Origin of the sequence: Mesobacillus selenatarsenatis SF-1, from assembly GCF_000813125.1 — a bacterium.
GTDB classification, from domain to species: Bacteria; Bacillota; Bacilli; order Bacillales; family Cytobacillaceae; genus Mesobacillus; species Mesobacillus selenatarsenatis.
On the sequence record NZ_BASE01000095.1, the window covers coordinates 1 to 42476 of the forward strand.

44 protein-coding genes and 1 tRNA gene are annotated in these 42476 nt (G+C 45.6%); 34 read left to right on the forward strand and 11 right to left on the reverse strand.

Translation table 11 applies throughout. From position 1 onward, the window contains the following. Positions 1 to 328: 328 nt before the first annotated feature. Genes TY49_RS18690 through TY49_RS18705 form a run of 4 tightly spaced genes read left to right on the forward strand, consistent with a single transcriptional unit; the run spans position 329 to position 2348 of the window. Positions 329 to 643: a magnetosome magnetite crystal formation protein family gene (locus tag TY49_RS18690; protein ID WP_041967433.1), complete on the forward strand. Its 315-nt coding sequence runs from the start codon at positions 329 to 331 to the stop codon at positions 641 to 643. 14 nt (positions 644 to 657) lie between these two features. Next, entirely contained in the window at positions 658 to 1767 is a 1110-nt protein-coding gene (locus tag TY49_RS18695; protein ID WP_041967434.1) for a DUF4097 family beta strand repeat-containing protein, read from the forward strand. Between the two features lie 29 nt (positions 1768 to 1796). Then, entirely contained in the window at positions 1797 to 1988 is a 192-nt protein-coding gene (locus tag TY49_RS18700; RefSeq protein ID WP_041967435.1) for a PspC domain-containing protein, read from the forward strand. A gap of 3 nt (positions 1989 to 1991) precedes the next feature. Next, positions 1992 to 2348 carry a phage holin family protein gene (locus tag TY49_RS18705; protein WP_041967436.1) on the forward strand — a complete coding sequence of 119 codons (357 nt, stop codon included), beginning with the start codon at positions 1992 to 1994 and terminating at the stop codon, positions 2346 to 2348. 33 nt (positions 2349 to 2381) lie between these two features. On the opposite strand, the gene TY49_RS18710 is transcribed toward TY49_RS18705, so the two are convergent. The 8 genes from TY49_RS18710 to TY49_RS18745 all read right to left on the reverse strand — a co-directional run bounded on the left by TY49_RS18710 (position 2382) and on the right by TY49_RS18745 (position 9954). After that, on the reverse strand, positions 2382 to 3098 hold the full coding sequence (locus TY49_RS18710; RefSeq protein ID WP_369390430.1) for an N-acetylmuramoyl-L-alanine amidase: 717 nt from the start codon (positions 3096 to 3098) through the stop codon (positions 2382 to 2384). 189 nt (positions 3099 to 3287) lie between these two features. Continuing rightward, positions 3288 to 3515 carry a DUF2164 domain-containing protein gene (locus TY49_RS18715; RefSeq protein ID WP_041967438.1) on the reverse strand — a complete coding sequence of 76 codons (228 nt, stop codon included), beginning with the start codon at positions 3513 to 3515 and terminating at the stop codon, positions 3288 to 3290. 176 nt (positions 3516 to 3691) lie between these two features. Further along, the gene (locus TY49_RS18720; RefSeq protein WP_041967439.1) at positions 3692 to 4417 is read right to left on the reverse strand and encodes a GntR family transcriptional regulator; all 726 of its coding nucleotides are present in this window, start codon (positions 4415 to 4417) and stop codon (positions 3692 to 3694) included. A 40-nt stretch (positions 4418 to 4457) separates the two neighbouring features. Continuing rightward, entirely contained in the window at positions 4458 to 5183 is a 726-nt protein-coding gene (nagB, locus tag TY49_RS18725; protein ID WP_041967476.1) for a glucosamine-6-phosphate deaminase, read from the reverse strand. A 27-nt stretch (positions 5184 to 5210) separates the two neighbouring features. Next, positions 5211 to 6380: an N-acetylglucosamine-6-phosphate deacetylase gene (nagA, locus tag TY49_RS18730; RefSeq protein ID WP_041967440.1), complete on the reverse strand. Its 1170-nt coding sequence runs from the start codon at positions 6378 to 6380 to the stop codon at positions 5211 to 5213. Between the two features lie 134 nt (positions 6381 to 6514). Beyond that, positions 6515 to 7429, reverse strand: coding sequence for an N-acetylmuramic acid 6-phosphate etherase (murQ, locus tag TY49_RS18735; RefSeq protein ID WP_041967441.1), 915 nt, complete (start codon positions 7427 to 7429; stop codon positions 6515 to 6517). Next, on the reverse strand, positions 7410 to 8495 hold the full coding sequence (locus TY49_RS18740; RefSeq protein WP_041967442.1) for a DUF871 domain-containing protein: 1086 nt from the start codon (positions 8493 to 8495) through the stop codon (positions 7410 to 7412). Before TY49_RS18740 ends, murQ begins: the two co-directional genes overlap by 20 nt. A gap of 85 nt (positions 8496 to 8580) precedes the next feature. Then, entirely contained in the window at positions 8581 to 9954 is a 1374-nt protein-coding gene (locus TY49_RS18745; protein ID WP_041967443.1) for a PTS transporter subunit EIIC, read from the reverse strand. A gap of 272 nt (positions 9955 to 10226) precedes the next feature. On the opposite strand from TY49_RS18745, the gene hprK reads away from it, so the two are divergent. From hprK to TY49_RS18770, 5 genes are all read left to right on the forward strand, one after another. Continuing rightward, on the forward strand, positions 10227 to 11162 hold the full coding sequence (gene hprK, locus TY49_RS18750; protein ID WP_041967444.1) for an HPr(Ser) kinase/phosphatase: 936 nt from the start codon (positions 10227 to 10229) through the stop codon (positions 11160 to 11162). A 128-nt stretch (positions 11163 to 11290) separates the two neighbouring features. Continuing rightward, entirely contained in the window at positions 11291 to 12103 is an 813-nt protein-coding gene (lgt, locus tag TY49_RS18755) for a prolipoprotein diacylglyceryl transferase (RefSeq protein WP_041967445.1), read from the forward strand. Positions 12104 to 12175: 72 nt separating this feature from the next. Then, complete coding sequence (locus tag TY49_RS18760; protein WP_041967446.1) at positions 12176 to 13120, forward strand: nucleoside recognition domain-containing protein; 945 nt, start codon at positions 12176 to 12178, stop codon at positions 13118 to 13120. Further along, positions 13110 to 13754 carry a pyrophosphatase PpaX gene (gene ppaX, locus TY49_RS18765; protein ID WP_041967447.1) on the forward strand — a complete coding sequence of 215 codons (645 nt, stop codon included), beginning with the start codon at positions 13110 to 13112 and terminating at the stop codon, positions 13752 to 13754. The genes TY49_RS18760 and ppaX overlap by 11 nt, the downstream gene beginning before the upstream one ends. A 1-nt stretch (position 13755) precedes the next feature. Continuing rightward, complete coding sequence (locus TY49_RS18770; protein ID WP_041967448.1) at positions 13756 to 14313, forward strand: acyltransferase; 558 nt, start codon at positions 13756 to 13758, stop codon at positions 14311 to 14313. 338 nt (positions 14314 to 14651) lie between these two features. On the opposite strand, the gene TY49_RS18775 is transcribed toward TY49_RS18770, so the two are convergent. After that, positions 14652 to 15203 carry an HAD hydrolase-like protein gene (locus TY49_RS18775; protein WP_041967449.1) on the reverse strand — a complete coding sequence of 184 codons (552 nt, stop codon included), beginning with the start codon at positions 15201 to 15203 and terminating at the stop codon, positions 14652 to 14654. Between the two features lie 264 nt (positions 15204 to 15467). Here TY49_RS18775 and TY49_RS18780 point away from each other — a divergent pair, with 264 nt between their 5' ends. From TY49_RS18780 to hisIE, 8 genes are all read left to right on the forward strand, one after another. Continuing rightward, a complete protein-coding gene (locus TY49_RS18780; RefSeq protein WP_041967450.1) occupies positions 15468 to 16643 on the forward strand; it encodes an ATP phosphoribosyltransferase regulatory subunit in 1176 nt (391 codons plus the stop codon). Beyond that, positions 16640 to 17263 carry an ATP phosphoribosyltransferase gene (gene hisG / locus TY49_RS18785; RefSeq protein ID WP_041967451.1) on the forward strand — a complete coding sequence of 208 codons (624 nt, stop codon included), beginning with the start codon at positions 16640 to 16642 and terminating at the stop codon, positions 17261 to 17263. Before TY49_RS18780 ends, hisG begins: the two co-directional genes overlap by 4 nt. A 29-nt stretch (positions 17264 to 17292) precedes the next feature. After that, on the forward strand, positions 17293 to 18561 hold the full coding sequence (hisD, locus tag TY49_RS18790; protein ID WP_041967452.1) for a histidinol dehydrogenase: 1269 nt from the start codon (positions 17293 to 17295) through the stop codon (positions 18559 to 18561). A 24-nt stretch (positions 18562 to 18585) separates the two neighbouring features. Beyond that, positions 18586 to 19173, forward strand: coding sequence for an imidazoleglycerol-phosphate dehydratase HisB (gene hisB, locus TY49_RS18795; protein WP_041967453.1), 588 nt, complete (start codon positions 18586 to 18588; stop codon positions 19171 to 19173). Between the two features lie 155 nt (positions 19174 to 19328). Next, entirely contained in the window at positions 19329 to 19970 is a 642-nt protein-coding gene (gene hisH, locus TY49_RS18800; RefSeq protein ID WP_041967454.1) for an imidazole glycerol phosphate synthase subunit HisH, read from the forward strand. Further along, a complete protein-coding gene (hisA, locus tag TY49_RS18805) occupies positions 19967 to 20698 on the forward strand; it encodes a 1-(5-phosphoribosyl)-5-[(5-phosphoribosylamino)methylideneamino]imidazole-4-carboxamide isomerase (protein ID WP_041967455.1) in 732 nt (243 codons plus the stop codon). Before hisH ends, hisA begins: the two co-directional genes overlap by 4 nt. After that, positions 20698 to 21456 (forward strand): imidazole glycerol phosphate synthase subunit HisF, encoded by a 759-nt coding sequence (gene hisF, locus TY49_RS18810; protein ID WP_041967456.1) that lies wholly within the window; start codon positions 20698 to 20700, stop codon positions 21454 to 21456. The genes hisA and hisF overlap by 1 nt, the downstream gene beginning before the upstream one ends. Further along, positions 21453 to 22148, forward strand: a complete 696-nt coding sequence (gene hisIE / locus TY49_RS18815; RefSeq protein WP_041967457.1) for a bifunctional phosphoribosyl-AMP cyclohydrolase/phosphoribosyl-ATP diphosphatase HisIE — start codon at positions 21453 to 21455, stop codon at positions 22146 to 22148. Before hisF ends, hisIE begins: the two co-directional genes overlap by 4 nt. A gap of 28 nt (positions 22149 to 22176) precedes the next feature. Here the strand turns inward: hisIE and TY49_RS18820 are convergent, their stop codons facing one another. Further along, positions 22177 to 23148 carry a nuclease-related domain-containing protein gene (locus TY49_RS18820; RefSeq protein WP_041967458.1) on the reverse strand — a complete coding sequence of 324 codons (972 nt, stop codon included), beginning with the start codon at positions 23146 to 23148 and terminating at the stop codon, positions 22177 to 22179. Positions 23149 to 23539: 391 nt separating this feature from the next. Between TY49_RS18820 and TY49_RS18825 the strand changes: the two genes are divergently transcribed. The 7 genes from TY49_RS18825 to TY49_RS18855 all read left to right on the forward strand — a co-directional run bounded on the left by TY49_RS18825 (position 23540) and on the right by TY49_RS18855 (position 30626). Continuing rightward, positions 23540 to 25048, forward strand: coding sequence for a tetratricopeptide repeat protein (locus TY49_RS18825; protein WP_041967459.1), 1509 nt, complete (start codon positions 23540 to 23542; stop codon positions 25046 to 25048). 368 nt (positions 25049 to 25416) lie between these two features. Next, on the forward strand, positions 25417 to 26367 hold the full coding sequence (gene trxB, locus TY49_RS18830; protein WP_041967460.1) for a thioredoxin-disulfide reductase: 951 nt from the start codon (positions 25417 to 25419) through the stop codon (positions 26365 to 26367). A 521-nt stretch (positions 26368 to 26888) separates the two neighbouring features. Beyond that, positions 26889 to 27347 carry an NUDIX hydrolase gene (locus tag TY49_RS18835; protein ID WP_041967461.1) on the forward strand — a complete coding sequence of 153 codons (459 nt, stop codon included), beginning with the start codon at positions 26889 to 26891 and terminating at the stop codon, positions 27345 to 27347. A gap of 31 nt (positions 27348 to 27378) precedes the next feature. Continuing rightward, positions 27379 to 28272: an RNase adapter RapZ gene (rapZ, locus tag TY49_RS18840; RefSeq protein WP_041967462.1), complete on the forward strand. Its 894-nt coding sequence runs from the start codon at positions 27379 to 27381 to the stop codon at positions 28270 to 28272. Beyond that, entirely contained in the window at positions 28269 to 29252 is a 984-nt protein-coding gene (gene mgfK, locus TY49_RS18845; RefSeq protein WP_041967463.1) for a gluconeogenesis morphogenetic factor MgfK, read from the forward strand. The genes rapZ and mgfK overlap by 4 nt, the downstream gene beginning before the upstream one ends. A gap of 146 nt (positions 29253 to 29398) precedes the next feature. Next, positions 29399 to 30346: a DNA-binding protein WhiA gene (whiA, locus tag TY49_RS18850; protein WP_041967464.1), complete on the forward strand. Its 948-nt coding sequence runs from the start codon at positions 29399 to 29401 to the stop codon at positions 30344 to 30346. A gap of 22 nt (positions 30347 to 30368) precedes the next feature. After that, complete coding sequence (locus TY49_RS18855) at positions 30369 to 30626, forward strand: HPr family phosphocarrier protein (RefSeq protein WP_041967465.1); 258 nt, start codon at positions 30369 to 30371, stop codon at positions 30624 to 30626. Between the two features lie 68 nt (positions 30627 to 30694). Here the strand turns inward: TY49_RS18855 and clpP are convergent, their stop codons facing one another. Next, positions 30695 to 31300, reverse strand: a complete 606-nt coding sequence (clpP, locus tag TY49_RS18860) for an ATP-dependent Clp endopeptidase proteolytic subunit ClpP (RefSeq protein ID WP_041967466.1) — start codon at positions 31298 to 31300, stop codon at positions 30695 to 30697. 368 nt (positions 31301 to 31668) lie between these two features. On the opposite strand from clpP, the gene TY49_RS18865 reads away from it, so the two are divergent. The 10 genes from TY49_RS18865 to eno all read left to right on the forward strand — a co-directional run bounded on the left by TY49_RS18865 (position 31669) and on the right by eno (position 42340). Then, positions 31669 to 31740, forward strand: a tRNA-Arg gene (locus TY49_RS18865). A gap of 197 nt (positions 31741 to 31937) precedes the next feature. Continuing rightward, positions 31938 to 33074: a hypothetical protein gene (locus TY49_RS18870; protein WP_041967467.1), complete on the forward strand. Its 1137-nt coding sequence runs from the start codon at positions 31938 to 31940 to the stop codon at positions 33072 to 33074. A 177-nt stretch (positions 33075 to 33251) separates the two neighbouring features. Next, positions 33252 to 34595: an RNA polymerase factor sigma-54 gene (rpoN, locus tag TY49_RS18875; protein WP_041967468.1), complete on the forward strand. Its 1344-nt coding sequence runs from the start codon at positions 33252 to 33254 to the stop codon at positions 34593 to 34595. 176 nt (positions 34596 to 34771) lie between these two features. Continuing rightward, entirely contained in the window at positions 34772 to 35032 is a 261-nt protein-coding gene (locus TY49_RS18880; RefSeq protein WP_041967469.1) for a glutaredoxin family protein, read from the forward strand. 123 nt (positions 35033 to 35155) lie between these two features. Next, positions 35156 to 36181, forward strand: a complete 1026-nt coding sequence (locus TY49_RS18885) for a sugar-binding transcriptional regulator (RefSeq protein WP_041967470.1) — start codon at positions 35156 to 35158, stop codon at positions 36179 to 36181. Between the two features lie 49 nt (positions 36182 to 36230). After that, on the forward strand, positions 36231 to 37238 hold the full coding sequence (gene gap, locus TY49_RS18890) for a type I glyceraldehyde-3-phosphate dehydrogenase (RefSeq protein ID WP_041967471.1): 1008 nt from the start codon (positions 36231 to 36233) through the stop codon (positions 37236 to 37238). Positions 37239 to 37367: 129 nt separating this feature from the next. Beyond that, entirely contained in the window at positions 37368 to 38552 is a 1185-nt protein-coding gene (locus TY49_RS18895) for a phosphoglycerate kinase (protein ID WP_041967472.1), read from the forward strand. 184 nt (positions 38553 to 38736) lie between these two features. Then, positions 38737 to 39498, forward strand: a complete 762-nt coding sequence (gene tpiA / locus TY49_RS18900; protein ID WP_041967473.1) for a triose-phosphate isomerase — start codon at positions 38737 to 38739, stop codon at positions 39496 to 39498. After that, on the forward strand, positions 39491 to 41029 hold the full coding sequence (gene gpmI / locus TY49_RS18905) for a 2,3-bisphosphoglycerate-independent phosphoglycerate mutase (protein WP_041967474.1): 1539 nt from the start codon (positions 39491 to 39493) through the stop codon (positions 41027 to 41029). Before tpiA ends, gpmI begins: the two co-directional genes overlap by 8 nt. A 12-nt stretch (positions 41030 to 41041) precedes the next feature. Continuing rightward, positions 41042 to 42340: a phosphopyruvate hydratase gene (gene eno, locus TY49_RS18910; protein ID WP_041967475.1), complete on the forward strand. Its 1299-nt coding sequence runs from the start codon at positions 41042 to 41044 to the stop codon at positions 42338 to 42340. The last annotated feature ends 136 nt before the right edge of the window (positions 42341 to 42476 follow it).

Consider the following 42476-nt stretch of genomic DNA (forward strand, 5'->3'; position numbering starts at 1 on the left):
CCAAACTGCGAGAAAACAGAAAAAGAGGTCACCAACGAAGCCTATTGGCGCCCAAAATAGCGGAAAAATGGGAAAAGAGGTCACTAATAGTGCAGATTGACACCCGATGTTGCGGAAAAATGGGAAAAGAGGTCACTAATGAAGCCAACGGCAATTGGCTCTTCCGCTAATACCTAAGGAAATCCCCTATATCCCTTATTCACACAACTTTCACCAGCATGAACTGGTTTTTTACAAGGGGTTACATGACAATTTGTCGAACTATTTTCATAAAGAAATGAAACTTCTCAGGTTCCCGAGCGTATTAATTTTTAAGGAGATGAAGAGGATGGATACGAAAAGAATTCTGTCTGCTTTGTGTTATTTCAGTATTATGTTTGCCGGGATTTTGTTTCCCCTTGTTGCTTATTTTGCATCAGAGGATGGAGATGTAAAGGTTCATGCGAAGAAGGCGCTGCTGTCGCATCTGATTCCGCTGATCCCACTGCCGCTTATTATTATTGCTGTATTCGTCGATATGAGCGGAGGAACGGGAGATTTCCCAGTGCTTATGTTTAGCAGCGCTATATTGATGGTAATATTGAGTTTCATTGTATTGATTTGGAACCTGGTTAAAGGGATAAAAGTACTTAATATAAAATGAGGGGGATGTACCTTATGAAGGAAGAACGGAAACGGATACTCAAGCTTGTTGAAGAAGGAAAAATGACTGTTGATGAAGCTTTATTTTTAATTGAGCAGCTGGAGCAGGGAAAAACGCCGCAGCAGGAAAACTCTACGTATCTGTCAACGGATGTAAAGTTTGAAGAAGCGAAGAAAGAAGAGTTCAAAAAGGAAGATTTCAATACTTACAAATTTAACTCTATGAAAGACAAAGTGCTGGATTTTGTCGATTCAGCATTCAAGAAAATAAAGGATTTCGATTTGGACCTTAACTTTGGCCAGTCCGTGGATATCTCTCACATTTTCCAGCAGGGAGATGCTTATTTGAACCAGGTGGATATTGATATGGCGAACGGTTCGGTGAAAGTCGTGCCGTGGGAGCAAAAGGATGTGCGTATCGAGTGCAGCGCGAAAGTGTATCGTGTCGAAAACCAGGATGAAGCGCGCAGGAAGTTTTTAGAGGACGCCATTTTCACAATCGAAAATCAGAAGCTGCGGTTTTCAGTCCAGCAGAAGTGGATGAAGGTGGATGCGGTCATCCATATTCCGAAAGAAGAATATGAAAATGTTCGAATCCGTTTGTTTAATGGATCCATTGAAGGTGAAAACTTAACAGTGAAGGATTGCCGTGCAAAAACAGCAAACGGGAAAGTTTTGCTTGGAAATCTTGAGTGCGGCAAGCTGGAAACTGAAACAGCGAATGGAACAATCAACATCTCAAGAAGTGCAATCAAGAATCTTGAGGCTGAAACGATCAATGGAGCAATCAAGGCTGATGGCTCTTTTGACAATGTCGATCTTCAGTCTTTCAATGGAAATGTGACTTGCACTGTAAATAATAATGATTGCGAAAGTGTGGAAGTGAAGGCGACCACTGGGAGCATCGAAGTCTTCCTTCCGGAGAAGACGCCAGCGAGTGGCGAGCTGAAGTCGAACCTTGGCGGCTTTACGATTGAACTCGACGGCATCCAGGTTGTTGAGGAGAAGAGCGACATGGTTCAAAAAAACCTTCGCTTCAAGCCAGCTGATTCTGGCCAAAAAGCTGTCAGGCTGCATGCAGATACCAAAACTGGCTCAATCACCGTGAAAAAATTAATCCAATAGTATTGTGGAAATAGGAAGGGTGATATGAAATGAAATTAACCCGCTCGCGTAAAAATCGAATGCTGGCAGGGGTGCTCGGAGGAATGGCTGAATCCTTTGGGATGAGTCCTACGCTGTTACGCATATTGTTTGTAATCTTGACGTTCAGCACGGCATTCTTTCCAATGACCATGATTTACCTTGTGCTTGTGTTTGTGCTGCCAAACAGGGAAGGGTATTAAAAAATGAGATGGTTGTTAGGAATTGTCATTAACGCCGTTCTCTTCATGGCTCTTGCTGGTTACTTCGAGAATGAAATTTATCTATCTGGTTTTGGCGCCGCTTTAGGAGCCAGTGTCATTCTCTCGATCTTGAATGTTCTCGTTAAGCCAATCTTGATATTGCTGACGCTACCTGTAACGGTGCTCAGCCTGGGATTATTCTTATTTGTCATCAATGCGATCACACTGATGCTGACGGATAGTTTGATGGGGAGTTCATTTGAGATATCCAGTTTTGGGATGGCGCTGCTTACGGCGATCATCATGTCAGTCGCAAACTTGATCATCCAGAACACGTTTTTACGAGAATCGAAAGACTAGGAAAAAGGCCGGCACATATGTGTCGGCCTTTATCTATTCTTTATCAATATAGACATCAAAGCCGGCTTTCCTTAAACGTTCGGCAAGCTCTTTAGCGTTTTGCTCATTATCGAATGCTCCTGCCTGGACCTTATATAGCCCGTCTTTCTTGGCTGGCGCAGGAGATTTGGCTGGTGGCAGAGTGGGTGCAGGAGCAGCATTTGCCTTCCTTTGCAGCTTGAACTGCTCTGCCAATGCTTTAACAATGCCTTCTGCGATTGTTCTGCGGTATGTTTCAGAGCGCAGCAGCTTAATTTCATTGCGGTTAGTCATGAATCCACATTCCACTAGCACGGCATCCATTTTCGTTTCCCTCAGGACATGGAAATCGGCTGTTTTTACACCACGGTTATCGAGACCCGTTGAGATGACAAGGGTGCGCTGAATCTTTTGGGCTAACTGATAAGCCACAGGCGGTCTGGTTGGATAGACAAATGTTTCAATACCGCCGACATTGCTCCAGCCGCCTCCGCCAAAAGCATTGGCATGAATCGAAACAAATATATCCACATTCAGGCTGTTTGCCTTATCTGTCCTGGCCTTCAATGACACATCTCGCTGATCGGAATGAGAAAAATACACTGTGACATTCTTATAGTCTGCCAGCAGCTGTTTGGCATAATTCGCCACAGCCCTGTTAAACTCATATTCTCTCATACCATCAGGACTCCGCTTACCCGGGGTGTTGTAGCCATGCCCAGCATCTAGCATGATCTTCACTATTTTCACACCTTCCGATAAAAGATTTCCTCATCAGTATATATATGACCAAAGGCGGAAAAAGGACATAGTGACATCAGATATAGGCGGTTTTAAAACTGAATATTCTTTTCGTAATCATTCTTTAAACCACTTTGAAAAAGGGTTCAGAGTATCCATCTACTCACGAAATGCAAGAAATTACTTGTTCAACTCAAAGATATCTTCCACCCGCTGCGACATGAATTCATGGGCATCCTGGATTCCGTTGTTATAAAAATGAGGTCCGAGCTTGTCGGCAAAAAATTCAAGGATCAGCAGTGCAGCCAGGTCTCCCAGTTCTTCCCCGCGTTCTTCAAGGAAATACCTTTTTATCTCATCTGTCATTAGGTTCTTTATGTGATCTTCAATCTGAAAATTCTTAAGCATAGTAACTACTCCTTCTCTATTTATTACCCCCATTTTAAGCTAATCAGACAAAAGATTCGACAGGAGGGTTCGATTATTTCCGTGGAAATAAGCTGAATGTTATTTTCCATTTCGACATTTCGTGAAGATCTATTAACTGCAAAAAAAAGAGACCCGAATGGGATCTCTTCAGATCATCAGCCACGCTGCATCGTGTGCACAAATTTGTATCGGTCTGCACGATAGGCTGATTTGACGAATTCAAATGGTGTGCCATCCTTTAAATGCGAAGTCCTGAGAATCAGCAGGACAGGGGAGCCTTTTTCAATTTCGAGGAGACGCAGTTCCTGTTCTTTAGCAATCGATGCTTCGATTTGCTGGGTGGCTTCGTGGATCGTTAGCGATAATTTTTCTTCGATATACTGGTAAAGTGACTGGTTGATGATTTCCTCTGTCAATCCCTTGACCAGATTAGCTGGGAGGTAGGTGGTCTCGAGAGCCATCGGAACATTGTCTGCAAGCCTGACGCGTTTGATTTCGTATACTGGTGTATTTTCGCTGAGCTTGAGACGCTCAGCAATTTCCCGTCCAGATGGGATGATTTCAAACGAAACCAATCTGCTTCCAGGGGTAAATCCGCGTTCTTTCATATCTTCAGTGAAACTTGTCAATCCTTGCAGGCGCTGTTCGACCTTCTTTTTGTTCACGAAAGTGCCTTTGCCTTTTTGCCGGTATAAATATCCATCATTCACAAGATTCGTCAAAGCCTGCCTGATCGTCATCCTGCTGATCTGGAACATATCGGCATAGACGCGTTCAGAGGGGATTGCTTCATCTGGCTCGAGGTCGCCATTATCGATTTGGGCTTTTATATACTCCTCAAGCTGGTGATAAATAGGTATTGGTGAATTTTTATCAATCATAGGTCATTCTCCTGACTGCTTGCAATTTTTCAGAAGATGCTTAAAGCAATGCTGTCGCATCTTTATCAGCGAAAATCGTGACATTTCCATGGTTTTTGAGAGCCGAGGCAGGGAAATCCTCCCTGACATCGCCATTCATTAAAGTGGCGAGTGCTTTTGCCTTGGAAGCACCGGAAACAAGCAGGAAGATTTCCTTGCTGTCCATTATCGAGGCAATCCCCATGGTAATTGCTTGCTTAGGAACGTCATCCAGTGATTCAAAAAATCTTGAGTTTGCCTTGCGCGTGCTTTCTGCCAGGTCGATGATATGCGTTCTGCTGTCAAAGGGTGTTCCTGGTTCGTTAAAACCAATATGGCCATTCTGCCCAATTCCAAGAATTTGCAGGTCGATGCCGCCATGCTCATTTATGAACTGTTCATAGCGACTGCATTCCTCATCCAAATCCTTCGCTGTTCCATCTGGGATATGCGTCTGGTCAAGAGGAATGTCAATGTGCTCAAATAAATGCTCACACATAAAGTAGTGATAGCTATTACGGTCTTTTTTCGAAATGCCGATGTATTCATCCAGGTTGAATGTATTGATTTCCTTGTAAGAGGTCTTGTGCTGTTTATGATCCTTGATGAGCTCCTGGTAAAGGCCAGTCGGTGTACTCCCGGTAGCAAGTCCAAGGTTGAGAGTTGGGTTTCTCTTGATTCGCGAGATGATTTCCTCACCAGCTTGCTGGCTTAGCTTCTCGTAATTTGAAGTTGAAATCAATTTCAACGTCATCACCTCTTTCATAGCTGAATTTTAACGGGTGTAACTCGCGACTCCTCGGCAAAACGACATGGCAACTTCGTGGTTACGGTCAAGTACAACAAGGTCTGCATCTTTTCCTGAAGCAATGCTTCCTTTCCTGTCAAAAACCTTCAGCTGCCTGGCGGGGTTCTCACTGGCTAGCTTCACTGCTTCTTCAATACTGATGCCTGTGAATTCCATCATGCTTTTTAAAGAATCTTTCATTTTTAAAATACTGCCGGCAAGCGTACCATCAGCTAAAAGAGCTTTTCCATCTGCAACACTAACTTCCTGTCCGCCGAGATCATAGCTGCCATTTTTAAGACATTTCGCTCGCATTGAGTCGGTGATTAAAATGACACCATCCGTTCCTTTGGCGCGAATCGATAAATCCAGCATTTCGGGAACGACATGGATTCCGTCTGCAATCATCTCAATTTTCAGTTGATCAAAAAGCAGGGCGGCACCGGCGACGCCTGGATCTCGATGATGCAGCCCGCGCATGCCATTGAATAAATGGGTCACATGGGTAGCTCCTGCCTTAACGGCTTCAGCCATCTGTCCGTAGGTGGCATCCGAATGGCCAACCGAGGCAATGACACCATTTTCAGCAAGATATGTAATAAGCTCGCAGCCATTTTCTTTTTCCGGAGCCAGTGTCACGAGCCTGATATTATTGCCGGAAGCCTTTTGCATCCTCGCAAATAGCTCGATATCAGGTGTGATGATGTGTTTTGCAGGCTGTGCTCCTTTGCGTGATTCATTGATGAATGGTCCTTCCAAATGGAGCCCGAGCACCTCGGCTTTACCTGGATTGTTATGATGTCTGATATAATCGCCAGCATTCTCCAAGGCTTTCATAATTGCCTTTTGATCCTGGGTGATTGTCGTTGCCAGGAAGCTCGTTGTTCCTTCCTCAGGCAAGATGGACGCCATCGTCATCAAGGCTTCAGTGGTACCATCCATCGTATCGGCTCCGCCAGCACCGTGGATATGCACATCGATGAATCCTGGAACTACAGTGCATTCCTCAGGAAGCTCGATGATATCAGCCTGATGTTGGGGGAGGGAGGAGGCCAGTCCTGTTTCAGCAATCATTCCATCCTTTATATAAATGTATCCATTATCAATGATGCCCTCTTGTGTTAAAACTCTGGCGTTGATTAGCATTAAATCCTTCATTTTAGATCACCTGAAAGTTATGTCCTCGTTCTTCTTTTCTTTACCCTCTGTCACTTATATTATACAAATACCTGCAGGGGTTGTCTATACCACAATAGACTATAAACGATAACATTAACGTGGTATAGACAAGGCTAATTTGCTCCGTCTTTATAAAATTCACTGATGGCATCCCGCAGATAGCCACCGTGCTTTTCCAATAGCTCTTTTACCTCAGTTCCCCTGAGTCCTGTCGTGATTTGAAGGATGGCGGCTTTCGTATGGTAGTTTTGTTCCTTGATTGCCGTTCTTGCTTCCTCATCAGAAGCACCGGTTGCCATCTTGACGATATTGACAGCGCGGTTATGTAGTTTTTCGTTCGTCATCTGGACATCAACCATCAGGTTGCCATACACTTTGCCTAGTTTGATCATCGAAGCGGTGGAGAGCATATTCAGGACCAGTTTCTGTGCAGTACCAGCTTTCATTCTTGTGGAACCGGTAATTACTTCGGGACCGACGACTGCCGAGATAGAGTGGTCGGAGATTTTCTCCATTTCGGAATCCTTGCTGCAAACGACTGATACAGTAAGGGCACCGATTTCCTTTGCGTACTCCAGTGCACCGATCGTATAAGGGGTGCGCCCGCTGGCAGCGATTCCGACAACGATGTCATCAGGAGTAAGATTGATGTTTGCCAGATCTGCCTGACCCTGCTGTTTGTCATCCTCAACACCCTCAAGTGCCTCGGTCATCGCTTCCTTCCCACCCGCAATAATTCCAACAACAAGCCCAGGGTCGGTTCCGAACGTCGGAGGGCATTCGGAAGCATCGATGATTCCGAGCCGTCCGGAAGTTCCCGCACCAATATAGATCAAACGACCGCCTTTTTTGAAAGCATCGACAATCCTGTCGACGACCTCCGAAATGTTCGGAACCTGCCTTGCGAGCACGTTCGGAACTAGGGTGTCTTCCTGGTTGATGATGGTGATGATTTCCTCTGTCGACATCAAGTCGATATTCATTGTTTTCGGGTTCTGCTGTTCTGTATTAAGCTTTGCGATTTCCATGTCCATCCCTCACAATAAATTGAAATTGTTGCCCTGCCTTGATCTCTGCCAGCAAAGGCAAGTCTTCTTTGATAACTTTTCCGATGCAATTCACTCTTACATCATGTGGCAGGTCATTGACGGCAACCTGCAATTCGCCTGCATAGCGACCGTATAGTTCGTTGTCAATGGTGATTGTCCCGCGTGGTCTTTCCTGCTGATTAGAAGGGGGGAGACGTTTTTCTCCCATTGAGGCAAAGGAACGTGATTCAACTGCTCTGATAACATCGCGGGCAGGGTCCATCCTGTTTGTCAGAGTCTTTCTCAATAATTCGGAGTGCTCCGAATTCTCGGCCTCAATCCGAAGCGGAATGACTTTTTTACCAAGGAAAGCTAGTAACTCCAGCTGCTCATCCGATACAGCGTGATCCCCGATCAAGATCTTATCGGTAAAGCAAGAGACCATCAGTTCTGCAGCAGCTCTGTGCGGCGGCTGGCCACGATGCTTTTCAAGTGTTGGGAGACCAGCAAACACAGGTCCGCGTAAGTCCTTGTCCCCAGGAACGAAAGCCATTGTCGTAATGCCAAATGAGCGGAGCATGTTATTTCTCTCAATCAGAAACTCCTTGTCCAACCCCGTTTCAGGCCTTGGGTAAAAATTGTGCCATGCTTCGACGTTCTTGGTATTTAAACCAGCATCAATCCAGGCCAGAAGTTCTTCTTTTGTTACCGTGCTGGCGTTGATTCCTATCTTCATTTTATGCGAAAGCTCCACAATCTGCTGTATTGTGAATCCATAATCAGCCCTGATACCTGATAGTCCCCAATCTAGCAGCACATCATACTGATCCCAGTCTAGCCCAAGGTAATCCAATGAGCGAGGGGATACATCTGCCATCAGCTCCATGTTGTGCTTTTTCGCAAGTTCTCCAAGCTTTTGTAAAAGTTCTTTATACTCAGCTGGATTATCTTCAGGAATATGCAAGGAGGTGAAGATCGAGTTCAGTCCGTATAGAGCCGCTTTTTCAATCCAGCCAGCATTTTTCTCCATCATATCTTTTTTCAAATAAACGGAAATGCCAAGCATGGGCAATCCCTCCAATCAAAACAGATTAATAGAAAAGAAGAAAGGAGGAAAATAGCTCTCCTCCTTTTCTGTATTTATTTGCATCTTAGATCCCTTTAGCCATTTCTTCCTTGAAGCCAAACGTCCAGGTGAAGATGAACCCGAATACGTAGGCGATCAGAAGCCCAAGCAAGTAAATCAGTATTTGATTTGTATGGACAAGGAATGCAAGCGGGATACCAGAAACTCCGATGGCAATCGTTGCAATTTTAAAGAATGCCTGGAATGCTCCGCCGACTGCTGCCCCTAAACAGGCAGTGATGAATGGACGGCCAAGCGGCAGTGTAACACCGAAGATAAGCGGTTCGCCGATGCCGAGCATACCAACTGGCAGCCCGCCCTTGATGACCTTTTTAAGTTTCTCATTCTTCGTTTTAAAGTAAATCGCGAATGCAGCACCAACCTGGCCTGCACCACCCATTGCCAGAATCGGCAGAAGCGGGTCATCACCAATAGTGTTGATTAATTCCATATGCACAGGAGTCAATCCCTGATGTAAACCTGTAACAACAAGAGGTAGGAATGTTCCGGCAAGGACAAGTCCTGCCAATATTCCGCCGACATCGAGAAGGCCAAGCAAGCCCTTTGTGATCAAATCGGAAATCAATCCGCCAACAGGCTGAAGCACGAATAGTGTGGCAATACCAGTAATCAATAATGATAGAGTAGGAGTAATGATAATATCCAAAGAAGACGGAACGAATTTACGGATCCGTTTTTCAAGCATTGCAATAAAAACTGCAGCTAGCATAACGCCGATCAGTCCACCACGGCCTGGGACTAGTGCTTCGCCAAACAACGTGATGTTTGCAAGACCCGGATTAATAATCAGGATACCAGCAGCACCGCCAAGAGCAGGTGAGCCGCCGAATTCACGAGCCGTATTGATTCCGACAAATACTCCGAGATAACTGAAGATACCCCAGCCGATCAGGTTGAGAAACTGAATAAACGTCGATTCGGGATCAGCACCAGAGCGGATAATGACATTCGTAATTCCCGCAATCAAACCGGATGCGACAATCGCCGGAATCAGCGGAATGAAGATGCTGGCAATCCTTCGCAGGAAAAGCTTGAACGGAGTCGCATTTTTCTTGTTAAGATCATCCTTTGTACGTCCAGCAAGCCCCTCGAAAGGATCCGGGTCGGACTCGTCTACCAGACTGGCAGTCTTGCCGGTAATCTCAGAAACTTCATTCGCCACTTTAGTGACAATTCCAGGTCCAAGAATAATCTGTAATGTCTCTTCTTCTACGACACCGAGCACGCCATCAATTTTTTTGATACCGGCGATATCGACTTTGCTGTAGTCTGTCGGCTTGACGCGCAGGCGTGTCATGCACGAAGCAACATCAGCAATATTGCCCGCGCCGCCAAGCTGCTCAAGTATCTCTCTTGCCAGGCGTTCTTCATTACGCATGGTGTTTCCCCCTCTTATTGTAAAATAGTCAGAAAAAAATGAATTCGCTTACAAAGTGATAATAACAAGTATACTGTATAGTTGTCTATACCTTTTATAAAAAATATAGCTTTGGTACTAGCAGGAAGAAGTGGATAATACCAATTCAGATGATCTCAGCGAACGCAAGCTGTTTTTTTATCGCCTATATTTGGTTCTTCATGAAAAAGTGCTAAAATAATAGGTATTGTTATCATGTGGGAAATTAACGTTCTAATTAAGGAGGAACTTCTTTGCCAAAAGTCCGTACTAAAGACATCATCAAGAAATTCGACATGGAATTGATCAGTGGAGAGGAAGGAATCAATCGTCCGATCACCACGACTGACATTTCAAGACCAGGACTAGAAATCGCTGGTTATTTTGAATATTATCCTGCAGAGCGATTGCAGCTTCTTGGAAAAACAGAGCTTACCTTCTTTGAAAAATTGAACCCTCGCGACAGGGCGGAGCGGATGGAAAAGCTTTGTACAGATATTACGCCAGGAATCATTGTCACAAGAGACATGGAGGTTCCTGTTGAACTGGTCGAGGCAGCCGAACGGGAATCAGTACCTCTCTTGCGTTCGAAGCAAAAAACAACTAGGCTCTCGAGTCATCTGACTAACTATCTAGAAAGCAAACTGGCACCGACGACTGCAGTCCATGGAGTACTTGTTGATCTGTATGGTATCGGCGTCCTGATTACCGGAAAAAGCGGTGTCGGTAAAAGTGAAACCGCACTTGAACTGGTAAAGAGGGGACACCGTCTCGTAGCGGATGACTGTGTTGAGATCCGCCAGGAAGATATCGGGACTCTGGTCGGGAACTCACCTGATCTAATTGAGCACCTTCTCGAAATCCGCGGCGTAGGCATTATCAATGTGATGACGCTGTTCGGTGCTGGTGCTGTACGTTCACATAAACGGATTTCCCTGATCATTGATCTTGAAATTTGGGATCAGAAAAAATCATATGACAGGTTGGGCCTTGATGAAGAGAAGATGAAGATTCTTGACACCGACATCACCAAGCTGACAATTCCCGTTCGCCCAGGCCGAAACCTCGCTGTCATTATCGAGGTAGCAGCAATGAACTTCAGGCTGAAGCGCATGGGTGTCAATGCAGCTGAACAATTTACGAATAGGCTGTCAGACGTCATCGAAGACGGCGACCATGACGAACATTAAGCAGTAAAGTACTTTATAAATAACTGCGGGACTCGCAGTATCAAGAAAAATATTCTTAATCAAACGTTTGATTAAGAACAGCCAAAGTGCTGGTACGACTGATTTTTTTATAAAAAGGGGAAAAAAACATGGAAAAAAATATTCAGCCAATCGACCCGATTGCCTTTTCGTTTGGGCCAATCGAGGTGCACTGGTATGGCGTCATCATTGGACTAGGAATTGCGCTTGCACTTTGGATTGCCATGCGTGAAGGCGAACGCCGCGGTCTGCCAAAGGATATCTTTGCGGATCTGATGCTCTGGGCGATCCCAATCGCAATCCTATCGGCAAGGCTCTACTATGTAATCTTCCAGTGGGATTATTACAGCCAGTATCCTGGCGAGATTTTTAAGGTATGGAATGGCGGTATTGCTATCCACGGTGCGTTGATTGGTTCCGTTGCCACCGCTTATTTCTTTACGAAGTCCAGGAATGTTTCTTTCTGGAAGCTCGCCGATATCGCTGCGCCTAGCATCATCCTTGGACAGGCAATCGGGCGCTGGGGCAATTTCATGAACCAGGAAGCACATGGCGGCGAGGTAACTAGGGCGTTTTTGGAAAACCTGTACCTTCCTGAGTTCATCATCAACCAGATGTATATTAATGGAACATACTATCATCCAACATTTTTATATGAATCGATCTGGAATTTGCTCGGTTTCATCCTGCTCATGTCATTGCGCAGAGTGAACCTGGGACGTGGGGAAATTTTCCTCAGCTATGTCATCTGGTACTCTATCGGCCGCTTCTTTGTTGAGGGAATGCGGACGGACAGCTTGATGCTGACGGAATCATTGCGAATTGCCCAGACAATCTCGATTGCGTTGATTGTTTTTGCAATCGGCTTATGGATTTTCAGAAGAGTCAAAGGTTATTCGAAAGTACGATACTTAGAGAAATAGAATTTCGGATTACTAAAAAAGTAGCCCTGTAAATAAAATGAATTAAGGCAAATAAATGGGAGAGATGCTTCGATGGGTTCTACATTGAAAAGGGGATTGATGGTTGGCTTGAATACGACTTGGGCGCTTGGAAAAGTCATTTTCCCTGTCACCCTGATTGTTTCGATCCTTCAGTATACTCCTGTCCTGCCGTGGTTAATCGAATTGATCACGCCAATGATGTCGTTTCTTGGTTTGTCAGGTGATGCGGCGATTCCGCTCGTCATCGGGAATTTCCTTAATTTATACGCGGCCATCGGAGCAATCCTGACGCTTGATTTGACGGTAAAAGAAGTCTTCATCATTGCGGTGATGCTGAGCTTTTCACATAATATGCTTGTTGAATCGAGTGTAGCTCTAAAGGTAGGCGTAAAACTGTGGATTATTGTCCTCGTCCGCCTCGGGCTTGCATTCATATCTGCGGTGGTCATTAATCTTGTTTGGAACGGCGGTTCTGAAATCGCACGATATGGTATGGTCCCTTCTAAAAGTGAAGAGGCCTCTGGATGGGGAGCGATTTTGCTTGAAGGCATCACGAAGGCAGGAGTCGGCATATTCCAGCTGGCGATCATTGTCATTCCGCTGATGGTTGTCGTGCAGATCATGAAGGATAAGCAATGGCTTGCCGTTTTTTCAAGATGGATGGCGCCGATTACAAGAGCGCTTGGCATGAAGGAGAACACCTCGACGACAATGGCAGCTGGCCTGCTGATCGGGCTTGCGTACGGCGCAGGCGTGATGATCCAGGCAGTCAAGGAAGATGGAGTAAGCAAAAAGGATGTCACGCTTGCCTTCATTTTCCTTGTTGCCTGCCACGCAGTCGTTGAAGATACATTGATTTTCATTCCGCTTGGCATTCCAGTCCTGCCGCTGTTACTGATCCGCCTTGGTGTGGCGATATTATTGACAATAACAGTCGCGGTTATCTGGAACCGCGCGGACATCGCAAAAAGAAAGGAAGCAGTATATGAGCAATAAAATAGATACGGTCCTGTTCGATCTTGACGGGACTCTGATTGATACAAACGAACTAATTATTTCATCCTTTCTCCATACAATGGAAACCTATTATCCCGGCCAATACAAACGGGAGGATGTCCTTCCGTTTTTGGGGCCGTCTCTTCAGGATACGTTCCAGCCAATGAGTCCTGAAGGGTACGAAGAAATGATTACCACTTACCGGACTTATAACCTGGCTAATCACGACCTGTTGGTAAAAGGATTCGAGGGAGTGTATGAAACGGTCCGAACGTTGAAAGAGAGCGGATTCCATTTAGGAATCGTTACCACGAAACGTTCGGATGTAGTCCAAATGGGCTTGAAGCTGACAGGATTGGACGAGTTTTTCGAGGTTGTCGTCGCGCTCGACCATGTTGAAAAAGCAAAGCCGGATCCGGAGCCGCTATTAAAAGCGCTGAACCAGCTTGGATCCTCGCCAGACCGTGCGATCATGGTCGGTGATAACCACCACGATATCCTCGGCGGCAAAAATGCCGGCACGAAGACAGTAGGAGTTGCCTGGTCAATAAAGGGAAGAGAGCATCTTGAGCAGTACAACCCGGATTACATGTTAGAGAACATGGCTGACCTCCTGCCAATCTTGGGAGTATAACATGAGAAGGACGACTCGTTATCGAGTAGAAGGAGCAAACTCGCTCTGGCATGTGTATAAAACCGTCCCGTTCTGGAAGGTCGTCAAAAATTTCGTCGTCATCCAGGTGGCGCGTTACACGCCATTTCTCGGCATGAAAAACTGGCTTTACCGCAAATTCTTGCGGATGAACGTAGGCCACCAAACATCCTTCGCGCTGATGGTAATGCTCGACGTCATGTTCCCGGAAAAAATCTCCGTTGGCCGTAATACGGTCATTGGCTATAACACAACCATCCTGGCGCATGAATACTTGATCAAGGAATACCGCCTCGGCGACGTCGAGATTGGCAGCGAAGTCATGATCGGCGCCAACTCCACGATCATGCCAGGCATCAGGATCGGTGACGGCGCCATCGTCTCCGCCGGAACACTCGTCCACAAAGACGTCCCAGCCGGAGCCTTTGTCGGAGGCAACCCGATGCGCGTGATCTACACAAAGGAAGAGCTTGCTGAACGCTGGGCAGATGATGAAATCTATGGGACCAGCACCACTAACTACAAAAGCGAAACGGAATGAACAGCTCCGTTTCGCTTTTTTGCGTTTTCTGTACATTTTTTCATAGTTGATAATCGAAGTGACGATACTTGCAACCCAGCAACGCACCTGGCCCGTTTCTGAGTATTTTGAACAGGGAAAAATGAGCGATAATTTCCAAGTCGCCAATAAAAATCGATTTTCGCCAATAACCAGCTCATTATCGCCAATAAAATCAAATTATCGCCAATATATTTTGAAAATCGCCAATAAAAATGTTTTTTCGCCAATAAAAGTCTCATCCAGCTAAAACAGGCAGCTGGCAACACTCAAAACATACAGGAAATATATCATTTGTGGCTTTTGATTGCCATTTCAGTCTATTTATAAGGAAATTCTGAATAACAATAGATGGTTTCGTCTGCAAACTCGTTTTCTTCGCGGAAGGAGCATGTCTTCAGGCCGATCTTCCTTGCTGGAATCAGGTCTGTGCTCTGGTCGCCGACTGCCACATCCAAACAATATCGATCATGCAGGTACTTATAGGCATGGATATCAGGCTTCAACGAATAGCCGTCATCAGCCGGGCAAATCACTTCCTCGAAAAATTGGCCGAGATTCCAGTGTTCCAGAAGCTCTTCTGTTGAGCGCCGATTGCGATGGGTCACGAGTACATTTGCGTTTGCACTTGAAAGCACATCTTTCACAAATGGAAAAAGCGGTTTCCGATCATTTGGCAAAGTGCGTTCAATTTCGCGGAATTCAGTTACCTTTTTTTTATCGACTCCATAAAAATCATAGGCTGTTCCGTATTTCAGATGCGGAAGGACTTCTTCATACTTCAGGTCTTTTTTTGCTACGACCGTAAATGCCTCAATAAGTGTCGGCCATGTATCAAGAATGGTTCCGTCCAAGTCCCAAAGGATTTTCATTGCATCCGGCCTCCTTTAACAGTGAAGAAACGTTTAGCACCAACTTTTGTCGCCGCTTCTACTTTTCTGATTGCCACCATTCTACCAGCACCATTTAAAAAAGCAAACATGAACAGCTAATGGTTGACGGATAATAAAATGAGCGATAAAATACATATAACTTCATCTTATTACCATATTAGCGAACTAAAGGATTTAGATAATTAAGACTTAGTTTATTTGGGTAGATAAATAAAAACACCAGCAACGAAGAGGGTGAAATCAATGAGCAGATTATTCATGTTTGAAAAGCCGCTTGGCATGCGGGATACGCTTCCGGAATTGCATGAAGCAAAAGATAAAGTCCGGAGCTCTATTGAAAAAGAAATGAAGCAATGGGGTTTCCAATTCATCGAAACGCCGGCGCTCGAATATTACGAAACAGTCGGAACTGCATCAGCGATCCTTGATCAGCAGCTGTTCAAGCTGTTGGACCAGCAGGGGCATACGCTTGTACTGCGTCCCGATATGACCGCACCTATTGCCAGGGTTGCGGCTTCAAAATTATTCAAAGACCAGGTACCATTAAGATTGGCCTATTCTGCAAATGTCTACCGTGCCCAGCAGCGTGAAGGCGGCAGGCCGGCGGAATTTGAGCAGATTGGCGTCGAGTGTATCGGGGATGAGTCCGTCAGTGCCGATGGCGAGATGATCTCACTGGCGATTTCCTCGCTGAAAAAAGCTGGCTTGGAAGAGTTTCAGCTTTCTGTAGGGCATGTTGGCTTTGTCAACGAATTGTTCGTTCAGATACTTGGCACAGAGGAACGAGCCAGGGAACTGACGAAATTTTTATATGAGAAAAATTATGTCGGATATCGTGAGCATGTCAAAGCACTGCCGCTGTCATCGATCGATTCACAAAGGCTTCTCGCTTTTCTTGAATTGCGCGGCGGCCCTGAAGTGATTGGCAAGGCATCCGAACTGATCGAGAACGGAAAAGGCAGGGCGGCACTCGATGAATTGAAGCTGCTCTGGGAGATCATCGAAGACTTCGGTGAAAGCAGCCGGATCAAATTTGACCTAACGATTGTCAGCCACATGAGCTATTATACAGGCATTTTATTTGAAGTTTACGCAGGAATGGTTGGCTTCCCAATCGGCAATGGCGGCCGTTATGACAAATTGCTTGAGAAATTCGGAAAATCGACAGGGGCAACAGGATTTGCGATCAGGCTCGACCGCCTGCTTGAAAGTCTCGGTAACCTTGGTGAACCCGAACCTGTCACTTGTATTCTTTTCAGTCCTGAACGGAGAAAGGAAGCTTACCAACTTGCATTACATCGCAGGGAAGCAGGGGAACGGGTCATCCTCCAGGACATCAGCTCCGTACGCAATCTTGATGCTTGCTCCGATACGTTTGCTAATGTCGTTTACCTTGTTGGGAAGGAGGGAGTGCAGTGAATGAACAACTGACCATCGCGATGCCAAAGGGCAGGATTTTTACCGAAGCAGTTGATCTGTTGCGCAACGCTGGCTTTAATTTGCCTCCTGAATTTGATGATTCCCGTAAGTTGATTATCGACGTAGAAGAAGAGAATTTTCGATTCATCTTAGCGAAGCCGATGGATGTGGCTACATATGTTGAACATGGTGTCGCGGATCTCGGGATTGCCGGAAAGGACGTCCTGCTTGAGGAAGAACGTGATGTGTATGAGCTGCTCGATTTAAAAATCAGTGGCTGCTATCTTGCTGTCGCCGGAATACCTGATACAAAAATGAATGATGTCGCCCCGAAAATCGCGACGAAGTACCCGAATATCGCTGCTGCCTATTTCCGTGAACAGGGCGAGCAGGTAGAAATCATCAAATTGAATGGATCAATCGAGCTTGCGCCATTAATCGGGCTCGCCGACAGGATTGTCGACATCGTTTCAACCGGAAGGACCTTGAAGGAAAATGGCCTTGTTGAGTACGAAACAATAACAAACGTGACATCGAGGCTGATTGTCAATCCAGTCAGCTACCGAATCAAGGATGAACGGATTAGCGAGCTGGTTAAAAGGCTGAACGAAGTGATATAGATTGTGAATCTGAAAGGATTTGATTCCCGATGGATATTTTACAGATAGATGGAAGCTTGTCATTAAAACGGACCGTTGATGGCGGAACCGAAGAGCAGCGCAAAGCCGTGCAGGCCATTATTGCGGAAGTCCGTGCTTCCGGCGACCAGGCCCTCAGGACTTTTACCGAAAAATTTGATTCTGTTGTGCTAGATGAATTTCTGGTGACAGAGAAAGAAATTTCAGACGCCTATAAAAAAGTCAGTAATCAGCTCGTGGATATCATTACTGAGGCAGCTGGCAATATACGTAACTACCATGAAAAGCAGCTGCGTCCTTCATGGATGACGACAGAGGAAAATGGGACGATGCTGGGCCAGAAGGTGACACCGCTCGATTCTGTTGGTGTATATGTGCCTGGTGGAACCGCTGCTTATCCATCCTCGGTATTGATGAATGTCATTCCGGCAAAAACCGCGGGTGTCGAGAGGATCGTCATGGTATCCCCGCCTGGCCGTGATGGGAAGCTTCCGGCAGGCGTGCTCGTTGCCGCTGATATTGCTGGGGTAAAAGAAATCTATAAAATCGGCGGAGCCCAGGGAATTGCTGCCCTGGCATATGGAACTGAAACAATCAAGCCGGTCGATAAAATCACCGGTCCGGGTAACATTTATGTCGCCCTCGCCAAGCGCGAGGTTTTCGGCGACGTCGCGATTGATATGATAGCCGGTCCGAGTGAAATCGGAATTTTGGCGGATGATACAGCGCGTGCTAATGAAATCGCGGCTGACCTGCTTTCGCAGGCAGAGCATGACCCCCGGGCATGTGCGGTTTTAGTAACAACTTCCCGCACTCTTGCTGAAGACGTTCAAAATGAAGTATATAAGCAGCTTTCACAATTGCCGAGAAAAGAAATCGCCACACAGGCAATCGAAAACTTCGGCGCAATTTATGTGGCAGCTGATATGGAAGAGGCTGTGGCGGCAATCAACCAGCTTGCACCGGAGCATCTTGAAATCGTCACGGAGAATCCGATGGAACTGCTCGGTAAAATAAAGCACGCAGGCGCAATTTTCCTGGGGAGATACAGCTCAGAGCCTGTAGGTGATTACTTCGCCGGGCCGAACCATGTGCTGCCTACGAATGGGACAGCCCGCTTTTCAAGCCCGTTGAGTGTCGAGGATTTCCAAAAGAAGTCCAGCATTATTCTGTACAGCGAAAAAGCGATGAATGACAATGGAGCAAAGATTGCCGAGTTCGCAAGGCTTGAAGGGTTGGAAGCCCACGCCCGGGCCGTGGAGGCAAGACTTAAATCGTAATTATAGTGGATGGAGGAATAACTCATGGAACGCACCACAACGGTGAAACGATATACGAATGAAACAAAAATAGATTTGGATTTTAGCATCGATGGCGAAGGAAAAACAGAACTTGAAACTGGTGTGCCTTTTCTTTCTCATATGCTCGATTTATTCGCGAAGCATGGCCAGTTTGATTTAAAAGTCGATGTGAAGGGCGATGTTGAGGTGGATGGCCACCATACAACTGAAGATATTGGCATCTGCATTGGACAGGCGCTTCGTGAAGCACTTGGCGATAAAAAAGGAATCAAACGCTACGGAAACGCTTTTGTCCCAATGGATGAAGCCCTGGCGCAGGTCGTCGTCGATCTTAGCAATCGACCGCACCTCGAAATGCGTGCAGAATTCCCTGCGCAGCAGGTTGGCACTTTCGATGTCGAGCTAGTCCACGAATTCCTATGGAAGCTTGCGCTTGAAGCAAGAATGAATCTGCATGTCATCGTCCACTACGGAAAAAATACTCACCACATGATTGAAGCAGTTTTCAAAGCACTTGGCCGCGCGCTAGATGAAGCGACGACCATCGACCCGCGGGTAAAAGGCGTTCCTTCAACGAAAGGGATGTTGTAAGGGGAGCGGTAAACGTAGTACTAAAGGGATGTTGTAAGAGAATCTCTACGGGTATTATAAGAGACACGATTATTCGATTTGAAGAGGCATGAAGCTCTTATGCCCCTGGTAGGGAAAGAAAATCCCGAACTCTGTAAAAGGAAGGAAGTTAACTCATGATTGGCATCGTCGATTACGGCATGGGCAATCTGTTCAGCGTCAGTAAAGCGCTCGAACGGCTGAATGCGCCATATTTTATCTCACAATATAAATGCAATTTGATGGATGCAGATGCACTGCTCGTCCCTGGCGTAGGTTCATTTCGTGATGCGATGAAAGTGTTAGACCGCACTGGTTTGACGGAATTGATCCAGGCCTTCGCTGATACCGGAAAGCCTGTGCTCGGAATCTGCCTCGGTATGCAGCTTCTGTTCGAAGAAAGCACGGAAAATGGCCAGACGAAGGGCTTGAACCTGCTGCCTGGAAAAGTGGAGCGTTTCAGCGGCAAGACGGCAGAAGGGGAAGCTTATAAGGTTCCGCATATGGGATGGAACAAGCTTCGCTTTACTGGAGAGTCTCCTTTACTCACATCACTTGAAGAAGATTATGTGTACTTTGTTCATTCCTATTATGTAAAAACGAATGAGTCGGGAGTCCTGGTGGCAGTCGGTGATTATTATGATGTAGAAGTGCCGGCCATTGTCGGACGAAACAACATCTATGGGATGCAATTCCATCCGGAAAAAAGCAGTGATATGGGCATGGCACTGCTCCGCAATTTTGCCAACCTTGCAACAGAAAGGAAGACAGAAGAATGAAATTCACAATCTATCCGGCGATCGACATGCGCGGCGGAAAATGCGTAAGGCTGCTGCAAGGTGATTATGACAAGGAAACTGTATATGGAGATTCCCCTTTTGAGATGGCGAAAACATTCGCTGATGAAGGGGCAGAGTGGATTCATATGGTCGACCTCGATGGGGCAAGGGACGGCAGGCGGGTCAATGACAAATTTGTTATTCAGGCTGCACAGGAGCTTGGTGTGAACATCCAGATTGGTGGCGGCATCCGCAGTGAAGAAGATATCAATCATTATCTTGATAACGGCGTCACCCGTGTCATCATCGGCAGCATTGCCGTTTCCAATCCAGAGTTCGCCGAGGAAATGGTCAGGAAATACGGCGCGAAAATTGCCATCGGTCTAGACGCGAAAAATGGCTTCGTCGCGACACATGGCTGGCTGAACACTTCCGAAGTGAGTGCTGTCGAGCTTGGCAAAAGATTCGCTGATGCCGGTGCAGAGACTTTCATTTTTACCGATATCGCAACAGACGGCACTCTTGCAGGGCCGAACGTGGAGGCGACCCGCCAGCTTGCATTGGAAACGGGCAAAAGTGTCATCGCTTCCGGCGGTGTGAGCTCGCTTGATGATTTAGCGGCTCTTCGTCAGTTGAGTGATGATGGGGTCAGCGGTGCAATCGTCGGTAAAGCCATTTATGAAGGACGCTTTTCGGTGAAATCTGCTCTGGAAGCGGGGAGTGTCTGATGCTTAGTAAACGGATTATTCCCTGTCTAGATGTAAAAGAAGGACGCGTCGTAAAAGGAGTGCAATTTGTGCAGCTCCGTGATGCCGGTGACCCTGTCGAGCTTGCTCGTTTTTATGATGAGCAAGGAGCCGATGAGCTCGTATTCCTTGATATATCAGCTTCCGTTGAAGGAAGGAAGACGATGGTCGAGGTAGTCAGGGAAGTAGCGTCAGAGCTGGCAATCCCGTTCACTGTCGGAGGAGGCATCAACACACTTGAGGATATGAAGAGGATGCTCCGTTCAGGTGCTGATAAAGTTTCCTTGAACACCGCGGCTGTCAACAATCCGAAATTAATCTCAGAAGGCTCCGATTTCTTTGGCGCCCAGTGCATCGTCGTCGCCATCGATGCAAAATACGACCCAGAACTCGGATCATGGCGGGTTTACACCCATGGTGGCCGGACACCGACCAAGTGGGAAGTGATTGAATGGGCAAAAGAGGCCGTTCGCCTTGGTGCAGGAGAAATCCTGCTGACAAGTATGGACAGTGACGGTGAAAAGAAAGGCTTCGATCTAAAGCTGACCCGTGCAGTGAGTGAAGCAGTCACAGTCCCGGTCATTGCCTCAGGCGGCGCTGGAAACGCGGACCATTTCGCCGACGCTTTTAACGAAGGAAAAGCAGATGCCGCACTGGCTGCATCGATCTTCCACTACCGTGAAACCTCTGTAAAAGAAGTAAAATCCCATCTCCGTGAAAAAGGAGTGACCGTAAGATGAAAATAGAAGAATTGAAGTTTGATGAAAATGGCCTAATTACTGCAGTCGTCCAGGATGCAGCAACACGTGAAGTCCTGACTGTTGCGTATATGAATGAAGAATCCCTAACCAAGACGCTAGAAACACGCGAAACCTGGTTTTACAGCCGTTCCCGCAAGGAGCTCTGGCACAAAGGCGCAACGAGCGGAAACACCCAGAAAATCGTAGAGATGAAATACGACTGTGACGGAGATGCTCTTGTGGTGCTCGTCGAACCAGCCGGACCAGCATGCCATACCGGCGCAGTCAGCTGTTTTTCGGAAAACTTGCTGGAGCGTCCTGTTGATCAGCTTGCTTCACTGGATTTTTCAGAAAGCCTACTGGAGCGTCCCGCAGATCACCTTGCTTCACTTAGCGATTTTTCCGTCATGCTCGAACTGGAAAAAACAATCCGCGAGCGCGAAATGGAAATGCCAGAAGGGGCATACACAACCTACTTATTTGAAAAAGGCGTCGACAAGATTTTGAAAAAAGTCGGCGAAGAAGCATCAGAAGTCATCATCGCTGCCAAAAACCGCGACCCCGAAGAGTTGAAGTGGGAAGCCGCCGACCTGCTTTACCACCTAATGGTCCTGTTGCAGGAACAGAAACTGCCGCTGAAAGAAGTATTGGCAGTGTTGAATAAAAGGAAGAAGCCCAGCGCAGAAGAGTAGTATTGCGCTGGGTTTTTTCTGCCATAAATTAATCAAAGAAGCTTTTGCCCGGAAAGTAGGTGCGCCCTTTGGTTGTGCCGTCAAACGTGAGATTCATAGAAGATAGCAGGCGTTTCACAGTAGAAGGAGATCTGACTTTCATGAATTCTCGGAATTCCTTGCTAGTAATAGAAGGGCCATAAATAAGGAAATAATCTTTCAATGCCTGAATATGGGCATCCGCAGTTTTATGTCCACAGTTTAAACAAGTCCATTTCCCCTGACGGTAGTCCATTCCGAATGCCTCGCAGGCAGGGCACTGCACACCCTTAACCATTTTATCAAATGGCAGGTTCATTGATTTTGGGTCTGGAACCAGTGGTTCGTGCGCCTTAATTAAATGTCTAGCGATTTTCTTCATTTCATTTTTAGAGACATGGGACTGGGTATGCTTTTTGTAAAATGGAGGGATTTTAAAGGCAACATTCGCTGACCTGAAGACTCTATAACTGACTTCCTTGTCATTGGTTGGATTTTGGATGATGGCCTGTGAATTGCTAATAGCAACAAGGTTTTCTATTGGTGGAGGTGTAATATGATGTTTTTTAAGAAAGGCTTTTAATTGAGATGCCTGGATTTTTGTCTGGAGAATCGGGTCGGGAAAAACTTCTTCTATATCGTTCTGTACACGAATCAGTTGGTTGAATTCTGGAAGGAAAATGAGTGTTCCTGCGTAATTTTTGGAATCGATGATGAGGAGAAAGTAAGGGGTAATGATGAGGGTGTCAATTTGGAAGTGAGTCCTGTTGATCGGGATTCTTAAATCATGCAAAATAACCATTTCAGAGTGGTCAACTTGCTCTAAAAAGTAATCCAGCGTCTTTTCTCCTTTGTACCCTGCTCGTTTTCGGTAAAGTTTCTTCTCGAATTCCGCTTTTCTGAAGTCATCAGGAGGGAAACGTCTTACAATCGCTTCTAAAATCATAATCTCCTGAGGATATTCTCTTGTTTTTCCAATCAATTTCTATCACTCCTTGAAATTTTAACTCTAATATTCGATTTCATTACTGAAAATACCTTCTTTTAAAGAGGGATTTAATTATATTGGCGAAAAATAAAATTATTCGACCACTTTTTGGATTAATTTGGCGGTTTTTTAATTTTTTCGACCACATTTAAAGATTATTCGACCACTTTTCCCAATAATTCGACCAACCGCTAGTAAACCACACTTTTTAACCAACTGGATACACCCACACACCACATTTTCAAATCCACACCTTCTCGAACACTCTGTCCGTATGTTATACTACATTAGTTAAAGTTGCTTCGATAAAACACTGTATGTGTATTCTTATACAAACCAAAGGTTCAAAGGATATAGTTTTACTAAAATATAAATGGAGGATCATATGGGAAAAGACTCTAAAGCGATGAAGCAAAAAGGTCAATTGCTGTCATTTGTTCCTACTGGTGAATATTACTTCACCAAAGGGGTCAAGGCTTTCCACAGGCGGGACCTAAAAAAGGCTGAAAAGTATTTCCAGCGTGCGATGCACCTTGAGCCTGGCGAGCCGATGATCGTTTGCCAGCTGGCGATCGTGCAGTCGGAGCTCGGTGAATACCAGCAGTCTAACCGTCTTTTGCACTTGGTCCTCGAAGAACTTGATGAAAACATGGCAGAATGCCACTATTTCTTAGCGAATAACTACGCTCATTTAGGCTTGTTCCGGGATGCGTTCAGGCATGCTAATCTTTATATTGAATTGAATGAAGATGGTGAGTTTGCCGAGGATGCGAGCGATCTGCTTGAACTTCTCACGATGGAAGCAGAAGAGATGGATGAGGATTATTATGAAGAGGATGACCTGATCGTCAAGCAGGAGGAAGCACGGAATCACCTGGAATCCGGCGAATTCCCAAAGGCGATCGAGATTTTCCAGGAAGTCATCGAGGAGTATCCGGAATATTGGTCGGCTTACAATAATCTGGCGCTGGCGTATTTTTACCTGGGCGAGACCGTTAAGGCTCGTGACATCCTGAATGATGTTCTCGAGCAGAATCCCGGCAACCTGCATGCATTGTGCAATGCCCTCGTGTTCGCGCACTATCAGGGACAGGAGAAAGAAGGCCAGGACCTTAAGGACTCTCTTGAAAAAATCCACCCGATCCACGTGGAGCACCAGTTCAAGCTTGGCGCGACATTTGCGCTTGTCGGCGAATATGAACTGGCTTACCGCTGGCTGAAGAAGCTGCAAAAAACAGGTTTTGAAGGCGACGGTGCTTTCTATTACTGGCTGTCTCATGCTTCTTATTTTACCGGCAGAGAAAATACAGCACGGAATGCCTGGAAAAAGGTACTCGAGTTCAGTCCTGAAAAAGAGGGAATGGAGCCGTGGGCAGACAAACCGGGCGTAAAGTTCGAAGCGCAGGTTTCGGCTATCCTCAACCAGCTGAACAGCGATTATCCAGAGGAGCGCCTTTTTGCGCTATTCCTCACATCTGTTTCCGCGAAAAAGAAGGAAATTCTCGCAGCGGAGACATCAACAGATAAAATGACGGAAATGGAAAAATCATACCTTGCGTATGTAGCTTCCGGCAAACTGAGCAGCAAGGAAGAGGAAGTAAAGGGTGCGCATGAAACAGCAAAGCTCCTTTATGACCACCACCAGCCGATCGGCAAAAATGAAGCTGGCGTCTATATCATGTGGTTCTCGGTATTTGAACAGGCAGCTGAGGCTGGCTATGACTTTAAAAACAAAAAAGCGTGGGCTGCAGCGGTTGATTATCTCTGGGATAAGCTAAGGAATATCAAGACATCAAAAGCAGCAGTAGCGAAAAAATACGGATTATCTGTATCTACGCTCTCCAAATATATAAATTTGGCAAACGAGTTTCTTCAAGAAGAAGACAGCATCTAAAAGGGTAAACTAAGTCTGTTAGCAGCAGACTTAGTTTACCCTCTTTTTATTGTCAGGAAATTATAAAAATAATTTCGTTGTGGATAACTATATATGGTTTTCTTAATCCAGCTCCAGCGCCTAGCCCCTCGAGTCGCTTCGGTCCGCCCAATGAAGTCAAAGAACGACTTCACCGGTCGGCCCTCCAGGGCTTGTCGAGGCTGACCAAGGCGCTTGCGCTTTTTGTTCTTTTGTCAATTTAGTGAACAGGGACCTTTATTAAGCATATTTTTGGACTATGCGCTTCCTGTTTTATAGGATATGTTTAGGAAGGAAATACTATCTTGGATGAAAATAATAGGGGATTTTGATAAAAGGAGTTGTACACCATGTCAGAAGAGAAAATTTATGACGTCATTATTATCGGTGCCGGACCGGCTGGGATGACGGCTGCTGTTTATACATCACGTGCGAACTTGTCGACACTGATGCTTGAGCGCGGCGTGCCGGGCGGACAAATGGCAAATACAGAAGAAGTTGAAAACTATCCTGGTTTTGACCATATTCTTGGACCTGAGCTTTCAACTAAAATGTTTGACCACGCGAAAAAATTCGGTGCTGAATATGCTTACGGTGATGTAAAAGAAGTCATCGATGGCAAGGAATATAAAATCATAAAAGCTGGCAACAAGGAATATAAGGCTCGCTCGATCATTCTTTCTGCTGGTGCAGAGTACAAGAAGTTGGGAGTTCCTGGCGAACAGGAGCTTGGCGGCCGCGGTGTTTCTTACTGTGCGGTTTGTGACGGCGCATTCTTTAAAAACAAAGAACTTGTTGTTGTCGGTGGCGGAGACTCAGCGGTAGAAGAAGGCGTTTACTTGACTCGCTTCGCTTCAAAAGTGACAATCGTTCACCGCCGTGATGAGCTTCGTGCGCAAAAAATCCTTCAGGATCGTGCATTTGCCAATGACAAAATTGATTTCATCTGGAATCACACTGTTAAGCAAATCAACGACAAAGATGGCAAGGTTGGCAGCGTAACGCTAGTTTCGACACAAGATGGTGCGGAAAAAGAGTTCGCCGCAGATGGTGTGTTCATCTACATCGGAATGGTTCCATTGACAAAGCCATTCGAAGGCCTTGGCATCACGAACAGCAACGGCTATATCGAAACAAACGAACAAATGGAAACGAAAGTCCCAGGCATTTTTGCAGCTGGAGACATTCGTGAAAAAACACTTCGCCAAATTGTTACAGCAACTGGCGACGGCAGTATCGCCGCACAAAATGCACAGCATTATGTCGAAGAATTGATGGAAGAATTAAAAGCAAACGCATAATCCAAATGCCAAACCCGCTGGATACGATTCAGCGGGTTTTTCCAATCTGCTGGTAAAAACATCCCATCACGGCATAAATTAACAAACCGTAATTATATATTAATTCTCCTGTAACAGTAGTGAAACAATCATGGGGTATTATAGGAGTAGAAATTGACCCCCTTTTAAAAATATAATCCTTTGACGGCACAGGTTATCCTGTGCTCTTTTTTTTGCAAAAAAATGAAACAGGCCATTGAAACGGATTATAACACCATACGCCAGCTAGAATTTAAATCTGCAGAATTCACTTACTCCTTAACAAAAATATCATCTTTGTATTCATTGTGGCGAAAAACTAAAAATAGTATAATGGAAAGAATAAAAGTTGAGCTAATTTGCAGGACTGCTTTTTTCAGAATGCTGCTTTTTTTTTGATATTGATTTGAATCGAAAACAGCAGCCATTTCTGTGTAAAAAACGGCAATGCATACGAAGATTTTTACAAGCCTAGTTGGCCTGCATATAAAGAGGTGGATTGGATGCAGCGAGTGACGAATTGTGTTTTAGTAAAAGATGATAAGATTTTGCTGCTGCAAAAGCCGCGCCGAAATTGGTGGGTGGCTCCAGGCGGAAAAATGGAACCAGGAGAAACCGTGAAGGATTCATGTGTCCGGGAATTTCGTGAAGAAACAGGCATTTACCTGAGAAATCCGCAAATCAAAGGGATTTTCACGTTTGTCATCAAGGAGGATGATCAAGTCGTGTCCGAGTGGATGATGTTCACGTTCTACGCGACTGAGGCTGATGGCATCAATCTCGATGAATCAGAGGAAGGCACGATTTCCTGGCATGAGCTTGACGACATCAAAGACCTGCCAATGGCAGCGGGAGATTATCACATTTTGGAATATATGGTCCATGGACAAGGAATAATCTATGGCACCTTTACTTATACACCGGATTTTGAGCTGATCAATTACAGGCTCGATCCAAATTGATAAATAACTTGAATAGCAGGGGGAGAGAGAAATGAGTACCGGTTCAAGCACTGATACCCAGCTCGTGATTATAACAGGTATGTCTGGCGCAGGGAAGACCGTCGCCATCCAGAGCTTCGAAGACCTTGGTTTTTTCTGCGTCGACAACCTGCCGCCGACATTGCTGCCGAAATTCCTTGAGCTAATGAAGGAATCTGGCACGAAAATGAACAAAGTGGCACTCGTCATGGACTTGCGCGGACGCGAGTTCTTTGATTCGCTTTTCAAGGCGCTGGATGATCTGGCGGAAACTTCTTGGGTGACACCGCAGGTATTGTTCCTAGACGCGGATGATTCCACTCTTGTGCGCCGCTATAAAGAAACGAGACGTTCGCACCCGCTTGCTCCGTCAGGACTGCCGCTTGAAGGCATCCAGCTAGAACGCGAGCTTTTGGAAGAGCTGAAGGGCAGGGCGCAGCTTCTTTATAAAACAACGGGCATGAAGCCGAAGGATCTCCGTGAAAAAATCCTTGAGGAGTTTTCGGTGAACAAGAAGACGATTTTTACCGTCAATGTCATGTCCTTCGGTTTCAAGCATGGAATACCGATCGATGCCGACCTTGTTTTCGACGTCCGCTTTTTGCCGAATCCGCATTATATCGAACATATGCGTCCGAAAACTGGTCTTGATGAAGATGTGTCGACATATGTTTTAAAATGGAACGAGACAAGCAAGTTCCTCGAAAAGGTGACAGATTTGCTGAGTTTCATGCTCCCTCATTATAAGCGGGAAGGAAAGGCACAGCTCATCATCGCCATTGGCTGCACAGGCGGCCAGCATCGTTCCGTGGCATTGGCAGAACACATCGCCAAGTTTTTCGAAAAAGACTATCATACCCGTGTAACTCACCGTGATATCGAGAAAAGGCAGGGACATATAAAATGATGAGTGATGGATTGCCAAGAATCGTCATCATCGGGGGGGGAACGGGCCTCCCAGTCCTGTTGCGGGGTTTGAAAAAGCACCCTGTGGACATCACTGCGATCGTCACGGTTGCTGATGACGGCGGCAGCTCCGGCCGGTTGAGGGAGGATATGAGTATTCCTCCACCGGGTGATATCCGGAATGTCCTTGCTGCACTATCTGATGTGGAGCCACTGATTGAAGAGATGTTCCAGCACCGGTTCAATACAGCCAATGAATTGTCCGGCCACTCGCTAGGCAATCTGATCTTGGCTGCGATGACGTCGATCACCGGCAATTTTGTCCACGCGATCCAGGAAATGAGCAAGGTCCTGAATGTGCGCGGGAAAGTGCTGCCGGCCGCGAACAGGAGCGTCATGCTAAATGCCGTGATGGAGGACGACAGCATTGTCAGGGGAGAATCTAAAATTCCATACTCAGGAAAAAGGATCAAAAGAGTCTTTTTGAATCCAGAAGGCGTGAAGCCATTGCCTGAAACGCTCCAGGCGATCAGGGAAGCTGATTTGATCGTGATTGGTCCTGGCAGTTTGTATACAAGCATCCTGCCGAATTTGCTCGTGAAGAGACTTGGCAAGGAAGTATGCAAAGCGAAGGCACGGAAAGTGTATATTTGCAATCTGATGACCCAGGCAGGGGAAACGCATGATTTTGCTGCCAGTGATCATATAAAAGCGATCTATGACCACATGGACTGTGCTTTTATCGATACGATCCTTGTCAATAGTGAGACAATCCCGCCGGATGTGGAGCTCCGCTATAAGGAAGAGCTTGCCCAGCCTGTCCATTTTGACCTTGACCGGCTGATGTCATTGGGAATTGAAGTCGTCCAGGATGAAATTGCTGAGCTTGATGGCAATGTTATCAGGCATGACACAAAAAAAGTTTCAGAAATTTTATATTCTATGATAATAGATGAAACCAAAAAGAGATATAACGCGTAAATATAGGATGCAAGCGTTTGTCTCTTTTTGAAAAAGTGCGTTTAAGTGTATTAAGCCTAAAAAGCATTTTCGCATTAAAATAAAAAGACAGCTGCTGCGCTTGCTGATTTAGAGTGCCAGCGCTATATAAACAGGGGGGTGAGAAGGTGTCGTTCGCTTCGGAAACAAAAAAAGAACTCACGAATATTGACGTGAAGGGCTGCTGCGCTGACGCGGAACTGTCAGCTTTAATCCGGATGAATGGTTCCCTTTCCTTCTCAAATCGCAAACTCATCGTAGACATACAGACGGAAAATGCCGCGATTGCCAGGCGGATCTATACCTTGATCAAAAAAAGTTATCAGGTTCAGGTAGAGCTGCTGGTGCGTAAAAAGATGCGGCTGAAAAAGAATAATGTTTATATTGTCCGCCTTAAGGAATCAGCCAGGGATATTCTGGAGGATTTAAAGATTATAGGAGAAGGCTTTGAAATTATTCATGATATTTCACCTGCACTGGTGAAAAAGAAATGTTGTAAGCGTTCTTATTTAAGAGGTGCCTTCCTTGCAGGAGGTTCTGTGAACAATCCGGAAACGTCCTCCTACCATTTGGAGATTGCCTCCATGTACCAGGAGCATAATGAATCATTATGTGAGCTGATGAATACATTCGGGTTGAACAGCAAAACGCTTGAGCGAAAAAAAGGCTTCATCACCTATTTGAAGGAAGCTGAAAAGATCACTGAGTTTTTGACCATCGTTGGTGCGTATAATGCGCTGCTGAGATTCGAGGATATCCGGATTGTGCGTGACATGAGAAACTCGGTTAACCGTCTAGTAAATTGTGAAACAGCTAACTTGAATAAAACAATTGGCGCTGCGCTTAGACAGGTAGAGAATATCCGCTTCATAAGGGATACGGTCGGCCTGCAAATTTTACCGGAAAAACTGAGGGAAATCGCTCAGCTCCGTGTCGACTACCAGGATGTCACGCTTAAAGAGTTGGGCGAGATGGTAAGCGGGGGGACAATCAGCAAATCAGGAATCAATCACCGGCTGCGAAAGATCGATGAAATAGCAGATAAACTGCGTGCCGGACAAATTACAAATAAATAGAGGGCTAGAGGAGGAAAACGCAATGGTTGAAAAACAGGTGGAAGTAAAATTGAAAACTGGTTTACAAGCTCGTCCCGCGGCATTGTTCGTGCAGGAAGCAAACAGGTTCTCATCTGATATTTTTCTTGAGAAAGATGGAAAAAAGGTAAACGCTAAAAGCATCATGGGATTGATGAGCCTTGCCGTTAGTGCTGGCGCATCTGTGAACCTGATCGCTGAAGGCAATGATGAAGAAGAAGCTGTGGAAAAGCTGGCTGAATACATCCAGAAAGAGAACTAATTCTTTTAAAAAAATATGGCCCATTAAAAAACTCGCTCCTGGCAAACAGGAGCGAGTTTTCATTCATCTTATTTATCTTTCTTTTCTTCAAGGACGTTGCGAGTGATGATCTGGTCAACAAGACCATATTCCTTTGCGCGCTCAGCTGTCATGAAGTTGTCACGGTCAGTATCTTTCGCGATGACTTCAAGCGGCTGGCCAGTGCGCTCAGAAAGGATTGTATTCAGCTTTTCACGAAGGAAAAGAATGCGCTTTGCAGCGATTTCGATTTCTGTCGCCTGTCCCTGAGCACCACCTAGTGGCTGGTGAATCATGACTTCTGCGTTCGGAAGGGCAAAACGCTTGCCTTTTGTACCAGCAGCGAGCAGGAATGCACCCATTGAAGCAGCCATACCGATACAGATTGTTTGTACATTTGGCTTGATGAACTGCATAGTATCGTAGATTGCCATGCCGGCAGTGATGCTGCCGCCCGGGCTATTGATGTAGATGGATATGTCTTTTTCCGGATTTTCTGCTTCCAGGAAAAGCAACTGGGCTACGATTGAGTTGGCAACATTGTCATCGATTGCGCTTCCCAGCATAATGATGCGATCCTTTAAAAGGCGGGAATAAATGTCATATGCCCTTTCGCCCCGATTCGTTTGTTCAATAACTGTAGGAATCAAGTTCATGTTTGTTTTCCTCCTTTAACGTAAAGATCTTTTTACTGCACTTTTTAAAAAAAGCAGTTGTTGCCTTAAAAAGGCAATTTGCTTCCTTCTAAAAAGGCAAATTGCAGGCTGGCATAAACTGGTTCGCTTGCCAGAACACCTATGTAGTTTTATGATACACGCATGGTCAATAAAGGTCAAACGAATCGCTTGATTAGCCTGCAGAAACTGTTCGACAATAATGTATATTCCAATTTACTGTACCGTATCCATCTTACCCAAGAATGTCTTTTTTAAACAAGAGCAACGGCTGACATTCCAAAAAATCCTCCTTGCAAAGGAACCGAACTTACCCTATAATAGGTAAGCGTAACGTTAACTTGAAACATGCCCTCGTGGTGCAACGGATAGCACGTAAGATTCCGGTTCTTGAGATGTGGGTTCGATTCCTGCCGAGGGCGTCATAAAAATCCCGCTGAGCTAAAAAAAGCTCAGCGGGACTTTTTTGTTTTCCGCGGTCACACCATGTGAATTTTCCTATTACTATTAAATTAATGCAAATGACTAGGAGCATTCACCTAAACAAGCATCCCATCCTTTTCATAGAGTAGTAGAGAGGTATAATTTCACCTCCAAAATATATGAAAGGAAGATGTTAATGCCACATTTTAATTTATTGCAGCAATTTCCTGATGATTGCCCGTCTGGACCGGTTATTATTGGAAATTACCAATTATCATTGTTTGAGGTTGAGCGATTTGGTGCAGGATATAGGTGGATTTATCTTATTGAAGGCCTCGAAGGCGCTCAAGACTTAAGTGATTGGGTTTTAGAAATCGATGGAGATTGCTTTCCAGTTGAACAATGCTTTACTAGCGATCTTTTTACGGGAGAAGTGACACAGGAAATCTTAGATAGCTTGGAGCCATATGACGATTGTCCTCCTGGGCCTGAACCTGCTCCTAGAGAATGTCCTGAAGACTCACCTTGTAGTGCGTTAGAAACAGTGGTAGGTTTTAAATTCGATGACTTGCCAGACGGTTTATCCGAAGGTATATCACAATTATTTGCCTTTATCATTAATCAACCACCTAGCTTTGAAACTGGCTGTGCAGCGTTGACCTCTGCCGGAGAAACATTTTGTGGGGAGATCTGTGTTCCGTCTTGTATAGTTTGCCCAGACGCTTGTGAATGTCCAGAAGAAGATATTGACACCTTTGATTGTCCAGCAACTGTTCCTACAACTTGCTTTACAATCCCGGCAGAGGTAGCTACCGAAGATGTGTTATTTGGTTTCTGCATTGTCGATGAAGATGTAGTAGCACCAACGGAGACTTGTCAAGCGCCAGCTGAGGTGTTTGTGTGCGGTCAATCCCTCATTTGCTGCTGTGAGGTATTCCCATGGACCCGAACAGTAACTCTGGATATACAGTTCAACGTTCCCAAAACAGCAGATTGCCAAACGACTGAATTATATGAGTGCTGTAACGATACAATTGTCGTAACGCAAACTTGCTTCACATGCAACATTGATGATAACCCATTCCCAGAAGGTGAACTTACATGTGAGGATATTGACATTACAATCAACTCTGTAACAGTAAATGATGCAGGCACAAGTGCTGTTATCAACTATACAGTTGAGTTGCCGGATTGTGTTGTACCTGAGGAAGAACCAGCAGTGTTAGGAGCACCATCAACAAATTGTCCGCCTCCTGCACCAACAACTCCTACCCGCAATACTCAAACTAGAAACACTCCAGCTGTAAACAGATCTCTCAGACGCAAAAGATAACATTAAATCTTAGGAGAGCAGCGGAAGCTTAAAGAAGACCGCTAAATTTGTTGCTGAAAACCTCTTGCCTGATTCAGGGCAAGAGGTTTTTTAGATACAAGAAGTCGATGGGATACCAAATTCTTTCCATACACCAAAGCCTGTTTATCATGTAAAATGGGTGAAGGGGTGATTTGGATGGATTTGAAAGCTGGTTTATGGCAAAAACAGACGTTAAAGTTGGCAATGACTCAGGAACTGACCCAGGCGATTGCACTTTTGCAATATTCCGCACAGGAGCTTGCGGCATTTCTTGAAGCTAAATCAATGGAAAATCCCCTTATGCAAGTTGATTTTAAAAACATCTCTCATTTTGATGCGAGTATGGACCGTACGCGAAAAACGAGAAAAAAGACATTTGAACGGGACCAGAAAAACTTGATTGAGCAGATTGGCGCTGGGGCGGATGAGACGCTCGAAGACTATCTTTTTTCACAATTAAACTTGCTAAAAGCAACTCCTGAAGAAAAAATGATTTTACATGAATTGATTGAAAACATAGATGAAAACGGTTACTTGACTCTTGATCGAGAAAACCTTGTAAAAAGATATAATGTTGAAAATGAAATTGTTGAATCAGCATTTTTTAAACTCCAGTCGCTGGACCCGGCCGGGATCGGGTCTAAAGACCTCAGGGAATGCCTGCTGCTTCAACTGACAAGACAGAAGCGCACACCTGAAAACGAACTCGCAATAACAATTATACGTGACCATTTCATGCTTTTTGCCGAGAAAAAGTGGAAAGCGCTGGCGAAGATGCTGAATATCGATGTGAAGGAAATCCAAAAAGTCCATGACGATATCCAGCAGCTTAACCCGAAACCAGGTGCAGCGTTCCAGCGTGAAAAATCTGCCTATATCGTTCCTGATGTGGTCGTCAAACGTGAGGGGGAAGAACTATCGGTAAGTGTGTTCGATGCGCTGATACCAAGGGTCTCTTTTAATGAAGGATATTTCCGGCAGCTATCCGGACACAAGGATCCGGAAGTCAATAAATACCTGCAGGAAAAGCAGGGGGACTATCAGTGGATCCAGCGCAGCCTGGTGCAAAGGAAGGAAACGCTCTTGAAAGTATCGATGAAAATTATCGAGAAACAGCAGGATTTCTTTTTAATAGGACCTGCGCATCTGAAACCGATGACGATGAGGGAAGTTGCCGATGAGCTCGAAATCCATGAATCGACCGTAAGCCGCACTGTCCGTGAAAAATATATGCAGACACCGGCCGGCACTTACGAATTGAAATCATTTTTCACAAGTGCCGTCCAGACAACAGAGAACGACCAGGCTTCATCGCAAAAAGTAAAAGCAGCAATAGAGCATTATATAAAAGAAGAAGATAAAAAGAAGCCCATATCAGATCAGAAACTTGTGGAAATGCTAGAGGAACAAGAGGGGATGGTCCTATCACGCAGAACCGTCGCAAAGTACAGGGACCAGTTGGGCATACCATCATCTTCAAAGAGGAAGAGATTTGATTAGAAAATGGAAGATATTTTCCGTTTTGCGAATAAACAGCGATAAATTTGCGAATAAATATATTCTTTTGCAATAAAGCACGTGGAATTGCGAACAAATTTCTTGTTTTGCGAATAAAGCATCTTAATTTGCGAATATCCACCAAAGTGGGCGAATGATACTAGTATAAGGAGACCAAAATGAAGAAAACAGTCAAACTCTACTCCCGGCCGCGCTGCCATCTGTGCGAAACAGCACGAGAAATCCTTGAAGATCTTCAGCAGGATTGGGATTTTTCTATAGAAGAGATCAATATCGACCTTGATGACGAGCTTGTTGAGAAGTATGGAATCATGATTCCTGTCGTGGAATTGGATGGAGAAGAACTTCAATACGGTATTGTGAACAAAAAGTTCATAAGTGAAGCGTTTTCAAGAAAAAACCTTGAGTTTATAAGTTGATTAAGGTTTTCACTCCTGTTAGAATGAAATCTGTAGCAGGGGTGATTTTTTTTACCGCGAGTGGGACATAATATGTCTTAGCGGGACATTTTAAGTCCAACGCTGGAAAAGGAGAATATCAACATGGACTTTTCGCTCATTGATATTCAAAAAAGAATATTGCCCGATTTATTGCAAGTTATGCAAAAACGATACCTCATCCTGCAGTACATAAACGTGATGCAGCCGGTTGGCAGGAGAAACCTTTCAGTAAGCCTGAATTTGACTGAACGGGTTTTGCGTTCTGAGGTGGAGTTTTTGAAAGACCAGAATCTGATCTCGATGTCGGGGCAGGGAATGACACTGACCAAAGAGGGAAAAGATATACTGGAAAGTCTTGATAGTGTAATGCGAGACATTATGGGTATAGACAGACTAGAGCGCCAGCTTCAGGAACGCATGGGGATCAGGAAAGTGATTGTTGTCCCAGGGGACAGCGACCAGTCGCCATGGGTGAAAAGTGAGCTGGGGCGCGCGACAGCAAATAGTATGAAAAATCTTCTTCAAAGCAAAAATATAATTGCTGTGACCGGAGGTTCGACTATGGCGGCTGTGGCGGAAATGTTGACACCCGACTTCGGCGAGAAGGATTTGCTGTTCGTGCCGGCAAGGGGCGGAATTGGCGAAGACGTCAAGAATCAGGCAAACACGATTTGCGCGATCATGGCGGATAACACTAATTCACGTAACCGGGTCTTTTATGTGCCCGACCAGGTCAGCAGCGAAGTTTATAAAACCTTCATCAAAGAACCGCTGATTTATGAGGTTTGGAATTTAGTTAAGTCAGCAAGCATGGTTTTACATGGTATTGGAGACGCTATTACAATGGCGGAACGTCGCAATACCAGCCCGGAGGATTTACATAAGATCCTCGATGGAAAAGCAGTTGGCGAGGCTTTCGGCTACTATTTCAACGAAGCCGGGGAAATCGTCCACAAAGTGCTGACGATCGGTCTCCAAATGGATGATCTCAATAATATAGGGGATGTCATTGCGGTTGCCGGCGGAGCATCGAAGGCAAAGGCAATCAGAGCCTATATGAAGCAGGCACCTGACTCAACGATCCTGATCACGGATGAAGGCGCCGCTAAAACATTGTTACAAGGGTAACACCTTAATATAAACAACACCTTTATAGGAATCAAAGGAGGAAATACACATGGCAGTAAAAGTTGGTATTAACGGATTTGGTAGAATTGGACGCGTGGTTTTCCGCGCGGCATTGAAAAACCCTAATGTGGAAGTAGTAGCAGTTAACGATTTAACTGATGCAAACATGCTTGCTCATCTTTTAAAATATGACTCAGTTCACGGAACTTTGGATGCAGAAGTAACAGTTGATGGCGATTCAATCGTTGTTGACGGCAAGCGTGTTAAAGTTTTAGCTGAAAGAGATCCTGCTCAACTTGGCTGGGGCGACCTTGGCGTAGAAGTAGTAGTAGAATCTACTGGACGTTTCACTAAGCGCGCAGATGCTGCGAAGCACCTTGAAGCAGGTGCGAAGAAGGTTATCATCTCTGCACCAGCATCTGACGAAGATATCACAATCGTTATGGGTGTAAACGACGACAAGTACGATGCAGCTAATCACCACGTAATCTCTAATGCATCTTGTACTACAAACTGCCTGGCTCCATTTGCGAAAGTATTGAATGACAACTTCGGCATCAAGCGCGGTATGATGACAACAGTTCACTCTTACACAAATGACCAGCAAATTCTTGACCTTCCGCACAAAGACTACCGTCGTGCACGTGCAGCTGCGGAAAACATCATTCCTACAACAACTGGTGCTGCAAAAGCAGTTTCTCTAGTATTGCCTGAACTTAAAGGTAAATTGAACGGTGGAGCAATGCGTGTTCCAACTCCAAACGTTTCACTAGTTGACCTTGTTGTTGAGCTTGAAAAAGACGTAACGGTTGATGAAATCAATGGTGCATTTAAGAAAGCTGCTGAAGGCGATCTTAAAGGAATCCTTGCTTACAGCGAATTGCCGCTAGTATCTGGTGACTACAACGGCAACCCTCACTCTTCAACAATCGATGCACTTTCAACTATGGTAATGGAAGGCAACATGGCGAAAGTCATCTCTTGGTACGACAACGAGTCTGGCTATTCTCACCGTGTAGTTGACCTTGTTGATTTCATCGCTGAAAAAGGTCTGTAAGATAAGATTGGATTAACCATCCATTAACGACTATAATGTAGTGGGATGAAAAGGGGAGCGGGGTAAATTCCCTCTCCTCTTTTTCTGCTTAATCGCGCAATTGCGCTATTCTAAAGGAGGTCTCTAGCCTTGAACAAAAAGACAGTAAAAGATGTGGATGTAAAAGGAAAACGAGTTTTTTGCCGCGTTGATTTCAACGTGCCGATGAAGGATGGGCAGGTAACGGATGAAACAAGAATTCGTGCTGCGCTGCCAACAATCCAGTACCTGGTTGATCAGGGTGCGAAAGTCCTTCTTGCAAGTCACCTTGGCCGTCCAAAAGGGCAGGCTGTTGAAGAATTGCGTTTGACTCCAGTGGCAAAGCGTTTGTCTGAGCTGCTTGGCAAGGATGTAAAGAAAACAGATGAAGCTTATGGTGAGTCTGTAAAATCCGAAATCGACAGCATGAACGAAGGCGACGTCCTGCTTCTTGAGAATGTCCGCTTCTATCCTGGCGAAGAGAAAAACGATCCTGAACTGGCAAAAGCATTTGCAGAGCTGGCTGATGTTTATGTGAATGACGCATTTGGAGCAGCACACCGTGCGCACGCTTCAACTGAAGGCATCGCTAAGCACCTTCCTGCCGTATCAGGCTTTTTGATGGAAAAAGAACTTGATGTTCTTGGAAAAGCATTGTCAAATCCAGAGCGCCCTTTCACAGCAATCATCGGCGGCGCGAAGGTTAAAGACAAGATCGGCGTAATTGACAACCTATTGGAACAAGTAGATAACCTGATTATCGGCGGCGGACTTGCTTATACTTTCGTAAAAGCACAGGGCCACGAAGTAGGAAAATCTCTTTTAGAAGAAGATAAAATTGAATTGGCTAAGGGATTCATGGAAAAAGCAAAGGCGAAGGGTGTAAACTTCTACATGCCTGTAGATGCCATCGTTGCTGATGATTTTTCTGCTGATGCGAATACAAAGGTCGTTGCTATTGAGGAAATTCCTGCAGACTGGGAAGCTCTTGATATCGGGCCTAAGACAGCGGAAACCTATCGCGATGTCATTCAAAAGTCTAAATTGGTCATCTGGAATGGACCAATGGGCGTTTTCGAAATCGACAAGTTCGCACAAGGAACAAAAGCTGTTGCACAAGCTTTAGCCGATGCTAATGATACATATTCGGTTATCGGTGGAGGAGACTCTGCAGCAGCTGTTGAGAAATTCAACCTAGCTGAAAAAATGAGCCACATTTCAACGGGCGGCGGTGCTTCCCTTGAGTTCATGGAAGGCAAACAGCTGCCAGGCGTAGTGGCATTGAACGATAAGTAAGTTTTGATTCTCTAAAGATTAGCAAGGCGGTGCCGGAAGCAGTGTAAGGGTGCGGATCCTGACCGCTGTGGTCCTAGCCGCTCTTGCAAAGATAAAATAGTTTAGCCCAACATCCAGAGGGAACTTTTTTTAATAAAGCATAACAACGCTGTGTAAAACAGCAATTTTGAAAGGAAGTGTCAGCATGCGAAAACCTATCATTGCAGGTAACTGGAAAATGCATAAAACGCTGCCTGAAGCAAAGGATTTTATCGAAAAAGTGAGCGGTCTTGTTCCTTCAACGGACAAGGTTGAATCTGTTGTTTGTGCTCCAGCTTTGTTCCTTGGACAGCTTGTTGAGCTAACACAGAATTCAGACGTTGAAATCGGTGCGCAAAACATGCACTTCGAAGAAAGCGGTGCTTTTACAGGCGAAGTCAGCCCGAAAGCATTGCAGGATATCGGTGCAAAATACGTGATCATCGGACACTCTGAACGCCGTGAAATGTTCAATGAAACGGATGACACAGTGAATAAAAAGACTTTGTCTGCATTCAAATACAATTTGACACCTATCGTTTGCTGCGGCGAAACGCTTGAACAGCGTGAAAATGGCGAAACAAATGAATTTGTTGGCGGCCAAATCAAAGCAGGTCTAAATGGCCTTACAGAACAGCAGGTTAAGCAAACGGTCATCGCTTATGAGCCAATCTGGGCGATTGGAACAGGCAAATCTTCTACAGCTGAAGATGCGAACGAAACTTGCGCGCACATCCGCAAGGTAATCGCAGAGCAATTTTCACCAGAAGTGGCTGAAGCAGTCCGCATCCAGTACGGCGGCAGCGTGAAGCCGGCTAACATCAAGGAATACATGTCACAGCCTGACATCGACGGCGCATTGGTCGGCGGAGCAAGCCTTGAGACAGATTCCTTCTTGCAGCTATTGGAGGCAGGTAGTAATGAGTAAAAAGTCACCAACAGCTTTGATCATTCTGGATGGCTTCGCGCTGCGTGGCGAACGGATGGGAAATGCCGTTGCCCAGGCGAAAAAGCCGAATTTTGACCGCTATTGGAACCACTTTCCGCATGCACAGCTGATTGCGAGCGGAGAAGCGGTCGGCCTGCCAGAGGGCCAAATGGGTAACTCAGAGGTTGGGCACCTGAACATCGGTGCTGGCCGTATCGTTTATCAGAGTCTTACTCGCGTGAATATTTCGATTCGTGAAGGCGAATTTGAAAAAAATGAAACCTTCCATGCAGCGATCAAGCATGCTAAGGAAAAAGGCACTGCCCTTCACTTGATGGGCTTGCTGTCTGACGGCGGCGTGCATAGCCACATTGAGCACATGTTTGCTTTGTTGAAGCTTGCTGCCAGCGAAGGCCTGGAAAAGGTATACGTACATGGCTTCCTTGACGGACGCGATGTCGGACCGAAAACGGCGCCAGGCTATATTGAACAAACGTTAGAAAAAATGAATGAAATCGGTGTCGGTGAATTTGCTACGATTTCTGGGCGATACTATTCTATGGACCGCGATAAGCGCTGGGAACGTGTGGAGAAATCCTACCGTTCAATGGTATACGGCGACGGACCTACGTACTCGAACCCAATGGAATTGATCGAAGATAACTATAATAACGGGATCTTTGATGAATTCGTTGTCCCATCTGTGCTTGTGCGCCCGGATGGTTCACCGGTTGCGACGGTCCAGAACGACGATGCTGTGATTTTCTACAACTTCCGTCCTGACCGCGCAATCCAGATTTCAAACACTTTTACAAATAAAGACTTCCGTTCATTCGACAGAGGCGAAGCTCATCCTGAGAACCTTCACTTCGTATGCTTGACACACTTCAGTGAGACCGTTGACGGATATGTGGCGTTCGAGCCATCTAACCTAGATAACACTGTCGGTGAAGTGATTTCACAGGCTGGCATGACTCAGCTTCGAATTGCTGAAACGGAAAAATATCCGCATGTAACGTTCTTCATGAGCGGCGGACGTGAGCAGGAATTCCCTGGCGAAAAGCGGATTTTGATCAACTCGCCTAAGGTTGCAACATATGACTTGCAGCCTGAGATGAGCGCTAATGAAGTAACAGATGCATTGATCAAGGAAATCGAAGCGGATAACTTCGATGCGATTTTATTGAACTTTGCAAACCCTGACATGGTTGGACACTCAGGCATGCTTGAGCCGACGATCCAGGCTATTGAAACAGTTGACGAGTGCCTTGGTCGCATCGTTGACCTGATTGTTTCAAAAGGCGGAACAGCGATCATCACTGCTGACCACGGAAACGCAGATGAAGTCGTGACGCTTGAAGGAAACCCAATGACAGCCCACACGACAAATCCGGTGCCTGTCATTGTAACGAAAGAAGGCGCAGAGCTTCGTGAAGATGGAATCCTCGGCGACCTTGCTCCAACTATATTAGAATTACTAGGACTGGATAAGCCAGCCGAAATGACAGGAACATCATTAATTAAAAAATAAGGAGAGATTACTATGCCATTCATTACAGACGTATATGCACGTGAAGTATTAGATTCCCGCGGTAACCCAACAGTTGAGGTAGAAGTTTTCACAGAATCAGGCGCATTCGGACGCGCGCTAGTTCCAAGTGGTGCTTCAACTGGTGAATACGAAGCAGTTGAACTTCGTGACGGCGACAAAGGCCGCTACCTTGGCAAGGGTGTTTTAAAAGCAGTTGACAACGTGAACGAAATCATCGCTCCATTCCTTGTTGGCGAAGAGTTCAACGTTCTTGACCAGAACGGAATCGACATGGCGCTAATCGAATTAGATGGCACTGAAAACAAAGGCAAGCTGGGCGCTAACGCAATCCTTGGCGTTTCCATGGCTGTTGCACACGCTGCTGCAGACTACCTTGACCTTCCTTTATACCAATACCTTGGCGGATTCAACTCCAAGCAGCTACCAGTTCCAATGATGAACATCGTTAACGGCGGCGAGCACGCTGACAACAACGTGGACATCCAGGAATTCATGGTAATGCCTGTTGGCGCTGAAAACTTCCGTGAAGCACTTCGCATGGGTGCGGAAATCTTCCACAGCCTGAAGTCAGTTCTAAAAGACAAAGGCTTGAACACAGCTGTAGGTGACGAAGGCGGATTCGCTCCAAACCTAGGATCAAACGAAGAAGCACTTCAAACAATCGTAACTGCGATCGAAAAAGCAGGCTACAAGCCAGGTGAGCAAATCATGCTAGCTATGGACGCTGCATCTTCTGAGTTCTTCAACAAAGAAGACGGCAAGTACCATCTTTCTGGCGAAGGCGTAGTTAAAACATCTGCAGAAATGGTAGACTGGTACGAAGAAATGGCTTCTAAGTACCCAATCATCTCAATCGAAGACGGTTTGGATGAAAATGACTGGGAAGGCCACAAATTATTGACTGAGCGCCTTGGCGGAAAAGTTCAGCTTGTTGGTGACGACTTGTTCGTAACAAACACGAAGAAGCTTTCACAAGGTATCGAGCAAGGCGTTGGCAACTCAATCCTGATCAAAGTTAACCAAATCGGTACTTTGACAGAAACCTTCGACGCAATCGAAATGGCACAGCGCGCAGGCTATACAGCAGTAATCTCTCACCGTTCTGGTGAAACAGAAGATTCAACAATCGCTGACATCGCTGTTGCAACAAACGCTGGCCAAATCAAGACTGGTGCACCATCACGTACAGACCGCGTAGCGAAATACAACCAGCTTCTTCGCATCGAAGACCAGCTTGGCGAAACAGCTCGCTTCAACGGAATCAAATCTTTCTACAACCTTAAGAAGTAATTTTACAAGGTAGAACGCCATTGTGGCGATTCAACCCTGTAATACCAGGACGCCGGTGGCATGACGATGCTGCCGGCGTTTTTTGTTGAATCAAAGCAAGTGGACATAAATATAGATAGATAGGACATTAGTGTTT

What these genes read in the sequence shown, in the direction of transcription:
- TY49_RS18690 (WP_041967433.1), top strand. Translation starts at nt 329, where the DNA reads ATGGATACGAAAAGAATTCTGTCTGCTTTGTGTTATTTCAGTATTATG.
- TY49_RS18695 (WP_041967434.1), top strand. Translation starts at nt 658, where the DNA reads ATGAAGGAAGAACGGAAACGGATACTCAAGCTTGTTGAAGAAGGAAAA.
- TY49_RS18700 (WP_041967435.1), top strand. Translation starts at nt 1,797, where the DNA reads ATGAAATTAACCCGCTCGCGTAAAAATCGAATGCTGGCAGGGGTGCTC.
- TY49_RS18705 (WP_041967436.1), top strand. Translation starts at nt 1,992, where the DNA reads ATGAGATGGTTGTTAGGAATTGTCATTAACGCCGTTCTCTTCATGGCT.
- TY49_RS18710 (WP_369390430.1), bottom strand. Translation starts at nt 3,098, where the DNA reads ATGCTAGATGCTGGGCATGGCTACAACACCCCGGGTAAGCGGAGTCCT.
- TY49_RS18715 (WP_041967438.1), bottom strand. Translation starts at nt 3,515, where the DNA reads ATGCTTAAGAATTTTCAGATTGAAGATCACATAAAGAACCTAATGACA.
- TY49_RS18720 (WP_041967439.1), bottom strand. Translation starts at nt 4,417, where the DNA reads ATGATTGATAAAAATTCACCAATACCTATTTATCACCAGCTTGAGGAG.
- nagA (WP_041967440.1), bottom strand. Translation starts at nt 6,380, where the DNA reads ATGAAGGATTTAATGCTAATCAACGCCAGAGTTTTAACACAAGAGGGC.
- murQ (WP_041967441.1), bottom strand. Translation starts at nt 7,429, where the DNA reads ATGGAAATCGCAAAGCTTAATACAGAACAGCAGAACCCGAAAACAATG.
- TY49_RS18740 (WP_041967442.1), bottom strand. Translation starts at nt 8,495, where the DNA reads ATGCTTGGCATTTCCGTTTATTTGAAAAAAGATATGATGGAGAAAAAT.
- TY49_RS18745 (WP_041967443.1), bottom strand. Translation starts at nt 9,954, where the DNA reads ATGCGTAATGAAGAACGCCTGGCAAGAGAGATACTTGAGCAGCTTGGC.
- lgt (WP_041967445.1), top strand. Translation starts at nt 11,291, where the DNA reads ATGGAAAAAAATATTCAGCCAATCGACCCGATTGCCTTTTCGTTTGGG.
- TY49_RS18760 (WP_041967446.1), top strand. Translation starts at nt 12,176, where the DNA reads ATGGGTTCTACATTGAAAAGGGGATTGATGGTTGGCTTGAATACGACT.
- ppaX (WP_041967447.1), top strand. Translation starts at nt 13,110, where the DNA reads ATGAGCAATAAAATAGATACGGTCCTGTTCGATCTTGACGGGACTCTG.
- TY49_RS18770 (WP_041967448.1), top strand. Translation starts at nt 13,756, where the DNA reads ATGAGAAGGACGACTCGTTATCGAGTAGAAGGAGCAAACTCGCTCTGG.
- TY49_RS18775 (WP_041967449.1), bottom strand. Translation starts at nt 15,203, where the DNA reads ATGAAAATCCTTTGGGACTTGGACGGAACCATTCTTGATACATGGCCG.
- TY49_RS18780 (WP_041967450.1), top strand. Translation starts at nt 15,468, where the DNA reads ATGAGCAGATTATTCATGTTTGAAAAGCCGCTTGGCATGCGGGATACG.
- hisD (WP_041967452.1), top strand. Translation starts at nt 17,293, where the DNA reads ATGGATATTTTACAGATAGATGGAAGCTTGTCATTAAAACGGACCGTT.
- hisB (WP_041967453.1), top strand. Translation starts at nt 18,586, where the DNA reads ATGGAACGCACCACAACGGTGAAACGATATACGAATGAAACAAAAATA.
- hisH (WP_041967454.1), top strand. Translation starts at nt 19,329, where the DNA reads ATGATTGGCATCGTCGATTACGGCATGGGCAATCTGTTCAGCGTCAGT.
- hisA (WP_041967455.1), top strand. Translation starts at nt 19,967, where the DNA reads ATGAAATTCACAATCTATCCGGCGATCGACATGCGCGGCGGAAAATGC.
- hisF (WP_041967456.1), top strand. Translation starts at nt 20,698, where the DNA reads ATGCTTAGTAAACGGATTATTCCCTGTCTAGATGTAAAAGAAGGACGC.
- hisIE (WP_041967457.1), top strand. Translation starts at nt 21,453, where the DNA reads ATGAAAATAGAAGAATTGAAGTTTGATGAAAATGGCCTAATTACTGCA.
- TY49_RS18825 (WP_041967459.1), top strand. Translation starts at nt 23,540, where the DNA reads ATGGGAAAAGACTCTAAAGCGATGAAGCAAAAAGGTCAATTGCTGTCA.
- trxB (WP_041967460.1), top strand. Translation starts at nt 25,417, where the DNA reads ATGTCAGAAGAGAAAATTTATGACGTCATTATTATCGGTGCCGGACCG.
- TY49_RS18835 (WP_041967461.1), top strand. Translation starts at nt 26,889, where the DNA reads ATGCAGCGAGTGACGAATTGTGTTTTAGTAAAAGATGATAAGATTTTG.
- rapZ (WP_041967462.1), top strand. Translation starts at nt 27,379, where the DNA reads ATGAGTACCGGTTCAAGCACTGATACCCAGCTCGTGATTATAACAGGT.
- mgfK (WP_041967463.1), top strand. Translation starts at nt 28,269, where the DNA reads ATGATGAGTGATGGATTGCCAAGAATCGTCATCATCGGGGGGGGAACG.
- TY49_RS18855 (WP_041967465.1), top strand. Translation starts at nt 30,369, where the DNA reads ATGGTTGAAAAACAGGTGGAAGTAAAATTGAAAACTGGTTTACAAGCT.
- clpP (WP_041967466.1), bottom strand. Translation starts at nt 31,300, where the DNA reads ATGAACTTGATTCCTACAGTTATTGAACAAACGAATCGGGGCGAAAGG.
- TY49_RS18870 (WP_041967467.1), top strand. Translation starts at nt 31,938, where the DNA reads ATGCCACATTTTAATTTATTGCAGCAATTTCCTGATGATTGCCCGTCT.
- rpoN (WP_041967468.1), top strand. Translation starts at nt 33,252, where the DNA reads ATGGATTTGAAAGCTGGTTTATGGCAAAAACAGACGTTAAAGTTGGCA.
- TY49_RS18880 (WP_041967469.1), top strand. Translation starts at nt 34,772, where the DNA reads ATGAAGAAAACAGTCAAACTCTACTCCCGGCCGCGCTGCCATCTGTGC.
- TY49_RS18885 (WP_041967470.1), top strand. Translation starts at nt 35,156, where the DNA reads ATGGACTTTTCGCTCATTGATATTCAAAAAAGAATATTGCCCGATTTA.
- gap (WP_041967471.1), top strand. Translation starts at nt 36,231, where the DNA reads ATGGCAGTAAAAGTTGGTATTAACGGATTTGGTAGAATTGGACGCGTG.
- tpiA (WP_041967473.1), top strand. Translation starts at nt 38,737, where the DNA reads ATGCGAAAACCTATCATTGCAGGTAACTGGAAAATGCATAAAACGCTG.
- gpmI (WP_041967474.1), top strand. Translation starts at nt 39,491, where the DNA reads ATGAGTAAAAAGTCACCAACAGCTTTGATCATTCTGGATGGCTTCGCG.
- eno (WP_041967475.1), top strand. Translation starts at nt 41,042, where the DNA reads ATGCCATTCATTACAGACGTATATGCACGTGAAGTATTAGATTCCCGC.